This window comes from Caloranaerobacter ferrireducens (assembly GCF_001730685.1).
Lineage (GTDB): Bacteria > Bacillota > Clostridia > Tissierellales > Thermohalobacteraceae > Caloranaerobacter > Caloranaerobacter ferrireducens.
Window position 1 is genome coordinate 1 of the sequence record NZ_MDJR01000004.1, and the last position, 57671, is coordinate 57671.

General features: G+C 31.3%; 52 protein-coding genes and 4 tRNA genes (1 of these 56 running past the window's edge). 4 read left to right on the forward strand and 52 right to left on the reverse strand.

Annotation, left to right across the window (positions count from 1 at the left end; genetic code table 11):
* Nucleotides 1–35: 35 nt before the first annotated feature.
* The 23 genes from BFN48_RS07280 to pdxS all read right to left on the reverse strand — a co-directional run bounded on the left by BFN48_RS07280 (nucleotide 36) and on the right by pdxS (nucleotide 24120).
* Nucleotides 36–111: transfer RNA gene (locus tag BFN48_RS07280), tRNA-Lys, on the reverse strand.
* A gap of 7 nt (nucleotides 112–118) precedes the next feature.
* Nucleotides 119–195 (reverse strand) — tRNA-His (locus tag BFN48_RS07285).
* A gap of 11 nt (nucleotides 196–206) precedes the next feature.
* A tRNA-Arg gene (locus BFN48_RS07290) sits at nucleotides 207–283 on the reverse strand.
* Nucleotides 284–292: 9 nt separating this feature from the next.
* A tRNA-Gly gene (locus BFN48_RS07295) sits at nucleotides 293–366 on the reverse strand.
* A gap of 82 nt (nucleotides 367–448) precedes the next feature.
* Complete coding sequence (locus tag BFN48_RS07300) at nucleotides 449–928, reverse strand: metallophosphoesterase (protein ID WP_069650249.1); 480 nt, start codon at nucleotides 926–928, stop codon at nucleotides 449–451.
* Nucleotides 929–933: 5 nt separating this feature from the next.
* Nucleotides 934–1542, reverse strand: coding sequence for an XTP/dITP diphosphatase (locus BFN48_RS07305; RefSeq protein WP_069650250.1), 609 nt, complete (start codon nucleotides 1540–1542; stop codon nucleotides 934–936).
* Nucleotides 1529–2305 carry a ribonuclease PH gene (gene rph, locus BFN48_RS07310; RefSeq protein ID WP_069650251.1) on the reverse strand — a complete coding sequence of 259 codons (777 nt, stop codon included), beginning with the start codon at nucleotides 2303–2305 and terminating at the stop codon, nucleotides 1529–1531. The genes BFN48_RS07305 and rph overlap by 14 nt, the downstream gene beginning before the upstream one ends.
* 264 nt (nucleotides 2306–2569) lie before the next feature.
* On the reverse strand, nucleotides 2570–3592 hold the full coding sequence (locus tag BFN48_RS07315) for a GerMN domain-containing protein (RefSeq protein WP_069650252.1): 1023 nt from the start codon (nucleotides 3590–3592) through the stop codon (nucleotides 2570–2572).
* 58 nt (nucleotides 3593–3650) lie between these two features.
* A complete protein-coding gene (locus tag BFN48_RS07320; protein ID WP_069650253.1) occupies nucleotides 3651–5699 on the reverse strand; it encodes an N-acetylmuramoyl-L-alanine amidase family protein in 2049 nt (682 codons plus the stop codon).
* Nucleotides 5700–6226: 527 nt separating this feature from the next.
* Complete coding sequence (locus BFN48_RS07325) at nucleotides 6227–7210, reverse strand: AIR synthase family protein (RefSeq protein ID WP_069650416.1); 984 nt, start codon at nucleotides 7208–7210, stop codon at nucleotides 6227–6229.
* Nucleotides 7188–7805: a hypothetical protein gene (locus BFN48_RS07330; RefSeq protein ID WP_069650254.1), complete on the reverse strand. Its 618-nt coding sequence runs from the start codon at nucleotides 7803–7805 to the stop codon at nucleotides 7188–7190. Before BFN48_RS07330 ends, BFN48_RS07325 begins: the two co-directional genes overlap by 23 nt.
* A gap of 421 nt (nucleotides 7806–8226) precedes the next feature.
* Entirely contained in the window at nucleotides 8227–9933 is a 1707-nt protein-coding gene (locus BFN48_RS07335; RefSeq protein WP_069650255.1) for a peptide ABC transporter substrate-binding protein, read from the reverse strand.
* Nucleotides 9934–10348: 415 nt separating this feature from the next.
* Nucleotides 10349–11311: an ABC transporter ATP-binding protein gene (locus BFN48_RS07340; RefSeq protein ID WP_069650256.1), complete on the reverse strand. Its 963-nt coding sequence runs from the start codon at nucleotides 11309–11311 to the stop codon at nucleotides 10349–10351.
* A 2-nt stretch (nucleotides 11312–11313) separates the two neighbouring features.
* Complete coding sequence (locus tag BFN48_RS07345) at nucleotides 11314–12336, reverse strand: ABC transporter ATP-binding protein (RefSeq protein WP_069650257.1); 1023 nt, start codon at nucleotides 12334–12336, stop codon at nucleotides 11314–11316.
* A 14-nt stretch (nucleotides 12337–12350) separates the two neighbouring features.
* A complete protein-coding gene (locus BFN48_RS07350) occupies nucleotides 12351–13274 on the reverse strand; it encodes an ABC transporter permease (RefSeq protein ID WP_069650258.1) in 924 nt (307 codons plus the stop codon).
* 18 nt (nucleotides 13275–13292) lie between these two features.
* Entirely contained in the window at nucleotides 13293–14210 is a 918-nt protein-coding gene (locus BFN48_RS07355; RefSeq protein WP_069650259.1) for an ABC transporter permease, read from the reverse strand.
* A 565-nt stretch (nucleotides 14211–14775) separates the two neighbouring features.
* Complete coding sequence (gene gatB, locus BFN48_RS07360) at nucleotides 14776–16203, reverse strand: Asp-tRNA(Asn)/Glu-tRNA(Gln) amidotransferase subunit GatB (RefSeq protein ID WP_069650260.1); 1428 nt, start codon at nucleotides 16201–16203, stop codon at nucleotides 14776–14778.
* Nucleotides 16193–17677 (reverse strand): Asp-tRNA(Asn)/Glu-tRNA(Gln) amidotransferase subunit GatA, encoded by a 1485-nt coding sequence (gene gatA / locus BFN48_RS07365; protein WP_069650261.1) that lies wholly within the window; start codon nucleotides 17675–17677, stop codon nucleotides 16193–16195. Before gatA ends, gatB begins: the two co-directional genes overlap by 11 nt.
* 163 nt (nucleotides 17678–17840) lie before the next feature.
* Entirely contained in the window at nucleotides 17841–18134 is a 294-nt protein-coding gene (gene gatC, locus BFN48_RS07370; RefSeq protein ID WP_069650262.1) for an Asp-tRNA(Asn)/Glu-tRNA(Gln) amidotransferase subunit GatC, read from the reverse strand.
* Between the two features lie 43 nt (nucleotides 18135–18177).
* Complete coding sequence (ligA, locus tag BFN48_RS07375; RefSeq protein ID WP_176718848.1) at nucleotides 18178–20178, reverse strand: NAD-dependent DNA ligase LigA; 2001 nt, start codon at nucleotides 20176–20178, stop codon at nucleotides 18178–18180.
* Between the two features lie 146 nt (nucleotides 20179–20324).
* Nucleotides 20325–22538, reverse strand: a complete 2214-nt coding sequence (gene pcrA / locus BFN48_RS07380; protein ID WP_242863241.1) for a DNA helicase PcrA — start codon at nucleotides 22536–22538, stop codon at nucleotides 20325–20327.
* Nucleotides 22539–22663: 125 nt separating this feature from the next.
* Nucleotides 22664–23245 (reverse strand): pyridoxal 5'-phosphate synthase glutaminase subunit PdxT, encoded by a 582-nt coding sequence (pdxT, locus tag BFN48_RS07385; RefSeq protein ID WP_069650264.1) that lies wholly within the window; start codon nucleotides 23243–23245, stop codon nucleotides 22664–22666.
* Between the two features lie 2 nt (nucleotides 23246–23247).
* A complete protein-coding gene (gene pdxS / locus BFN48_RS07390) occupies nucleotides 23248–24120 on the reverse strand; it encodes a pyridoxal 5'-phosphate synthase lyase subunit PdxS (RefSeq protein ID WP_069650265.1) in 873 nt (290 codons plus the stop codon).
* A gap of 235 nt (nucleotides 24121–24355) precedes the next feature.
* Here pdxS and BFN48_RS07395 point away from each other — a divergent pair, with 235 nt between their 5' ends.
* On the forward strand, nucleotides 24356–26830 hold the full coding sequence (locus BFN48_RS07395; RefSeq protein WP_069650266.1) for an ABC transporter substrate-binding protein: 2475 nt from the start codon (nucleotides 24356–24358) through the stop codon (nucleotides 26828–26830).
* A 44-nt stretch (nucleotides 26831–26874) separates the two neighbouring features.
* Here BFN48_RS07395 and BFN48_RS07400 read toward each other — a convergent pair whose 3' ends face one another.
* The 3 genes from BFN48_RS07400 to BFN48_RS07410 are packed head-to-tail and all read right to left on the reverse strand — an operon-like array spanning nucleotide 26875 to nucleotide 31188.
* The gene (locus tag BFN48_RS07400; RefSeq protein ID WP_054871225.1) at nucleotides 26875–27582 is read right to left on the reverse strand and encodes a TVP38/TMEM64 family protein; all 708 of its coding nucleotides are present in this window, start codon (nucleotides 27580–27582) and stop codon (nucleotides 26875–26877) included.
* 48 nt (nucleotides 27583–27630) lie between these two features.
* The gene (locus BFN48_RS07405) at nucleotides 27631–28614 is read right to left on the reverse strand and encodes a sulfurtransferase (RefSeq protein WP_069650267.1); all 984 of its coding nucleotides are present in this window, start codon (nucleotides 28612–28614) and stop codon (nucleotides 27631–27633) included.
* An 18-nt stretch (nucleotides 28615–28632) separates the two neighbouring features.
* Nucleotides 28633–31188 carry an FAD-dependent oxidoreductase gene (locus BFN48_RS07410; protein WP_141706141.1) on the reverse strand — a complete coding sequence of 852 codons (2556 nt, stop codon included), beginning with the start codon at nucleotides 31186–31188 and terminating at the stop codon, nucleotides 28633–28635.
* Nucleotides 31189–31537: 349 nt separating this feature from the next.
* On the opposite strand from BFN48_RS07410, the gene BFN48_RS07415 reads away from it, so the two are divergent.
* Entirely contained in the window at nucleotides 31538–32428 is an 891-nt protein-coding gene (locus BFN48_RS07415) for a LysR family transcriptional regulator (RefSeq protein WP_069650269.1), read from the forward strand.
* Between the two features lie 136 nt (nucleotides 32429–32564).
* On the opposite strand, the gene BFN48_RS07420 is transcribed toward BFN48_RS07415, so the two are convergent.
* From BFN48_RS07420 to BFN48_RS07465, 10 genes are all read right to left on the reverse strand, one after another.
* Nucleotides 32565–33578, reverse strand: coding sequence for a phosphotransferase (locus tag BFN48_RS07420; RefSeq protein ID WP_069650270.1), 1014 nt, complete (start codon nucleotides 33576–33578; stop codon nucleotides 32565–32567).
* On the reverse strand, nucleotides 33553–34260 hold the full coding sequence (locus BFN48_RS07425; protein ID WP_069650271.1) for a TIGR04282 family arsenosugar biosynthesis glycosyltransferase: 708 nt from the start codon (nucleotides 34258–34260) through the stop codon (nucleotides 33553–33555). Before BFN48_RS07425 ends, BFN48_RS07420 begins: the two co-directional genes overlap by 26 nt.
* Before the next feature lie 2 nt (nucleotides 34261–34262).
* Nucleotides 34263–34934: a TIGR04283 family arsenosugar biosynthesis glycosyltransferase gene (locus BFN48_RS07430; RefSeq protein WP_069650272.1), complete on the reverse strand. Its 672-nt coding sequence runs from the start codon at nucleotides 34932–34934 to the stop codon at nucleotides 34263–34265.
* 4 nt (nucleotides 34935–34938) lie between these two features.
* Nucleotides 34939–35988 carry an ABC transporter ATP-binding protein gene (locus tag BFN48_RS07435; RefSeq protein WP_069650273.1) on the reverse strand — a complete coding sequence of 350 codons (1050 nt, stop codon included), beginning with the start codon at nucleotides 35986–35988 and terminating at the stop codon, nucleotides 34939–34941.
* Nucleotides 35989–36001: 13 nt separating this feature from the next.
* Complete coding sequence (locus tag BFN48_RS07440) at nucleotides 36002–36583, reverse strand: ABC transporter permease (protein WP_242863242.1); 582 nt, start codon at nucleotides 36581–36583, stop codon at nucleotides 36002–36004.
* A 230-nt stretch (nucleotides 36584–36813) separates the two neighbouring features.
* Entirely contained in the window at nucleotides 36814–37689 is an 876-nt protein-coding gene (locus BFN48_RS07445; RefSeq protein WP_242863243.1) for an ABC transporter permease, read from the reverse strand.
* Complete coding sequence (locus BFN48_RS07450) at nucleotides 37682–38920, reverse strand: ABC transporter substrate-binding protein (RefSeq protein ID WP_069650276.1); 1239 nt, start codon at nucleotides 38918–38920, stop codon at nucleotides 37682–37684. Before BFN48_RS07450 ends, BFN48_RS07445 begins: the two co-directional genes overlap by 8 nt.
* 14 nt (nucleotides 38921–38934) lie before the next feature.
* Nucleotides 38935–39453: a YeeE/YedE thiosulfate transporter family protein gene (locus BFN48_RS07455; protein WP_069650277.1), complete on the reverse strand. Its 519-nt coding sequence runs from the start codon at nucleotides 39451–39453 to the stop codon at nucleotides 38935–38937.
* Between the two features lie 20 nt (nucleotides 39454–39473).
* Nucleotides 39474–39701, reverse strand: coding sequence for a sulfurtransferase TusA family protein (locus BFN48_RS07460; RefSeq protein WP_069650278.1), 228 nt, complete (start codon nucleotides 39699–39701; stop codon nucleotides 39474–39476).
* Nucleotides 39702–39717: 16 nt separating this feature from the next.
* On the reverse strand, nucleotides 39718–40419 hold the full coding sequence (locus BFN48_RS07465) for a YeeE/YedE thiosulfate transporter family protein (protein ID WP_083238852.1): 702 nt from the start codon (nucleotides 40417–40419) through the stop codon (nucleotides 39718–39720).
* 245 nt (nucleotides 40420–40664) lie between these two features.
* On the opposite strand from BFN48_RS07465, the gene BFN48_RS07470 reads away from it, so the two are divergent.
* Nucleotides 40665–41540, forward strand: coding sequence for a nucleoside hydrolase (locus BFN48_RS07470; RefSeq protein ID WP_069650279.1), 876 nt, complete (start codon nucleotides 40665–40667; stop codon nucleotides 41538–41540).
* A 13-nt stretch (nucleotides 41541–41553) separates the two neighbouring features.
* Here the strand turns inward: BFN48_RS07470 and BFN48_RS07475 are convergent, their stop codons facing one another.
* Complete coding sequence (locus tag BFN48_RS07475) at nucleotides 41554–41862, reverse strand: YerC/YecD family TrpR-related protein (RefSeq protein ID WP_069650280.1); 309 nt, start codon at nucleotides 41860–41862, stop codon at nucleotides 41554–41556.
* A 189-nt stretch (nucleotides 41863–42051) separates the two neighbouring features.
* On the opposite strand from BFN48_RS07475, the gene BFN48_RS07480 reads away from it, so the two are divergent.
* The gene (locus tag BFN48_RS07480; RefSeq protein WP_069650281.1) at nucleotides 42052–42309 is read left to right on the forward strand and encodes a hypothetical protein; all 258 of its coding nucleotides are present in this window, start codon (nucleotides 42052–42054) and stop codon (nucleotides 42307–42309) included.
* On the opposite strand, the gene folK is transcribed toward BFN48_RS07480, so the two are convergent.
* From folK to purL, 15 genes are all read right to left on the reverse strand, one after another.
* Nucleotides 42301–42801 carry a 2-amino-4-hydroxy-6-hydroxymethyldihydropteridine diphosphokinase gene (gene folK / locus BFN48_RS07485; RefSeq protein ID WP_069650282.1) on the reverse strand — a complete coding sequence of 167 codons (501 nt, stop codon included), beginning with the start codon at nucleotides 42799–42801 and terminating at the stop codon, nucleotides 42301–42303. The two genes, BFN48_RS07480 and folK, sit on opposite strands and share 9 nt — an antisense overlap.
* Nucleotides 42794–43162, reverse strand: coding sequence for a dihydroneopterin aldolase (folB, locus tag BFN48_RS07490; protein WP_069650419.1), 369 nt, complete (start codon nucleotides 43160–43162; stop codon nucleotides 42794–42796). Before folB ends, folK begins: the two co-directional genes overlap by 8 nt.
* Before the next feature lie 7 nt (nucleotides 43163–43169).
* Complete coding sequence (folP, locus tag BFN48_RS07495) at nucleotides 43170–43961, reverse strand: dihydropteroate synthase (RefSeq protein WP_069650283.1); 792 nt, start codon at nucleotides 43959–43961, stop codon at nucleotides 43170–43172.
* Nucleotides 43962–43972: 11 nt separating this feature from the next.
* Nucleotides 43973–44536 carry a GTP cyclohydrolase I FolE gene (folE, locus tag BFN48_RS07500; protein WP_069650284.1) on the reverse strand — a complete coding sequence of 188 codons (564 nt, stop codon included), beginning with the start codon at nucleotides 44534–44536 and terminating at the stop codon, nucleotides 43973–43975.
* A gap of 2 nt (nucleotides 44537–44538) precedes the next feature.
* Nucleotides 44539–45210, reverse strand: coding sequence for a nucleotidyltransferase domain-containing protein (locus BFN48_RS07505; protein ID WP_069650285.1), 672 nt, complete (start codon nucleotides 45208–45210; stop codon nucleotides 44539–44541).
* Entirely contained in the window at nucleotides 45188–45955 is a 768-nt protein-coding gene (locus BFN48_RS07510) for an aminotransferase class IV (RefSeq protein ID WP_069650286.1), read from the reverse strand. The genes BFN48_RS07505 and BFN48_RS07510 overlap by 23 nt, the downstream gene beginning before the upstream one ends.
* Nucleotides 45936–47294 carry an aminodeoxychorismate synthase component I gene (pabB, locus tag BFN48_RS07515; RefSeq protein ID WP_069650287.1) on the reverse strand — a complete coding sequence of 453 codons (1359 nt, stop codon included), beginning with the start codon at nucleotides 47292–47294 and terminating at the stop codon, nucleotides 45936–45938. The genes BFN48_RS07510 and pabB overlap by 20 nt, the downstream gene beginning before the upstream one ends.
* Before the next feature lies 1 nt (nucleotide 47295).
* Entirely contained in the window at nucleotides 47296–47865 is a 570-nt protein-coding gene (locus tag BFN48_RS07520) for an anthranilate synthase component II (protein WP_278287323.1), read from the reverse strand.
* Nucleotides 47866–48785: 920 nt separating this feature from the next.
* A complete protein-coding gene (gene proC / locus BFN48_RS07525; protein ID WP_069650289.1) occupies nucleotides 48786–49592 on the reverse strand; it encodes a pyrroline-5-carboxylate reductase in 807 nt (268 codons plus the stop codon).
* A 345-nt stretch (nucleotides 49593–49937) separates the two neighbouring features.
* Nucleotides 49938–51197 carry a phosphoribosylamine--glycine ligase gene (gene purD, locus BFN48_RS07530; protein WP_069650290.1) on the reverse strand — a complete coding sequence of 420 codons (1260 nt, stop codon included), beginning with the start codon at nucleotides 51195–51197 and terminating at the stop codon, nucleotides 49938–49940.
* Nucleotides 51198–51347: 150 nt separating this feature from the next.
* Entirely contained in the window at nucleotides 51348–52880 is a 1533-nt protein-coding gene (gene purH / locus BFN48_RS07535; protein WP_069650291.1) for a bifunctional phosphoribosylaminoimidazolecarboxamide formyltransferase/IMP cyclohydrolase, read from the reverse strand.
* 123 nt (nucleotides 52881–53003) lie between these two features.
* The gene (gene purN / locus BFN48_RS07540; protein ID WP_069650292.1) at nucleotides 53004–53630 is read right to left on the reverse strand and encodes a phosphoribosylglycinamide formyltransferase; all 627 of its coding nucleotides are present in this window, start codon (nucleotides 53628–53630) and stop codon (nucleotides 53004–53006) included.
* Entirely contained in the window at nucleotides 53618–54661 is a 1044-nt protein-coding gene (purM, locus tag BFN48_RS07545; protein ID WP_069650293.1) for a phosphoribosylformylglycinamidine cyclo-ligase, read from the reverse strand. Before purM ends, purN begins: the two co-directional genes overlap by 13 nt.
* Nucleotides 54662–54764: 103 nt before the next feature.
* Complete coding sequence (purF, locus tag BFN48_RS07550; protein WP_069650294.1) at nucleotides 54765–56153, reverse strand: amidophosphoribosyltransferase; 1389 nt, start codon at nucleotides 56151–56153, stop codon at nucleotides 54765–54767.
* Nucleotides 56138–57671: the 3' portion of a phosphoribosylformylglycinamidine synthase subunit PurL gene (gene purL / locus BFN48_RS07555; protein ID WP_069650420.1), read on the reverse strand. Its footprint extends 668 nt past the window's final position; only the last 1534 of its 2202 coding nucleotides appear in the window; the start codon falls outside the window, past its right edge; it ends in the stop codon at nucleotides 56138–56140. The genes purF and purL overlap by 16 nt, the downstream gene beginning before the upstream one ends.

The following is a 57671-nucleotide window of genomic DNA, read 5'->3' on the forward strand; positions in this document are numbered from 1 at the left end:
CTAGCGCGTCTGCCAATTCCGCCACACCCGCAAAGTGGTGACCCATCCGCGACTCGAACGCGGGACACCCTGATTAAAAGTCAGGTGCTCTACCGACTGAGCTAATGGGTCAAGATAGTGGGGTGGATAATGGGATTCGAACCCATGGCCTCCAGAGCCACAATCTGGCGCTCTAACCAACTGAGCTATACCCACCACAATTATATTGGTGCACCTGGGAGGATTCGAACCCCCGACACGCGGATTAGAAGTCCGCTGCTCTATCCTACTGAGCTACAGGTGCATGTCTTTCTGGAGCGGGTGAAGGGAATCGAACCCTCGCGACTGGCTTGGAAGGCCAGGGCTCTACCACTGAGCTACACCCGCATTTCATCGGCTGACAATAAAGAATTATACTACTGTATTAACAGTTTGTCAATAGATTTTAAGAAAAAATTTTTATGGAATTTTATGGATTGAACTTGCACAATATCGGTTTAATCTCATCACCTATATCTAAAATCCCGTAACTTCTGCTACTTCCATTTCTAGGATGTGTTGGACTTCCTGGATTAAAGAATAAAACTCCATCATGTTTAAGTGACATTGGAACATGACTATGTCCAAATAAAGCTATATCTACCCCTAATTCCTTACTTCTATAATACAGTTTATTAACACCAAATTTAACATTATATTTATGTCCATGAGTTAGTAATATTTTCTTTCCTTTAACTTGTATTATTTCCTCTTCTTTCGTATTGTAATCATAAAAGTCACAATTACCTCTTACATTTATTATATCTACTTTTAACATTTCTTTCAGTTTACCTACATCTTTAGAGTAATCACCTAAATGTACTAATAAATCTACATTTTCTATTTTATTTATTTCTCTTAGTATAGAATCTATATTGCCATGAGTATCACTTAATACAATTAGTTTCATTTCAATCATCCTTTTAGTATATTTTCTAATTCTACACGTAATTTTTTTAATGCATTAGCCCTATGACTAATTTTATTCTTTATATCCTCACCTAATTCAGCAAATGTCTTATTATACCCATCTACTATAAATAGTGGATCATAGCCAAATCCCTCATTACCTTTAGGATTTAAAGCTATTTTCCCTAAGCATTCCCCTTCCACAGTTTTATAGCTCTTATCTTCCATTACAATAGCTATAACTGTTTTGAATTTAGCGGTTCTATCTTCAAGCTTTACTCCCTCTAACTCTTTTAACAATTTTCTATTGTTATCCTCATAAGTAGCATTTTCTCCACCATATCTTGAAGAATATATACCTGGTCTGCCATCAAGCTTATCGACAAACAAACCTGTATCGTCTGCAATAACAATTCCATCGACTCTTTTTGATACTTCCACTGCCTTTTTTATAGCGTTCTCTTCTAGAGTATTTCCATCTTCTATAACATCTAACTCTTTTAAGCCCACTTCATCTTTTGATAATATTTCTAAAGGTAACCCCTTTAGTATTTTTTTTATTTCATCTATCTTATGTACATTACCACTAGCTACTATTAATCTAGTTTTGTTCATCTTTAACTTCCCCTTCTTGCTTTTCTTTTCCGACTAACTCTCCTATTTCACCTAGAACTTCTTTCTGAATATTTATTAGTTCTCTATTGCCCTTTTCTGCTAATCTAAGTAGCTCATTTAGATCTTCTCTGCTAAATGGTGATTCTTCACCAGTTCCTTGAATTTCTACAAATTCACCTCTATCTGTCATTACGATATTCATATCAACTTTAGCATTAGAATCCTCTGCATAGCATAAGTCTAAAAGTCTATTTTCTTCAACTATACCTACACTTACTGCTGAAAGAAAATGTTTAACTGGTAAATAGCTAATATCTCCACTTTCATATAATTTATACAATGCATCAACTAATGCTACAAAAGCACCAGTAATAGATGCAGTTCTAGTACCTCCATCAGCCTGTATTACATCACAATCTATCCAAACGGTTCTCTCTCCTAAATCTTCTAATTTCACAACTGACCTTAATGCTCTTCCAATAAGTCTTTGAATTTCTTGAGACCTTCCTTCAAGCTTACCTCTAACTGATTCTCTAACCTTTCTTGTCTCTGTAGAACCAGGTAACATTGAATATTCAGCTGTAACCCAACCTGTACCTGTTCCTTTTAAAAATGGTGGAACTCTATCATCTATCATAGCTGTACATATAACTTTAGTATCTCCCATTTCTATTAAAACTGACCCATGAGGATGCTTTAAAAAATTCCTAGTAATTTTAACTTTTCTTAACTCATCTCTCTTTCTGCCATCTACTCTTAACATCTTTATCTCTCCTATCCATTTTTTCCATAGTCATATTGTTTCCATATATAACTTTATAATAACAAAATCTTCGATTTAAATAAACTATAATTTAAGGAAGATTTTGTTGAAATCCATAAACGAAAATTATTTTTTGTTTTATCCATATTTTAATAAGGTATATAATTTCCTATGGATTATAACAAAATCTTATCAGTTTTCGCTATACAATTTAGTATGTTTGTTAATTAACAGCAAAAAAATAACTACCAGAGAACTGGTAGTTTAATATTCATTAGCAAATACAGGTAAAGTTTCTGGCTGCTCTACTTCAATTCCTGCTTCTTCTAAAGTTTTGCCATCCAATAAAATTTCTACACCAATTATATCCTCAAATTCACCTAAAGTTAACCCAATATTCTTAGCCATCTTCTCAAGAACTGCTTGGTCTTTCACTTCTGCATTATTTTCATCATATATATCTACATAAGCTATACCTTCTTTTATTTCTACACCTTGAAGCTTAACTCCTTCAGGTATGTCACTATATAAAGCAGTGTCTACAGGGGGTCCGTCAAAAAGCTTTTGAAGTGCTGTTAAAATATTAGCTTGTGGTGCAGAAGCAGGTACTGTTACAGGCACATAATATTCATACTCACCATTAGCAGTATTCTTGAAGTAAACTACTACTTTTGACTTTGCTTTAGATGCTGTATCAATAAGATTAATATCTTTTCTTACCAAAGGCTTTCCTATTTTAGTTCCAAATTTTAGACTGTCTACTATCTTACCTTCAATCATAAATTGTACTTTATTTATAGTAGGGAATTCAGTTAATGTATATACAATACCTTTCACAAGATTTTGTTCTTCAGTTTTAGAATTGTAATTCATTATTTCTTTAGAAAAGTCAACTTTACATAAACCAGTTTCTTTGTCTATTGACATACCTCTAATTTGAGTACCTGTTGGAATAATTGGCTCTAAACCAATTGCTCCTATATCTTCTCTTAAAGCTACACTGTCTATCATATTTCTCAACGCTGCTTTAGCAATTCCTTCTTCCCAAGGTATTTGTCTCTTTACTGGAACTAAGTATCCACTCTGATCTTGAAAATATAGAACAGTATCTCTTAATTCTACTTCACTTGATACTTCTAAGTTATCTTCATCACTTCTAACTATATCAACATCTGTTTCCTCTTCATCAGTAAACAAGTTTTTCATCACATCGATTGCTTTACATCCATAAATACTTACACTTAGAGCTAAAATTAAAATTATTACTACGACTTTTTTTATAGACATAAATACTCCCCCTTTGCCATTCTTACTAATATATATTACTGACAAAGAGGGAGTATGATTATTTCGCTTCAAAATATCTGATAATTCCATTAACTATACCCTGAATAGCTTTATTCTTATATTCCTCTGTAACTATTTTTTTCTCCTCATCAGGGTTAGTTACAAATCCTAACTCTAATAATGCTGCTACCATTTTTGTTTCTCTTACAACTACAAGTTTAGGTCTTCTTTTGATTCCTCTATCTAATGCACCAGTAGTCTTCAGCACTTCTTCATGTATCGTTTCTGCAAAAGGATAGTTGTCTTCAGTTTTTACATCACTTAAATATGCAGGGCAATACAAAGTTTGTATCCCAGATATATCTTTATCATCATGTGCATTAAAGTGTATGCTTATAAATGCATCTCCATTGCTTTGGTTAGCTTTTTCTGCTCTATCATACAAGTCTATATATTCATCTTTATCTCTGATTAATAAAGTGTTAAAGCCCAATTCCTTTAATTTTTTCTCTAAGCTTAAAGCATAATCTAATGCTATATCTTTTTCTTTCATCTTAGTTATAGGACCAATAGTTCCAGGATCCTTGCCCCCATGTCCTGCATCAATTATTATTAATTTATCGCTATATTTCTTAATCTTGTCCAGAACTTTTATCTTAATCACATCATCTCTAGTCGATGACAATACAGTATAAGAAATATCTTTTTTAAACTTCACAAATATTTTATTATAGTCACCTATATTTTCAACCTTAATATAGTCTGTCAGCTCATCATTAAGCTCAATTATACCATTTTCTAAATCAGCATACTTTCTAAAAAATCTTATCTCCATCATTTTGCTATTTTCATCATATTTCACATAGTAATTCATCCTTTTGTTAGCTTTAATCTGTAGCAATCGATTTCCATCATCTAATCTTTCAAAGCTAATATTTTTCAACCCATTATCATCAAGAAATAAAATTATTTTATCATCTTCTACTTCAGTAGTTAAATGAGGCTTCACATCCTTCTCTTTTAAGTCTAAAACTACTCTAACTATTTTATCCTGCTCATTATATAATGAATCTGGTTTAAATTGTGATGTTCTAATACCTTTTATAAATTCAGTTTCTATTTCAAGTTTATTATTATTCATTTCTAACAGTGAATCCAAAAGGTCTATAACTATTCTATCAGGTTCATAAAGTCTAAGTATGTTATAATCAGGTCTATTTGTATTATATATTACAACTCCCTTTTTATCTCCTATAGTTTCTAGCTTTATATTACTTACCTTGTTTACAAAATCAATTTCAATTTGTTTATTATCCTTAGACCTGTTAACGTTGTAACTAACAAATCTATCTAATTCTATAACTATTCTTGTTATATCAGGATCTATTGAAAATTGAGAGGCTCTAATCTTTTTTATTGGATACTTATTTGTATCTAATTCTAAAATACCTCTCGAAGCAATAATTTGCTTATTCTCTATATTTAAATTACTTCTAGGTATATCAATTACTAATCTATATGGGTCTTCTAAAAATATATCTTTATATGAAACTAATCCAGTAGTTTCTATTTTAATCTTAGGTAAATTGCCTTCACTTTCCGTTATACTTATATTTGTTACATCTTGTTTTTTATAATCTATTGTTCCAGTCCAAGTTTCCGGTATCCAGCCAACATCAAATCCAAGAGTTTCTGATACAAATCTTAATGGTACCATCGTTCTGTCATTAATAAGTTTTGCTGGTACATTATAAGGTAGTTTTGTAACCTCTCCATTAATAATTACATCTGAACTGTTTATTTTTAATATTATCTCTTTTTCTTGAGTTTTTATAGTAGCTTCATATTTTTCCTGATCCCAGCTAATATCTGCATTTAAGTAGTTTGCAACAAATCTGACCGGAACTAAGGTTCTTGAATTATATAAAATAGGTGGGACATCAGATTTGATTGGTTCACCATTAATAAGGATATTTATCTTTTTTACTTTAATAATCTTTCCGTCAACTGTTACATCTACTAATTCTGGACCTTGTTCAGCATAGGATGCTGGAATTAACAGAAAAAACGTGAGTATAGTAAGTATTATTACAATTAACCTTTTCATCATTTGTCCCCCTTAAAAATATCGTCGTTAGTCTTTCGTCATTCGCTATTCGTCATATCAGCAAGCGAAAAACGAAAAAATTGCTTAATTATGTCTTAAATAGATTTCGACAAAACCCGACTTCTTCCTCATTCAATTCTATTTATATCACTGCAAATACCTTATGTCAACGGAACTTGCAATATTGTAATAGTATTTTAATATTAAGCAAAATAAGGTATGGTTTGTAAAAATAACCATACCTTAAACTTGTTGACAAAGTCATTTTTATCAATGAATTGAAAAATAACGCTCATAGACAAATCTTTAGAGAAAACTAAGATTCATAATTTTGAAAAATCCTAACACACCTAATCAAGACGTCCTGTCTTGTAGGATGCTGGCTTAGCGTCCTGCTAAGCCTACGGATTTTTCTAAAATTATTCATCAAGTTTTCTTTGCTAAAGCTTTGCAATTATTCGCTTTTATTTTTCAATCATTTCTATTTTGTCTACAGTCTGAAGATATAGTTTATAACCATACCTTATCTATACAACTTTATATAATTCGTCACTTTCAGGCGGAAGTATTTCTTTAACAGCATCTTCATCCTCTATTAATATACCTTTTTCTATAATTTCTCCAATTAAACTTACATTAATATTGTTTTTGATAAGCTCTGATATTATTGCGTCTGTCTTTTCTTTAGGCGATATTATAAGCATACTCCCGCTAGATATAAGCTTAAGTGGGTCAATATTAAATAACTTGCATATAGACTTAGTTTCATTAGTCAAAGGTATCTTTTTCTTAAACACTTTCAATCCTTTTGATATCGCATTTGCCATTTCCCATATTGCTCCAAGCACTCCACCCTCAGTTACATCATGCATATATAAAGCTCCTTTTTTACTTGCCAAAAGTCCTTCTTTTACAACACTTATCATTTCCATATATTCTTTAGCTTTTTCTATTATTTCATGACTTAATTTGTCTTTTAATTTATCCTCTAAATCATGTGCTATTATTGCTGTACCTTCTAATCCTGCATACTTTGTTAATAAAATTTTATCACCAGTTTTGATAGAATCTTTACTTACAAAATATTCTCTAGCTTGTTTACCTATTACTGTTGTAGATACTACTATTTTATTTACTGCACTTGAAATCTCTGTATGACCGCCAATTATTTCTACATTTAATTTTTCTGCAACTGAACTTGCTTCTCTCATAATTAATTCTATATCCTCTTTTTCTGTACCTTCAGGAGCCAATATAGTCATTAACAAACCTACTGGCTCTGCTCCATTTGAGGCTACATCATTGCATGAAATATGTACTGCTAGCTTACCTAAATTTTTACTTGCACCTGTTATTGGATCTGTTGATACTACACATAAATCATCTCCTAAATTAAGTACTGCACAATCTTCTCCAATACCTGCCCTTGTAACAACCTCATCTCTCTTATATTTTATATTTGAAAATACAATACTCTTTAATAAATCATTAGGTAACTTTCCAATTTTCATCACTTTGTACGCCCCTTTTAAAGTATTCATTCCATTCTTCTGCAGTCATAATCTTATGGTCTGATATAATCGAAATAATTTTTATATCCTCAGGCTTAATGTTGTGAAATATCAATACCTCAGCATCATAACCAGTAGTCTTATCTTTTCTTACTTTCAAATTTTCTACAAAACTTAAAGATGTGTTCCAATAATCTTTTATCAACTTTTTACCTCTATTTTCTAAAAATATTTTTGCATAATTAAAATTCGGAACATCTTTGAGTATAAAAGACTCATATACTGAGTTTGCTAAGTTTTCATTTGCTATCCAACATTTATCCTGATTTATTTTTATTCCCAATATAACTGTATGAGAATGCCAGCAGTGATTTTCATCAAAATTTAAGCTAGCAAAAATAGCTTTTTTCCTTTCTACCCACTGTGGTAATTTGTTTGGTCTAAATTCATCCATAAACTTATGAAATTCTAAATATTTAGTTACATAAGTTGTTTTATCGTCATATTTAATCCCTTCACTAAGTACTGTTTTTAAATCTGTAATGGGTATAATGTGATAGACTAATCTTGTATCTGTATAGTCTGGAAATAACATCTATCCATCTCCTTTTTCTATAATCCATAGGAAATTATATACCTCGCTAAATTGTGAATAATTTTAAATATAATTTCCGTTTATGGATTTCAACAAAATCTGCCTTATACAAATTTAAATCGAAGATTTTGTTCTACTCTTATATATTATTTTCGGAGATAGATAAGTATTATACTTCCAATTATTAATATAACACATAACTTAACTAAATTAAATAACTATGATAAATCAGGGAAAAATAATACTTAGAAAAAATTTTGGAGGTGATATGAATAACTATTAATTGCTTAGAGAACTGTATATATCAAATTGATGGAATATGTACATTAACTCATATAACAACATATTCGGGAAACTCTAAAAGTAACTGTCCTTATTTTAAAAATAAAGATAAATTATACAAAAAAACAAGGAATGGCGGCTAAGCCTCTAAGATGTATGCCCACTTGTATTCAGTATCAACACCAACTGGGAATCTTGCTACACCTTTAACATATGGTTTTTGCAAGAAGTTTCTTGCTCTGAAGTAAGTTGGTGATATAGGCATTTCTTCCATTAATAATTTTTCAGCTTCTAACATATATTCCATTCTTTCGTCGCCAGTACTGTTAACAGCTTTTTCGATTAACTCATCGTACTTAGCGTTGCTCCAGAATGCATCGTTGTTACCACCATCAGTTACCCACATATCCATGAAAGTCATTGGGTCGTTGTAGTCAGCACCCCAACCAGCACCAACTATAGTGTAGTCGCCTTGATCCATTTTTTGAAGACGGATCTTGAATGATACTGATTCGATAGGTACTTCAATACCTAAGTTGTTTTTCCACATTTGTTGTAATGCTTGAGCTAGTTTTCTAGCTAAGTCACTATCTCCAGTTAGATATCCAACATGCTTAGCTAACTCTTCCTTAGTAGCTCCAACTTCTTTTAATCCTTCTTCTAATAACTTGTTAGCTTCATCTATAGCTGCCTGTCCTTTAGTACCAGCATCATAGATTAAATCTCCGTTTTGCTTTCTGAATTCTCCACCAGCTTTTCCTGGGATTCCGCCAGGTACGAAACCGTAAGCTGGGATTGAACCGTTAGCAAGAACTCCATTTACATAAGCATCTCTGTTTATAGCTAATGAGAATGCTTTTCTTATTTTCTTATTGCTGAAGAATTTGTCTTTGCAGTTGAACTCTAAGTAGAATGTAACAGCTTCTGCCATTCTACCGAATTCTGGTGAATCTTTATAGTTATCTAAGAATTCAGCAGGTACTCCAGTCATATCTAATTCGCCAGTTTCATATAAGTTGATTGGAGTATTAGTATCGTTAATCATATCGCATTCGATTCTTTCAAGTTTAACACTGTCAGCATCCCAGTAACTTGGGTTCTTCTCAAGAACTATTTTTTGTTCATGGTTCCATTCAGTTATCATGAATGGTCCACTGAATACCATTTTGTCAGCTTCTGATGCGTAAGCATCTCCCCACTTCTCTACTGCAGCTTTTTTAGCTGGTAGATAAGTGATGAATGAAGTTAAACTTAAGAAGTATGACATTGGTCTTTCTAATTCAACTTGTAAAGTCTTTTCATCAAGAGCTTTGATTCCAACTTCATTTGGATCAGTTATTTCACCTGTATTAAATGCGTATGCATTCTTGATTCCATAGAATTGATATGCATATGAAGAAGCAGTTTTTGGATCTATAGCTCTCTTCCAAGCATATTCAAAATCGTAAGCAGTTATTGGGTCTCCATCTGACCATTTAGCATCTCTTAATTTGAAAGTATAAGTTTTACCATCATCGCTTACAGTCCAGCTCTCAGCTAAACCTTTACCTACGCTACCATCTGGATTAAGTCTTACAAGACCCTCTAAAGTAGCATTTAATAATATGAATGAAACTGTATCAGTTGAAGTTTGTGGATCTAAATCAGGTGGTTCTGTACCAAGATTTATTCTTAATACTTGTTCTTTAGCTAATTTTGGTTCTCCAGTATCAGTTTGAGTTTGATCTTCAGTCTTAGTTTGGTCTTCAGTTGGTGGTTGTTCAGTAGTCTTACCACAACCTGCTAATGCTAGTGATAATACCATAGTGAAAACTAGCGCTAATATAAGCCATTTACTTCTTTTCATTAACTAATCCCCCTTTAATTTTTTATTAAGGATAATAATTTTTTTGGCTAACTTATAAAGTTAATACTCACCCCCTTAAGTTCGTTAAGTGAGAATTTTTTAAAATTTTAAATTTATTCTAAATATTTAAATTCTATACAAACTTAAAAAGTCCTTTATATTTTTTAAAATTTTTTGTTTAGTTTAAAATTTTTGAAAAATCCAAATCTAGTTAGTTCTTGTTTTTTTCGTTTTTTTAATATTGTTTAAGCAATTTTAATTAAAGTATAAAGAAATTTTAACATATTGTCAAGCTAATATTTTTTCTCCAAGCACTAACTATTACTATACTTATGCATGTACATAGACATACATTACACTTTATTTTGTCTATAAATTGAAATAAGGTGCCGAAGCAAATCACTTCGGCAACTTATTAAATCACATGGCATGCTACAAAATGTCCTGGACTTACTTCTCTTAATTCTGGAGTCTGTTCTCTACATATGTCTTTGCATAACTTACATCTAGCCTGGAATTTACATCCTGGCGGTGGATTAATTGGACTTGGAACATCCCCTTCAAGAATAATTCTCTTTCTATTTCTTTCAACTTCTGGGTCTGGAATAGGTACAGCTGATAATAAAGCCTTAGTATATGGATGTAATGGATTATCATATAACTCTTTACTAGTTGTCAGCTCCATAATTGAACCTAAATACATAACTGCAATTCTATCAGAAATATGCTTAACCATACTTAAGTCATGTGCTATAAAAAGATATGTTAAGCCAAGTTTCTCTTGTAATTCCATTAATAGGTTAACAACTTGGGCCTGAATAGATACGTCTAGAGCTGAAATAGGCTCATCACAAACTATAAATTTAGGCTCTATAGCTAAAGCTCTAGCTATACCTATACGCTGTCTCTGACCACCACTGAACTCATGCGGGAATCTATTCGCATGCTCTCTATTTAATCCAACTAACTCTAATAATTCATATATTCTTCTTTGTCGGTCTTCTCCAGTATATAATCCATGTATATCTATTCCTTCACCAATAATATCAGTAACTGTCATTCTTGGATTTAATGATGCGTATGGGTCTTGGAATATCATCTGAGCTTTTCTTGTAAAGTTCTTTAATTCTTCTTTATTTAGCTTATGAACATTCATTCCATCAAATATAACTTCACCATCAGTTGCATCATATAGTCTTATGATTGTTCTACCTGTTGTTGATTTTCCACAGCCTGACTCACCAACAAGACCTAAAGTTTCTCCTTCTTTTATATCAAAACTAATACCATCAACAGCCTTTAATGTTAAGCCCCTGCCCACATGGAAATATTTTTTTAAGTTTCTTACTTCTATAAGTGTTTTTCTTTCTTCAGCCATATCTATCTCCTTCCTTCAACAATAGGATTTTTTACCTTTGGTGCCATTTCATGCTGTAGCCAGCAGTGTACATGATGCTTTTCGCTTATTTGAGTCTTCTCTGGATAGTATTCTTTACATACTGGCATAGCATAATCACATCTAGCTGCAAATGGGCACCCTACAGGTGGCTTAAATAAATCTGGTGGCTGTCCTACTATTGGTACTAGTCTTTCTTTGTTGGCAGCGTCTAATCTTGGTACTGATTGTAATAATCCCCAAGTGTAAGGATGCTGTGGATTAAAGAATATATCGTCACTTGTACCTGACTCTATAATCTTACCTGCATACATAACAACTATTCTATGAGCTATATTAGCAACAACACCAAGGTCGTGTGTTATCATTATGATTGATGTATCTAGCTTGTCTTGTAATTCCTTCATAAGGTCTAATATCTGAGCTTGAATTGTAACATCTAGTGCAGTTGTAGGCTCGTCAGCTATTAATAGTTTAGGATTACATGCTAATGCAATAGCTATCATAGCTCTTTGTCTCATACCACCACTAAATTCATGTGGATATTGCTCAACACGTTTTGCAGGATTTGGTATACCAACTAATTTAAGCATCTCAATTGCTCTTTCTTTCGCTTCTTTTTTAGTCATATTTTGATGCTTAATTAGTCCTTCCATTATTTGTTTTCCTACTTTCATAGTAGGGTTAAGTGAAGTCATAGGATCTTGGAAAATCATACTGATTTCACGACCACGAATTGACTCCATTTGTTTATCTGTATATTTAGCTAAATCTTTTCCATCAAATATAACACTACCCTTTTTAATTCTTCCAGGTGGCATAGGTATAAGTTTCATAATTGATTGAGCTGTAACTGACTTACCACATCCTGATTCACCAACTATAGCTAGAGTCTCTCCCCTATCTACGTGGAAGTCTACTCCTCTTACAGCCTTAACTTCTCCAGCATAGGTATCAAACGAAACATGTAAATCTTTTACTTCCAATAATCTATCTTTATTTTCCACTTTATTAGCCTCCTTTACTTTCTAAGTCTTGGATCTAGTGCATCTCTTAAACCATCACCTAACAAGTTAAAACCAAGCATTGTTATACTGATTAATAGTGACGGGAAGAATAACTGATATGGATGTATTAAAAGTACCTTACTACCATCTGCCGCTAGAGTACCCCAGCTCGCTAATGGTAACGGAAGTCCAAGACCTATATAACTTAAGAACGCTTCTGAGAATATTGCAGCAGGAACCGCAAATGTTATTGATATAATAATTGGTCCCATTGAGTTTGGAATTAAGTGTCTAGTTATAATTCTCCAACCATCTGCTCCTAAAGTTTTTGCTGCTAATACAAATTCCATTTCTTTCAATTGAAGTACCTGACCTCTAACTAATCTGGCCATTCCACCCCAACCTGATATAGCAAAGGCTATGATTATAGTATGAAGTCCTTGACCAATAACAACCATTAAAAGAATTACCCATAACATTTGTGGAATTGAGAATATAATATCAACAATACGCATCATTACTATATCTACATTACCACCTAAATAACCTGAAACCCCTCCGTAAATTACACCTATTGTAAAGTTCAATATGGCTGTCATAAAACCAATGAACAGGGATACTCTCGCACCCATCCAACATCTTACAAATATATCTCTACCTAACGCATCAGTTCCAAACCAGTGTTCAGCTGAAGGTGGCTTATTTATACTCATAAAATCCTGCTCATCAAAATCATAAGGCTGCATGTAAGGTCCTACTAAAGAAAGCACTATTAATAATCCAAGCAATATCATTGAAGCAATAGCTAATTTGTTTTCTTTAAGTCTTCTCCAAGCATCTTGCCAATAAGTCAAACTTGGCCTTACTAACTCTTGTGACTTCTCAATATCTTTGCCGACTATTTTAAACATATCTTTGTTCAGTTGAACTTGAGCCATTTTGCCAACTCCTCTCTATTAGTCTAATCTTATTCTTGGATCTATTAATCCATATGCAATATCAACCAAGAAAATTATGAATACCAATACTGCTGAATAGAATACTGTTGTACCTAAAATCAATGTATAGTCTCTTTGCTGTATACTTTGGATATAGTATTTTCCTAATCCAGGTATACCGAATATTCTTTCAATAATGAATGTACCTGTTAATAATAAAGCTATGATTGGACCTAAAACTGTAACAACTGGTAATATAGCATTTCTTATAGCATGTTTCCAAATAACAACAGTTTTTGACAATCCTTTTGCTTTAGCTGTTTTAATATAATCCTGATTTAATACATCAAGCATACTTGTTCTCATCATCCTAGCCTGGAATGCAATCATCCTCATACCTAACGCCCAAGCAGGTAATATAACGTGATATGGCGTTCCCCATCTTGCAACTGGGAACCATTGTAATTTAACTCCGAACCAATATTGGAATAATGCTGAGAAAACGAAGTTAGGTACTGAAACCCCCAATATAGCTAATAAGATAACGAAATAATCAAAGAATCCCTTATGATTGAGTGCCGCGACAATTCCCAGGAATATACCCATGGTTATACCAAACAAACCTGCTGCCAAACCAAGTTGAGCAGAAACAGGGAATCCTGACTTCAACATACTAGCAACTGTTCTGTTTTTATACTTTAGCGACATACCTAAATCGCCTTGTAATAAGTTCTTTAAATAAGTAAAGTATTGTACAACTAGCGGCTTGTCTAATCCATATTTAGCTTTAAGGTTTTCTAAAATCTCTGCTGGAATCCTTTTTTGGTCAGTGAATGGATCTCCAGGAATAGCGTGCATTAAGAAAAATGTGATAGTTATTACAACCCATAATGTTAGAACCATAGTTCCTAACCTTTTTAGAGTATACTTAAACATAAATACACCTCCATCAATTTTTGCAATGTAAAATACTCAAAATAGAAAAAATAACTCTAAGCTTTATACTCCCCCCCTTTAAAACAAGTTATACAAATTTTATATATAACTATTCTTTATTGTTTATATATTGTGAAATAGTTTAAGATTTCATTAATTTTAAATTTTGCATATTGAGTGACTTGTTCAAATTGTCTGAAATTTTTTACTTTTCTATTTTATGATACTTTATACTCCTTTATTATGCAATTAAATAAGTTTTAATAAAATATTAAGAAAATGTAATATTTAATTCTAGATACTAGGTACTGGGTACTAGAATAGAAAAATGTAAAATTGAAAATGTAAAATGTAAAATAAAACATTATACTATGCATAATATATATATTTGGTACTATATACTGAATTGAACAGAACCTGCGATTTAAAATCAACTACAATGTAGATTTTGCCTATATCCATAAACGAAAATTATATTTAAAATTATCTACAGTTTAATAAGGTATATAACTTCCTATGGATTATAAAAAATAAAATTAAGGCAGTAAATTGGATTTAATCCAATTTACTGCCTTAATTTTTCTAATATTATCTTATTTACTAATTGAGGATTTGCCTTTCCTTTTGTAGCCTTCATAACTTGACCTATCAAAAAACCTAATACTTTTTCCTTTCCTTTTTTATAGTCTTCTACTGACTGTTTATTTTCTTCCATTATTTTATCAACTATGCGTTCTAGTTCAGACGCATTACTCATCTGAAGTAAACCTTTTTCTTTAACTATTATTTTTGGATTCTTTCCTTCTTCAAACATGATTTTTAATACTTTTTTTCCAATGTTGTTACTAATTTTACCTTCATTTATTAACTCTAATAAATCAGCAAATTCCTTATAAGTAAACTTTATCTCACTAATATCCATATTCTTAACATTAAGCCATCCTAAAATATCCCCCATTAGCCAATTGCTAACCTGTTTTGGGTTATTACTAATTTTAACTGTTTCTTCAAAAAAATCAGCTAATTTTTTTGAAGATGTTAAAACCTTCGCATCATATTCAGGCAAGTTATAATCTCTTATAAATCTCTCTTTTTTGTCTTCAGGAAGTTCAGGCAAATTTTCTTTAATATTTTTTATCCAGTTTTCATCCACTTCAATATATACCAAATCAGGCTCAGGAAAATACCTATAATCTTCAACTGTTTCCTTTACTCTCATGACTACAGTTTCATTTCTATTTTCATCCCATCTTCTTGTTTCTTTGAGCGTATTTTTCCCCTGTTCTAACAATTCAATATGTCTCTTCTCCTCAAATTCCATAGCTTTAACAGCAGCCTTGAATGAATTTAAATTTTTAACCTCTGTAATTGTACTCTTTATTCCTGTTTCTTCATCTATAACATTTATGTTAATATCACATCTTAAGGACCCTTCTTCCATCTTACAATCAGAAACCTCAATATACTGGAGTATAGCTTTTAATTTTTCTAAAAATATTCTAGCCTCCTCAGGCGAATTCATATCAGGATAAGTTACAATTTCTATTAAAGGAACTCCACTTCTATTATAATCAAGAAGAATATTTCCTTTTTCATCATAAACAGATTTCCCCGTATCTTCTTCTATATGTATCCTTTTAATTCTTATTTTTTTATCACCGTCTTTTGTATTTATCTTTATATAACCATTTTTACAAAGAGGATTAGAATACTGAGTGATCTGATATCCTTTTACTAAATCTGGATAAAAATAATTTTTTCTATCCATTCTACTTTTATTTGATATTTCACATTTTAAGGCTAAGCCAGCCCTTATACAATATTCTACAACTTTTTTATTAAGTACAGGCAGAGCTCCTGGAAAGCCTAAGCAAACTGGACAGCAATGTGTATTTACTTCTTTGCCAAATTCAGCTAAACAGCTACAAAATATTTTAGTTTTCGTCAAAAGTTCAGCATGTATTTCAAGTCCTATTACTGTTTTATATGCCATTTTTTATCCCTTCCTTTATCTTAGGAGCTCTTCTTTGGAAATTACTATTCTTTTCGTAAGTATATGCAACGCTTAATATATCTTCTTCCCCAAAAGCTTTACCCAATATTTGCATTCCTACTGGCAGGTCATCAATATAGCTACAAGGAATTGTTATAGCTGGTATTCCTGCAATATTGGCTGAAACCGTTAATATATCTGAAAGATACATAGATATAAATTTCTCTTTCTTCTCTCCAATTTTATAAGGTAATGTAGGAGTCGTAGGTGATATAATAACATCAAACTCATTAAATACTTTTTCAAAATCTCTTATAATTAATGTCCTTACTTTCTGAGCCTTTTTATAGTATTCACTGTAATGGCTTGAGCTTAGAAAATAAGTCCCTATCATTATCCTTCTCTTTACCTCATCTCCAAAGCCTTCTGTTCTCGTCTTTACAATCAATTCTTCAACTCCATTATAATTTTTAGCTCTTTTTCCATATCTAACACCATCAAACTTGGCAAGATTTGAACTAGCTTCAGAAGATGCTAAAGTATAATAGGTAGCCAAAGCATATTCTGTATGAGGCAATGAAACATAATCTATTTTTGCCCCGAGTTTTTCAAGAGTTTTAACTGCATCTAATACCTTTTCTTTAATTTTACTATCTATCCTATTATCGAAGTATTCTTTAGGCAGAGCTATCTTTAGCCCTCTGATATCTTTTATTAATGCTTTTGTATAATCAATACTATCATTATCAACAGATGTAGAATCTTTTTTATCAAACCCTACTATACTGTTTAATACAATAGCACAATCCTCTACATCCTTAGTCAAAGGCCCTATTTGGTCAAATGATGATGCAAATGCTACTAACCCATATCTAGACACAAGTCCATATGTCGGCTTTAATCCAACTACCCCACAAAAAGCTGCTGGTTGTCTTATTGACCCTCCTGTAGATGATCCTAGAGCATATGGAACCTCTGATGCCGAAACAGCCGCCGCTGAGCCACCACTTGAACCACCTGGTACTCTATTTAAATCCCAAGGATTTTTAGTAATCTTGAAAGTAGAGTTTTCTGTGCTAGAGCCCATTGCAAATTCATCCATATTAGTCTTACCTACTATAATCGCACCATTTAACTTAAGTTTTTTTACAACGGTTGCATCATATGGTGGTATAAAATTTTCTAAAATTCTAGACCCGCAGGTTGTCTTAATTCCTTCTGTTACTATATTATCTTTAATTCCTACAGGAATTCCTGCTAAATCACTTAAGCTAGTGATATCTTCTTTTATTTTTTTATCTATTCTTCTAGCATCTTCAAGAGCTTTTTCTTTAGTTAAAGTTATAAAGCTACCTACTTTATCTTCTACTTCTTCTATTCTACTAAAAAAACTTTTCACTATTTCTTCTGATGACACTTCTCTGTTTCTTATCAGATCTCTCAGCTCATGAATCGTAAGATTTATTAAATCCACTTTTTATCTCACCTCTAGTTAAATCAGTTGACAGTATACAGAGAACAGGAAACAAATAATAAATAATGTAAGTTGACTGTCAAATTTTCCATTTTCAATTTTTAATTTTTCATTCCTGAAGCCTGTCCCCTGTTCCCTAATTCTAGTACCTAGTACCCAGCACCTAGTACCTAAATTTTAAATTCCCAAGTGTAAAATACCCGTTTCTCACCTCTTCTACATTAGAAAGAACCTTCTCTCTTTCTAAAGAAGGCTCTACAATATCTTCTCTAAAAAAGTTTTTAGAATGATGTATATTATAAGTCGGCTCAATACCTTCTGTATCTATTTCCTTTAATTTCTCAACTAATTCTAAAATCGCTGTCAATTGATTAGAGAATTTTTCTATATCTTTTTCATAAATTTCTAACTTAGCTAATTTTGCTATGCGTTCTATTTCTTTTTGAGAGATTTTCATATAAAATCCTCCTTAAAAATCGTCATTTGTCGCTCGTCATTCGCTATTCGTTAAATCTAATAATATCTAAAAACTCTTTACCAGTAATTATTTTTATACCTAATTCCTTCGCTTTATCATATTTAGACCCTGGATTTTCTCCCACAACTACATAATCAGTCTTTTTACTAACACTACCAGCTACTTTCCCACCCATTTTAGTTATTATTTCTTTTGCTTCTTTCCTGCTAATTCCTTCAATAGTACCAGTTACAACAACTGTTTTACCTGAGAATATAGTATCATTTTTTATTTTCTTTTCTTCATGAACTGGATTTACACCTTCTTCTAAGAGCTTATTTATGTTAGAAATTATTTTTTCGTCTGTAAAAAACTCTATTATGCTATTTGCCACTTTGTCTCCAATATCAGGTATTGCTATAAGCTCTTCATATGTTGCATTCATCAGTCTTTCAAGAGATTTAAATGTATTAGCCAAATCAGTTGAAGTTTTCCTTCCTACATTAGGTATTCCCAATGCAAAAATAAAAGAATCCAATCTACAATTTTTACTCTTCTCAATCGCATTTAACAGATTTTCTGCTTTTTTCTTTCCGAATCTATCTAATTTGATTAGCTCTTCAAATTTTAGCTCATAAAGTTTAGGTATATCTTCAAGACCTAATTCTTCGTATAATTGCTCTGCTGTCTTTTCACTAAAACCTTCTATATTCATTGCATCTCTACTTGCATAATGAACTAATCTAGAAACTAACTGTGGTTTACAAGATAAAGAGTTCGGGCAGAAAATATGTACTCCTTCTTGAATAAGCTCGCTGCCGCAAGCAGGACATTCTTTTGGTTTCTCTATTTTCTTAGGATTTTCACAGCTATCTTCAATTGTTCCCATTATTTCTGGTATTACATCATTAGACCTTCTTATCCATACTCTACAACCAATTGCAACTTTTTTTCTTTGAATATCATCCCAATTATTCAATGTAGCTCTTTTAACAGTTACTCCTCCTATTTCAACAGGCTCAAGTATTGCTGTTGGAGTAACTTTTCCCGTTCTTCCTACATTCCATTCTACACCAATCAATTTTGTCGTCATTTCTTCTGCTTCAAATTTATATGCCATAGCCCAACGTGGAAACTTCTGTGTATAGCCTAAAACCTCTCTTGTTCTCATATCATTTATCTTTATCACAAGTCCGTCTGTCAAAACATCGAGAGAATTCCTTGTTTCCTTTATCTTTTCTATTTCCTCTATAAGTTCTTCGATACTATTAAAAGTCTTTATATATTCACTAACTGGTAGTCTATTTTCTTTTAAGAAATCTATCATCTCAAGATGTGTATTAAAACTTCTACCCTCTATATACCCTACATTATAAAAATAAGCTATTAATTTTCTTTTTGCAGTAACTTTAGGATCTAAATTTCTCAAAGCTCCAGCTGCTGCATTCCTTGCATTCTTAAGTGGTTCATCAGCTGTTTTATTATACTCGTCCAAAACTGATAAAGGCATTAATCCTTCACCTTGTATTTCAACAGTACCTTTAAACTTTATACTTAGAGGTATCGATTTTATAGTTTTTATCTGTGGTAGTATTGCCTCTCCTATTTCTCCATTACCTCTAGTTGCACCTTGAACTAATTTTCCATCTTTATAAGTGAGGTTAATTGTAAGACCATCAAATTTATATTCAACTACATAAGTAGGATTAGGTAATCTTTCTTCATTTTCCCTATTATATTCATTTATTAATCTTCTTACTCTTGCATCCCAATTTTTTAATTCTTCAATGGTTTTACATTTATCTAAACTCAATAATTTACCTAAATGTTTATGCTTCTGAAATTTTTCAAGCGGCTTTGCTCCAACTCTCTGTGTTGGAGAATCACTTAATATTATCCCAGTTTCCTCTTCTAATTTTACTAATTCGTCATAGAGTTTATCGTATTCCTTATCACTGACCTTAGGATTGTCTAAAACATAATAATGATAGTTCAGATCATTTATTATATCAACAAGCTCTTTAATACGCTCTTTTTTATCCATCATCTCACCTTCCTATATTCGTTACTCGTCATTCGCCTTTCGCCGTTCGACATTAAATATTTTTATTTATATTCAATAGACGAAAAGCGAATAGCGAACGACGAACAGCCATACTAGTACCTAGTACTAAATACCTAGTACCTAATCTACTCCACCACTTCTATCGGTGCAAAGCTAAGCATAAGTTTCTTAACGCCCTTACTTGCAAATGCAACTGCTATTTCTTTATCTCCATCCTTCTCTTTAACTTGTACAACTGTACCTACACCCCACATTTTATGCTTCACTTTTGCTCCAGGTTTTATATCGTTTGAAGATAAGTTCGATTTACTGGTACTTTTCTCAACTATACCCGTGAAAAACTTGTTAGTATCTTTTTTTATCTTGCCTAATACTTTTACTGTTTTTTCATTTAAATTCTCCACCAACCATTCTGGTATCTCTTTTACAAATCTTGATACAGTATTATACATAGTATGTCCATATAAAGTCCTTACATCGGCATAAGTTAAATATAAGATTTTCTTTGCCCTAGTAATACCAACATAGCATAGTCTTCTTTCTTCTTCTAGTTCTTCATCACTGTTAAGTGCTCTTGAAAGTGGAAAAATTCCTTCCTCCATTCCAGCTAAAAATACTACCGGAAACTCCAAACCCTTAGCACTGTGCAATGTCATAAGTAAAACAGCATTTCCCTCATCTTCTACACTGTCAATATCTGAAAGCAGTGAAATATTTGCTAAAAATTCTTCTAAAGTATTCTCTTCACTTTTTTGTTCAAAATCTATAGCTACAGAAATAAATTCTTTTATATTCTCTATTCTACTCTCTGCTTCCACTGTATTTTCCTTTTTTAGTTCCTCTATATATCCTATTGAATCTATAACATTTTCTATAAGGTCTCTTACTCCTAAAATTTCCTTCATAGCTATAAACTTATTTATTAGAGTAGTAAACTTATTTATATTAGCAATAGCTCTCTGTGATAATCCTGGGATATCCTCTGCATCTAAAATAGCGCTATATAAACTTTCTCCTGTCTTTTGACAATATTCCTCAATCTTTTCAATAGTCTTACTACCAATTCCCCTTTTAGGTACATTGATTATCCTCTTTAAACTCACATTGTCAACTGGATTTTGTATAAGCCTTAAATAAGCTATAATATCTTTTATTTCTTTTCTATCATAAAACTTAAGCCCCCCAACTATTTTATAAGGGATATTCGATTTTATTAATGCTTCTTCTATAACACGTGATTGGGCATTTGTTCTATAAAGAACAGCAAAATCCGAAAATCTCAAACCTTCATTTTTAATATTTTCATTTATTTTACTTGCTATAAAATCAGCTTCATCATGCTCATTGTAACCACTATAAAGTTTTATTAAAGTACCTCCATCATTTTCAGTCCATAATTTTTTTGATTTTCTCCCATAATTGTTCTTTATTACATGATTAGCTGCTTCTAATATAGTTTTAGTAGAACGATAATTTTGCTCAAGCTTTATAACCTTTGTATTCGGAAAATCCTTTTCAAATTCAAGTATATTTCTAATATCTGCCCCTCTCCATCCATAAATCGACTGGTCATCATCGCCCACTACACAAATATTCATATATTTTCTAGACAATAATCTAATTAATTCATACTGTGCTTTATTTGTATCTTGATACTCATCTACTAAAATATATTTAAATCTTTCTTGATAATCATTTAAAACATCTGGATTTTTTCTAAGTAAATCTATAGTCTTAAATATTAAGTCATCAAAATCTAATGCATTATTTTCTTTTAATTTCTTTTGATACAAACTATATATTTCTGCCTTATTTCTTTCTCTAAAGTCACCATAGTTATCTCTCATGTATGTATCAGCATCTATAAGCTTATCTTTTTGAGAGCTTATAAAGTTTAAAATAGCTTTAGGTTCATATAACTTTTCATTTAAATTAAGTTGTTTTATGCAATCTTTTATAAGAGTCTTCTGATCAGTTGTATCGAATATTACAAAATTTCTACTATACCCTATTCTATCAATATTTCTTCTTAAAATTCTTACACATATTGAATGAAATGTTCCAATCCACATATTTTGAGCTTTTCCACCAATAAGTCCTTCTATTCGTTCCTTCATCTCATTAGCAGCTTTATTAGTAAAAGTTATTGCCAAAATATTCTCTGGATTTACCCCTTTTTCTTCTATTAGATATGCTATTCTATGAGTTAAAACTCTCGTTTTCCCCGAACCTGCACCAGCTAGTACTAATAATGGTCCTTCTGTAGTTAATACCGCTTCTTTCTGTCTATCATTCAAAGTATCTAAAGAAATCATATATTTATCTCCTCTCGATTTCATTCTTTTCTTCCTACTATTATATAAGAAAGTAATTTTTAATTGAAGATATGATATTAATATTATTCAATTTTGATTTTTGGAAAAATAAAACCCCTACTCATAAAAGCAGAGGTAATAAAACAAAATTATAATTTTTCTGTAATTATATTAACAAAATATCTATGGAATGATTCATCTCCCGTAAGTTCAGGATGAAATGAAGTTGCCAACATATTCTTTTCCCTTGCTGCAATAATCTTCCCTTCGTGCTTTGATAAAATTTCAACTCCTTCTCCAACCTTCTCAATGTAAGGTGCTCTAATGAAAACTAATGATATTGGTTTTGATGAAACTTGCGGTATTGTCTTTTCTATCATAAAACTATCTATCTGACTACCATATGCATTTCTTTTCACTTCAATATCCATTACTCCTAAATGTACATAATCCTGCCCTGCAATTTTTTTTGCCAATAATATCATTCCTGCACACGTTCCCCATACAGGCATTCCTTTTTTTATTCTTTCCTTTAAAGGTAAAAATATATTAAAATCCTTCATAAGTTTCCCTATTGTCGTGCTTTCCCCTCCAGGAAGAATTAGACCATCTATCTCATTTATCTGTTTAGTATATTTAACCCTAATTGGCTTAATCCCTTCAATTTTCTTAAGCATTTCTATATGTTCAACTACAGAGCCTTGAAAATCAAGTACACCGACTTTAATCATTATTACCATCCTCTTTCAGCAAATTCTGTAGTCAATTTACTAATTTCTAATCCATACATAGGTTCTCCTAAATCTTCAGAGACTTCAGCAAGAATTTCAGGGTCATTATAATATGTGGTTGCTTTCACTATCGCTTTTGCTCTCTTTTCCGGATTAGAAGATTTAAAAATCCCAGAACCTACAAATACTCCATCACATCCTAACTGCATCATAAGAGCTGCATCTGCAGGAGTTGCAATTCCACCAGCTGCAAAGTTTACAACAGGTAGTCTTCCATGTTCAGCTACATATTCAACCAAATGATAAGGTGCCCCCATTTCTTTAGCAGCAGTCATAAGTTCTTCCTTAGGCATAAGTTTCAATTTCCTTATTTCTGATAACATCTGCCTCATATGCCTTACAGCTTCTACAACATTACCAGTTCCTGCTTCTCCTTTCGTTCTTATCATAGATGCTCCTTCAGCAATCCTTCGTAATGCCTCTCCTAAATTTCTAGCTCCACATACAAAAGGAACTTTAAACTGTTTTTTATTAATATGATACATCTCATCTGCTGGGGTTAAAACTTCACTTTCATCAATAAAGTCTATTCCTATCGCTTCTAGAATTTGAGCTTCAACAAAATGACCAATCCTTACCTTTGCCATAACTGGTATTGATACTGCTTTTTTTATTTCTTTTATCATTTTAGGATCAGACATTCTTGCCACTCCACCCTGCTTTCTAATATCAGCAGGTACTCTCTCCAAAGCCATGACTGCTACAGCCCCGGCTTTTTCAGCTATTCTGGCCTGTTCTGGATTGGTAACATCCATAATCACTCCACCCTTAAGCATTTGTGCAAGATTTTTATTTAGTTCATATCTTTTATTCATGCTATCTCCCCCTATACTTTATTAATTTTAAAAATCAATCAATATTGTATTGGTTGTTGTTTTGAAATTGTAATGCTATTGTATTGTTATATGATAACATTACCAGTACAATTCTATTATGTCACAACAATTGTACTGCGTCAATATTGTTTGAAAAATCAAAATCATTATTGTAAAATTATAGTGATAGCTTGTCCATTTATTAACTAAAATAACTAAAAGTGAGGTATCGGAAATGTTTAAGAACCTACTGAGAAAAAAGCCAAAATCTTTAAGTTCGAACATTGAAAACAAAGTTATTCCAACTAATGATGAGAAAAAAGAAATAAATACAGATTACACAAGCCTATTAATACATAATCAAAAATGTACAATCGATAAAATTTCGAACAGAATAGATGAAACTGGATTTGCTACAGAAAACTTAATCGAAATAATAAATAATATTTCTAAAAATGTTGAAATACAAATGCAAGCTATCGATAAAGTTGTAAACGAAATTGAAAGTTATTCTGCATTAACTGAAGAAGTTCAAGCTAGTACTATAAGTTCTCTTCAGATAGCAGAAGATACAAAAGAAGTTGCTAAAGAAGGTAACCAAGCTGTAAATAATTCTATTCAAGCAATGAATGAAATAAAAGTATCTGTTGATAACACTAAAAGCATTGTTGCAAATTTAAATAAGCAGACAGCTCAAATAGATAATATGCTTAAAATAATAAAAGATATCGCTAATCAAACAAATCTATTAGCTTTAAATGCTGCAATAGAAGCTGCAAGAGCAGGAGAACATGGTCGTGGTTTTGCAGTAGTAGCAGAAGAAGTAAGAAAACTGGCTCAAAAAAGCGAAGAATCTGCTGAACAAATTTCTTCAATAATACTAAAAATTAAAGATAGTATACAAGAAACTCTAAAAGCAATGAATGAAAGTGGTTTAAAAGTCAATAAAGGTGTAGATATTGCAAATAATACAATAACTGTTTTCAATAAAATAATTGAGTCAATAAATACAACTACTGAAGTGACTAACGAAATAACATCTGCAATTTCACAGCAGACTAGTAACTTAGAAGAGATTGTATTTTCAGCTAAAGAAATGAATGACATATCTGAAAAAATCATAGCAATGATTGAAGTTGCTCTGATGAACGCACAGCACACAAAATCTTCAATTGAAATTTTGTCTAAAACATCAGAAAACCTTAACAGTATAACTGATAAAGTCCTTAACAATATTAAATTGGGCAATAGAAAAGAAACTAAACTAAAAACAGTTATGGGAAGAAGTTTAGATACATTAGACCCTGCTATTCCATTTGACCAAGATAGTTTAAAAATATTAGGCAATGTACATACTGGACTATTAACTTCAAGCGCTACAACTGATGTATTACCTGGCATAGCTAAAAGCTGGTTTGTAAGTGAAGATAATCTTACTTGGACTTTTAATCTTAGAAAAGGTGCTAAATTTCATAATAGTCAAGAAGTTACCTCTGAAGACGTTAAATTTTCTCTTGAAAGAATATTAAGCCCAAAACTTAAATCTCCTAATGCATGGCTTTTATATCCTATTGATGGTGCTGAAGAATTTCACAATGGTGAAGTTAATCATGTTAGAGGTATAAAAGTCATAGACAGATACAGATTATCTATAACCTTAACAAAACCTTATAGTGGTTTTCTACTTAACTTATCTCAACCTTGTTGTGCAATTATAGAAAAGAATTCAGCACTTAACAATAAATTTGTAGGTTGCGGACCATATATGATCGAAGAAATGGATGATGAAAAGTACACATTAAAAGCTTTTGAAGGATATTTTGGTGGACAACCATATATAGATAAAATAGAAGTTTATCATAATGATAACAATCCTGTTGAAGGTTATATAAACAATAAATATGACTTCTTAATGCTCAATAACTCTGGTGTCAAAGAATTATTTGAAAACGGATTTAGTAGCGAAATTAAAGTAAAAGATGTAATGACAACATTCTTTGCAGGTTTTAACTTAAAATCTAACTCAATTTTTGCTAAGGATAAAAATATAAGAAAAGCCATTAACCATGCTGTAAATAAAGAAAGAATAATCAACGAAGTAGTCAACGGACTTGCTTCTGAATCTAAGGGAGTATTCCCTCCAGCAATCCTAGATAATAGTCATCTTAAAGGATTTGAATTTAATCCTAACCTATCCAGAAGGTTATTAAGAGAAAGTAATTATAACAATGAGAAGTTATTAATACTGGGATATGAAGGTGATAGCAATAATTCCAACAATAAAATAATCGAACTTATTGTAGAAGACTTGAATAATGTAGGAATTAACTGCGAAATCATTAAAGTTCCTTCTAAAGAATATTTAAAAGCTGAAAACATGAATAAATGCCATTTATTCATTATGGGATGGATTGCTGATACTGGAGATCCTGACAACTATTTAGAACCTTTATTTAACCCTAAAGCTTATACTAACTTTACTGGATATAATAATGAATATGTAACAAGGTTAATGGAAGAAGCTAAAGAAATTATAAATCCTGAAAGAAGAATTGAATTATACAAGACAATTCAAGACAAGATTATCGAAGATGTGCCATGGATATTCTTATATCACCCACAAACAGCTTATGTTCATAAAACACATATAAAAAATGTACAACTCAATCCATTAGGAAAAGTTAGATTTGAAGATATTATTTGTGAATAATCGTAAGAAGACCTACACCAATATTAAGGTGTAGGTCTTAATTTTTATATTTCCAATCCTTTTCTCTTCTTTAACCATCCAGGTATCAATGTTAGTATTACAAAGAAAATTGCTCCAATCCCAAGATACATTAAAGTCTTACCTATATTACCTTCTCCACTTACAATTGAGCCTCCCATGAAGGTAAAAGCTATAGCTCCTGGTATCATACATATCCATGAAACTAAAACATAAGTGCCAAACTTAATTTTAGTAAGTCCATAAGCATAGTTTTGAAGGTTAAAAGGAAATACAGGAACTAATCTAGTTATCATTAACATTCTCCATCCTTGTTTTTCAACACCTTCGTCTATCTTCTTAAATTGTTCATTTCCTTCAACCCAACTTTCTACCATATCCCTAGCTGCATATCTAGCTACTAAAAATGCAGCTGAAGCACCTAAAGTAGATCCTATAGAAGCATATACAGCTCCCATTACAGGTCCAAAAGCTAAACCTGCTAATACAGCTATAGGTAATCCTGGAAGAAAGAATAAACATGCTACAATGTATAGAATTATATAAATTATAGGTCCAATGACTCCATAACTATTAATCCATGCTTTTAAATTTTGCATATTTTCAAGACTAATATATTCAAATAGTCCAAAATATTTCATAAGACCAATAACAACCACTATAAGTCCAAGAGTAATAGCAAGTTTCACATAACTTTTCTTTTTATCTTGTTTTACTTCTTTTTTACTATCCATAACTACACCTCCATTTTTAAATGTATAGGGAGCATTGCTCCCTATACATTATTTAGGCTCTCCAGTTTCAATTGGTAGATCTTTATTATAACTCCATTCAATCCATGAACCATCATAGTTCTTAACATTTTCATATCCAAGTAATTGAGTTAAAACAAAAGTAGTATGAGCTGATCTTACTGCTGATTGGCAGTATGCTATTATAGTCTTATCAGGAGTAATTCCTTTTGACTCATAGATTTTCTTTAATTCTTCTACAGTTTTGAAAGTTTTGTCTTCACCTTCTCCAACATTAATAGCCTCTTTATATTCAATCCAAACACTTGTAGGTATTCTTCCTTTTCTATAAGCACCTTTCTTTAAAGTTTCACCTGTAAATTCTTTTATTGAACGAGTATCTAATATTATCACATTTGGATCATTCATTGCAGCTTTAACATCTTCTAATGTAGCTAGCTTACTCTCATCTACTTTACCTTTAAATTTATATTCTTTTGGAGTAATCTCTGGCTTAGCAGTTGTTAATTCAAGTCCTGCAGCTTTCCATCCATCAATACCACCATCTATTAATGCCATTTTCTCATGACCATACATATCAAGTATCCACCATAGCCTAGCTGCATCATAATCTCCTTTTCCATCATACAACAATATGAATGTATCATTATCGATTCCTAAGCTACCTAATAATTTCTCTACTTTCTCCTTTTCTGCCCTCATTCCACCAAATGGATAATTTTCGCTCTCATAGTCTGGTCTCCATATATTAACAGCACCAGGTATGTGACCTAATAAGTATTCTGGTGATTTTCTAATATCGATAACAACAACATTTTTGTTATTATCAATTATTTCCTTAGCCTTAAGTGCACTTACTATAACTTCCGGATTTGCATATTCAGCATACTTACCTTCTTGTTTAATTAATTCGTCACTAGTTTTTACATTTGGTCCTTGGAAACCAAAGTACCAAACTAATACTCCAACTACAATTACAATTAACGCTATGCTTGTAACTTTTGCTTTACTCATTTCATTACCCCTTTCTAATTATTTTCTCTTTTTAATTTCTCTCTTAGATTTATATCTATTTGCCCAGCTTGTAATAGGACTGCTTGGAACTCCAGGGAACTTAGATTTTGAAGTCCATGGACCTCCAAATATCAAGTCTAAGATATGAAGTGCATTTTTTCCACCTCTAACCATAGACTCCCTACAAGCTGCACAATAAGTAACCATATAATCAGATTTCGCCTCAGCTGTCCTTCTTTTCATAACTCTTAATGCCAGTTCTGGATTAGCAGGTACTACCATTCCTCCAAAACCACAGCATCTAGTATTCTCTCTTGAATAAGATAATTCTTCAATTTTATATCCTAATTCGTTTATTATCCATCTAATTCCATCATGTATATCTGACCTATCTCTAGTTGAACATGAATCGTGTATTGCAAATGTTATATCACTATTCTTACCTATACCCCTAACATTTTCAGGTAATCCTATTTCAGGTAAAACTGTCCATAATGACCTTACTTTTTGGTTTGGACTGTACTCTGAAATTGTTAAGAAACATGATTGACAGGCTACTATTATTTCTTCAGCCCCTAATCTGTCTATTTCTGCTTGTAAACCTGCATATCTTTCTTTAAACTTATCAATCTGTCCTAAAGCTTTAGTTGGTTTACCGCAACATTTTAATATTGCACCTGTACCTGGTAGCTTTTCCTGTAAATACTCTAAAGTCTTACCTACAGCATAAGGATTATACGATGGCAAACTACATCCTGGTATAAATACACGTTTAGTTTTCTTAGCTTTACCATCTTTTATTGCTATATTAAATAATTTTGAAAATCCTAAAGCTTGATGCACCTCAATTGCATTATGCCCTTTCATTGGAGACTTACCATTGTTAGCTTTAATCATCTGCTTTCTAATATCCATAAATCTATCTTTTATCTTGAAGTCTTTTGGACATACTAAAGTACACTGACTACACATATTACATGAATATGGTATTTTAGGATCAATTTCTCCTGTTTCTAATATCTCTTCAAATAAGTCCTTAGGACAATTACAAAAATCCTTTAACATCTCACACTCTTTTACGCATAATCTACATTCACATTTTAAGCACCTAGAAGCTTCTTCTTTTGCCTGCTCTTCATTAAAACCTAAGTCTACTTCTTCAAAACTCAATATTCTCTTGCTTGGTTCAACCTTTGTAGTTTCAACTCTTGGTAAGTTAGGAGTATCATCTTTTATTTCAGTTTCTAACCAAGTCTCATAACTTCCTTCAAATTCCCTATCAGAATACAAATCTTTGCCTTGAAGATATCTATCAATTGAAATTGCAGCCTTTCTTCCCTCTGCCATAGCTTCAATTACAATTGTAGATCTTCCAGATGCATCTCCTGCAACAAATACATTTTCTAATTTTGTCTGTAAAGTTATAGGGTCAACCTTAAATCTGCCACCTCTTTGTGTTTCTAGCATCCCATCTGAAACAAAAGAATTATCTACTGCTTGTCCTACAGCAAAAATAACGTTGTCAACTTCTAGAATTTGCTTATTACTTTCATTGAATTGAGGATTAAACTTCCCTTCTTTATCAAAAATTGATATACATTCTTTTATTTCAATCCCTACTACTTCACCATCTTTTCCTATTATCTTTTCAGGACCAAAGCTATCATGTATAATTATACCTTCTTCTTCTGCTTCTTCAATTTCCCAAGTATGAGCAGGCATTGCCTCTCTTGACTCAAGACATACAAGATGTACTTCTTCTGCTCCTACTCTTCTTGCACTCCTAGCAACATCTATCGCAACATTTCCGCCACCTATAACAGCTATTTTCTTACCTATATTAGCCTTTTTAGTTAAACTCACTTCTCTTAAAAATTCAACAGCATTTAAAACTCCATTAAGCTCATGACCAGGTACTGGAATAACTACTCCTTTATGAGCTCCTACTGCTATTAACACTACATCAAAATCTTTCTTTAGTGCTTCAAATGATATATCTTTTCCAATTTCTACTCCTAGTTTGAACTCAACACCAATCTTTTTTAGTAAGCTATACTCAAAATCTATAATATTTCTTGGCAACCTGTATTCAGGAATTCCAACTCTCATCATTCCACCTAAAACAGGTAGCTTCTCAAATACTGTTACATTATAGCCTTTTCTTCTTAAGTCTAATGCTGCCTGAGCTCCAGCAGGTCCTGCACCAATGACTGCAACCCTTTTATCCTTCTCAGTTTCAATACTTAAATTCCAATCTTTTTCATTATCATAGTTATCCGCAACAAATCTCTTTAATGCTGCAATTGACATAGGTTGCTTAAACTCTCCTCTTTTACACTTTTCCTCGCAGGGGTGAGCACAAATTCTGCCCAAAGTAGCAGGTAAGAATAGTTTTTCTCTTATTAACTCAATCGCCTCTTTGTACTTCCCTTCTGCTATCAAATTTACATACCCTTTTACATCAGTATGCATAGGACAAGTAGCTTCACAATAAGGTGGAGCATCACCCATACAAGTATCTACGATTTCCTTCATTTTTTCCAATACTTCTTTTGGATAAGTAACCTTATTCATCATTGACCCCCTTTTCATTCAATAAAAGTTTATTAACTTCTATTTAATTTGTTAAAATGTCTACAATTAAATTATAATATAAAATTTTATTAACAAATAATAAGCATTGTTTATGATGTATAATAATAATTTATTGCATATACACTTTTTGTCAATAGAAATTATTTTACCATAATATCACATACAAGTATAAGATTCAAAATGTAATGTGCTGCATAATCTATTATATGATATAATATTAATAATACAAGCTAGAATTAAATGCCAATCTTTAAGTTGATTGGGTTTATTTTTTTTTAACACATAACAGAAATTAGTATTACTAGAAATTCAAAGAATAGGTGATATCATGAATTTACAGTATCTTAAGGCCTTCTATGTAACTGTAAGAGTTAATAGCATTTCAAAGGCTGCCAAAATACTCCATCTAACTCAACCAGGATTAAGTATGCAAATACAATCTTTAGAAAAAGAATTACAAGTTAGTTTGCTTAACAGAAGTAATAAAGGTGTTAAATTAACTGAAGCTGGAAAGATAGTTTTTGATTATGCAAATACTATTCTTTCTCTTCAAGAGAATATAGAAAGAGATCTTGAAAATCTAAAAACCCATAAAAAACACTTACTAATAGGCTCTTGTAAAGCAGTAGGAGAATACGCATTACCATGTAGCATATATGTATATAAGCAAGATAATAAAGACGTAGAAATAAATCTAGAAATTACCAATACGAAAAAAGTTATAGAAAATCTTATTAGTAGAAATACAAACATAGGTATCATACACGGAAATGTTAAAAATAAAGATTTAAAAATTCTTAAAATCACTTCTGATAAATTACTTTTAGTTACATCGTTACCAGTTATCAAGAAAAAAATCACTTTAGACGAACTAGTTAAACTTCCTCTTATTTTCCGCGAAGAAGGTTCTGGTACTAGAGAAACTATAAAAAAAGCTTTAAAATGCCAAGATATTGAAATAGATGATTTAAATATTATATATGAACTCAATTCAATGGAAGCTATTAAAACCTCAGTTTTATCTGGAAAAGGTATATCTTTTATTCCTGAGTTATCAATTAAGAGAGAGCTGAGAGATGGATTATTGAAAGTTATAGAAATAGAAAATATGGAAATCCTATCAGACTTCTATGTAGCTTACAGAAAAGACCACGAATTAAATCCTTATGAGTTAAATTTTATAGATTTTATACGCTCTTCAAAACGTGGTTTCTGTTAAAAAAGCGGCTTTAGCCGCTTTTTTATAATCCATAGGAAATTATATACCTTATTGAATTGTGGATAATTTAAAATATAATTTCCGTAATGGATATAGGCAAAATCCTCCTTATAATTTATTAAAGTTGAAGATTTTGTTAGATATCACTGATGTATTCCTTTAAAAGTGTCTTCATAAAATCAATATCTAAATATGCTTTAATCTTTTTGAATGTATCCATATTTTTGATATCTTTGTCTGGTTTTTGATACTCAAGGTATGCAAAAGCACACCACGACAATGCCCTTAGATAGAGATATGGCATATATAACCTTACCCTATCTCTAATTTCATTATCTTTACCCCCAAGGCCTTTTATATATTCTTTAAAAAATTGTTCCTTTTCTTCAACACTTAAAATATAATCAGCTTTCCAAAGTGTAGTAGTTGGAGCTAAAAACTGTGTTAAATCTTGACAAGGATCACTCAAAACAGGTTTCTCCCAATCAATAAGGTAACTCTTTTTATCACCAATTATAAAGTTATGCGAATTTACTTCTGTATTGTTTATTACATGCCATTTATAGTCCGTAAAATATTTTTCCTTCCACTTATTCTCTTCTGCCCACTCTAGAAATCTATAAAAAAACTTCTTAATATCTTTGTTCACCTTAGGTTCAACCAAGAAATCCTTGAGTAATTTTTTCCCTTCATTCACTCTGTCTGTAAAAATATTTTCCTCAACAATAAAATTACTTGTATCTATTTTGTTCAAGTCCAAAGAATGTATCCTAGAAAAAATGTGAGCTGCCTTATTTAAATCTTTATTATACTCTAAAGGTCTTCCATCTAAAAATTCCATAATCAATATTCCATAATTAAAATATGTCTTTGTATCGTCTACAAAAAATACCTTTGGGGTAACCCCACTTATCTCAAGTCTCTTTAAAGCTTCAAACTCATACCTAATCTGACTTTTAACATCTATTTGACTCCCCGTATTTACCCTAAAAACATATTTTTTCTCACCACAATATATAGTAAAGTTTATGTTATACTCACCTTGAGCTAGAAATTTTACTTGAAAGTCATCTCCAAATTCTAAATAGTGTAACTCTCTATTATTTCTAATATAATCTATGATTTTATCTTTTAGCGTAGTCTTTAACATTTCCCCTATCACTCCAACAATTTTGTATGAATTTTATGGTATTATGAGGAATTATCTTATCCTTCCAAATACCTTTTTTCATGTTTTCATAAAATGCAAATAAATCTTCCCTTGTATCTATGTCCCTGTGCTTTTCTATTAACGCAGTCTTCAGCCCCATTCCATTGGCAATATCAATTGTACCCTCTAAAACCGACTTATTACCCCATTTTATATCATTTACAAACAATCCCTTGTCCATTTTTTTCAACCCAATGAAGAAATATCCTCCATCGAATGTAGGACCTATTACAACATCATTGTTTTCAAGCTCTTCAAAGGCTTTTCTTATTTCAAAAGGTTGAATATCGGGTATATCTGACCCCATTAATCCTACCTTTGTATACCCTTTTTCAAAAAGGTATTCCATTGCATTTGACATTCTCTCACCTAAGTTATCTCCAGTTTGAGGAAAACACTGAATATAATCGGGTAATATGTTCTCTATTAAATAAAGAGAATCTTCTGGAGTAAAAGTTAAATATATATCTATTTCATCTTTGATAAAACTAAATGATTTGAAAATATCTAATAGGAAGGCTTTATGTATTTCAGCACATTCTTTCTTAGTCAATGTGCCAATTAGCCTAGTTTTAGTTTTACCTGGTATTGGTATTCTTGTCATCAATATTAGTGCGTCCATATCTAGCCTCCCCTATAAATCTTACTTAATTTATCTGGAGATACCCCTATTAAATGTAACAATTTGATTTTATGCATCAAAAGTAGTGTTCTAAGTTGGCCTCCTTTTACAAACCTTCTGGCTGACGTACCTATTGGTACTTTAATCATAGTCATTTTACCTTTTTTTGCAAGTTTTCTTGACAGTTCCCAATCTTCCATCAACTCAATCTCAGGATATCCTCCTAATTCATCAAAAATGCTTTTCTTAACGAATATTCCTTGGTCTCCAAAAAATAAGCCAAAATATTTTGCCCTCCAATTAGATGTTACAGCTACAAATTTCATAAAACGTGTATCCAGGTCATAGAAATATAGAGAAAATCCTCCTCCAATATAACCAGTTTTAATAGCTTCCTCTATTTTTTGTAAAGCTTCTTCATGTACATATGAGTCTGAATGAACAAACCATAGAATATTTCCCTTTGCATTTTTGGCTCCTTTGTTCATTTGCTTAGCTCTGCCCTTTTCACTCATTATAACTTTGGCATATTTTCTTGCTATATTAACCGTATTGTCTACACTACCGCCATCTACAACAATAACCTCTTTGTCTCCTTTTAGTTTATTAATCTGTTTAAGTAAAAACTCTATACTTTTTTCCTCATTAAGTACAGGTATTATTATAGATATCATAAAATCACCAACTTATACGTTTTTTAGTCCGTTCATCAAAAAATACTGCCTTTTTATAATCTATATTAAGAAACACCTCATCACCTACTTGAAAATTAATTTCTGGTTTGCTTAAGCACTTAAAAAGATGTCCTCTTGCAGTAACATTATAGTATATTCTATCCCCTGCATATCTTCTTGTACTTATTATACCTGGAATTCCCGTACCAATTTCTTTAGGTAATATTTTAATTTCTTCAGATCTAATCATTACTATTACCCTTCTATTGCCATTATAATCTATTTCATAAGTTCCAAAATCACTTACAAATTTCCCTTCTTTAATTTCACCTGCTATATAGTTTTTTTCTCCAAAAAAATTGGCAACATCAATAGTAATAGGGCTTTGATAAAGTTCTCTTGGAGTACCTATTTGTTTAATCTCTCCATCCATCATTACTACTATCTTATCTGAAGTCATAAGAGCTTCTTCTTTATCATGGGTAACTAAAATAGTAGTTATATTAAGTTTCCTTTGTATATCACAAATAAAATCTCTCATGGTCTCTTTTAATCTAGTATCTAAATTAGAAAATGGTTCATCAAGTAACAAAACCTTTGGTTCTATTGCTAATGCCCTTGCAATTGCCACTCTCTGTCTTTGCCCACCTGAAAGCTCTTTTGGATATTTTTTTTCATGCCCTCTTAATTTAACTAAATCAATCATCTTTTTGACTTTTTCTATCCTTTTTGATTTTTTCACTTTTGCCATTCTCAAGCCAAATCCTATATTTTCTTCTACAGTCATATGAGGGAAAAGGAGATAATCTTGAAAAACTATAACTGCTCCCCTTTTTTCAACTGGAACATTCATAACAGAATTGCCATTAAACACTACATCCCCTTCATCAGGTTTTATAAGCCCTGAAATTATCTTAAGAGTTGTAGTCTTACCACAACCTGAAGGACCTAATAACGAAACCAGCTCCCCTTCTTTTACCTGTATATTTATATTATTAAGTATCTTTTTACCATCAAAGGTCTTGGAAATATTTTTTAGTAAAATTTCAGACATTATACTCTACCCCTTATAGATAAAAATGGTTTTCAGTTTTATAATATATTTTAACAACTTTTTCAACTGACAATAATACAATTAAAACTGTAAAAATAAAGACTACACTGAATGCTGAAGCCATCATCCTATCCCCACTCTGGATATATGGAAATAAAAGCATAGAAAATGTAACTATTCTTCCCCCACCTATTAGAAAAGTTAAAAAATATTGACTAAAGGAAACTATGAAAATAAGACTTCCTGCTGATATTAAACCTGGAGTTATCAAAGGAAGAGTAATTCTAAAAAAAACCTGCATTGGTCTTGCCCCTAAAACTCTTGCTTGCATCTCCATTGACTCACCTATTATCTCGAATACATCAGTTAAAATCCTGATTCCATAGGGTAGACATGGAATTAAATGAACTAAAACAACTCCCCAAAATGTATTAGCGAGTCTCAGTTTTATGAATGCAACATGAATTCCCATAACTACTGTCAATGGTGGAACTATTATCGGTGCTAGTACAAGTATTTTTATAAATTTTTTTCCTTTAAAATTATAGACTCCTAACGCTTTTGCAGCAGGTATACTTATTATTAATGTTATCAAGGTAACTACAGAAGATAGCCATACGCTAAATAATAGTACCTTAATAACCTTGTTAGAAAAGCTAAAAATGTATCTATAACCCCTTAAACCAAAACTATCAGGAAATATACGAGGCCAAGGCCAGTTATTAGTAACGCTCCATATTAATAAAATAATTAGGGGAAAAATTAAAACAAATATAAGAAAATACATTATTCCAGTATATATAAAGTTATTTTTTTTCATTTTTATCACCCATTATATTTGGATATCAATTTAAAAGTTCTACTATAAATCCATACAAATAATACAGAAATAAAGGTTAAAATCATATTTATTACCATGGTATAAGGACGATTTGTTAAATCTGGATTTGTATATTCAATGTAAGCCTTAACAGGTAGTGTTTTTGGTGTTGTAGGTCCCAATAAATACGGTACCTCAAAAGCCCCAAACGAAAAAGCAAAGATTATTATAAAAGAAGAAAATATAGATGGCATAATTAAAGGCAACAGAATATGCCAAAATACCTGTCTGTTATTAGCTCCAAGATTCAAGGCAACCTCAACGAGTTTATCGTTTATATTACTAAGAATTGTATATACTACCATAGCTATAAAAGGTATCTCTTTCCACAAATAAGCTATTATTATCCCAATTCCAACTCTATCAAAAACTAAAGATGGAAATTGACTCTGACTATCTATTATTCCAATATTATAAAATATCCTAGGCACAACACCACTCTGTGAAAATAGATTATATACAAGTAAAGCAGCGATTGTATGGGGAACTATGATGGGCAACTTATAGATGAATTCTTCTATGCTCTTTTTATGCCTACTCCTTAGGATAGAATAAGCCAGTATAACTCCTACTATTACTGCAATTACAGATGAAATTAAAGAAATGTAAAAACTAAACCTTAAGGACTGTAAAAAATCTTTATCTGTTAATACTTCAAAATAGTATTTCAGTGTAAAATCCTTTAGCCCTATTACAGAAAAGTATCCAAAACTCTGGACTAATCCCATGATTAGTCCAGAGATGAATATTCCTATTAATATTGTCAATGCAGGAATCAAAAGTATATACGGTTTTATTTTTGTATTCAATATTCTACTCACCCTCTACAGGTATGTTTTCTAACCATATCTCTTCAATAATAGGTATCAAATTTGCAGGCATCTCAGGAACTCTATGATCTAACAAGTATTGTTGTGGTAATGTCCCCTTCCCTATTTTAACATCAGTGAACAAACTCATTTCACTATCACTTAATTTATTGTTATCTAAAACTGGCAAATCTCCCCAATTTTTAGGATCATATTTTGAAGCTTGTGCTTCAGGACTCAAAATAAAGTTAATAACAGCTAAAGCTCCTGCTTTATTTGGTGCGTTAAAAGGTATTGCTAGAAAGTGAGTATTTCCTATAGTCCCATTATCAAAAATAAAAGTATTTGTCGTATCTGGAAACTCACCTGTTTGAATTTTACTTGCAGCATGGTTTGGATTATAACTCATAGTCATCAATACCTCGTTATCAGAAAACATATTGTCAAGCTGAGATATTGTAGCTGGGTATGTCTTACCTTCTCTCCATAAATAAGGTTTCAACTCTTTTAGATAATCAATAGCTGGCTTGATTGCCTTTTCCACTGTTTCTTTATCTGGTTCCATATTCATAAATTGCTTATATCCAACAATATCGTATATTATATTTCTCACAAAGGCACTACCTGTGAAATCTGGAGGAGCAGGATATGTCAACTTCCCAGGATTTTTCTTAGCCAATTCTAGTAACTCTTTATAGTTTTTAGGTATTGTGTCTATTTTATTCTTATCATATATCATAACAAGCTGAGCTTTACCGTAGGGTGCTTCATAGCCATCAACCTTAAACCCAAAATCATATTTTACCTCATCAGAGTTATTATCAATGTATTTATTAAAATTTGGTAACTTATCTGTAAAAGGTCCGAATAATAACTCATTTTCTTTAGCTGTATAGAAATTCTCACCATTAATCCAAACTATATCAATAGTTCCTTCTTGACTATTTAATTGTTTCTCTCCTAATAATTTATTTAAAATATCATCAATGTTCATAGGTACCCTATTTAAAGTTATATCATATTCTTCTTTTAACCTTTTAGCTAAATATGTGTCAATCCAATTATTAACCTTCTGGCTTCCGCCCCAACCATAGAAGTTAACAGTAGTTCCCTTAGCTTCAGCCAATATATCTTCCCAACTCTTTTCTAAAACATTTCCTTCTATCTTTTTGTTACCGCTACACCCCACTAGACTTGAGGCTAAAACTAAAATAAGCAGTATACTTAAAAACTTTTTCTTCATAATAAATACCTCCTCTATAATAAATATTTAAATAATATTTTAGTTCCTATAAAAGCCCCTATAAACATAAAAATTGCGAAAACCCATCCATGTAAAGAAAATGAAGGTATTGCACTAAAATAAGCTCCAATATTACATCCAAAGCTCAGTCTTGTTCCATATCCCATAATTATTCCACCCAATAATCCGAAGAATAATTGCCTTCTATTTTTTATTTTTTTGAATTTAAATTCAGATGCCCAAAGAACAGCCACTAGTGCTCCAACGATTACAGCTAGATTCAATATTGTATAATAATTGTGAATAAAAGTTTCTCCTTTTCTCAATTGATTAGAATAAACACTAAAATAATACCAATCTAAACAATTAAATCCTAAAAGCTCCAAAAATGATAATCCCCAATACAAAAAACCAGTTGTTATTTTCCATGCTTTTCCAGTTAGTGCTAATAAAATAATGTTTAAAACTCCAAGTAAAATACCGCCTACCCAATATGGCCAAGGTTTTTTTATAATTTTTTCATAAAATTTCATAACTTCAACATATCACCCTTTCATTTTCGCTTTTCTATATATATTTCCCATTCACCTTCTCCTACTTCCATATAATCTACATTATGACCTTGTTTTTTAGCCCATTCAACCACATTCTTAATGGAACAACTATGATCTGTTTCTAAAATTAACACATCTCCTATATCCATTTTTTCTAATTTTTTTATAGCCTTCAACAAAGGTATCGGGCATGCTTCATACATGCAATCTAGTTTTATCTCAGTCAATTATATCCCTCCTATATCAACTAGACATCAAATTGTTTTTCTTATCGTACCAATCTGCAATAAAATATAATACTGTAAGAAAAATTATTTGTAGAATTACTGCTGTTGGTAGCCCGATATACTTAGGTATATAAATTGTTGGCGACTTTTTAATAATAAGCTTGTCCCAAAATTCAAAATTATACGCTCCTAATACAGTTCCTATAATAAATCCAATGAGTACAACAATTTGCAACAAAAAACCTTCGCCTATTCTCATAAGAGTTCCACTAGCACACCCACCAGCAATTACCATACCAATTCCAAAAAGTATTGCTCCTATAGCTGTATGAATTCCAACTGGGCTAATTTGACCTGGTAATCTATCTATATCAATAACACCACTACTATCTATTGAATCATACTGAATAATTCCAAAGCCTATAGTTGCTATTATAAAAGCTATAATAATTGCTTTTAAAATAGATGTACTGCCAACCATAATTGGATCTCTGAAACTTGCAGCAAAACAAAATCTTGACCTTTGAAGCGTTATACCTATTAAGAGTCCAATAACCCAAAAAATACTGTAAATTTTGTTGTTCTGCAATAAAAAGATAAATATTATTATAGAAATAATAGACATTATAAATGCATAAAACTTTTGATTTTTTTTCTTATTAACTCTAATCTCTCTCTGCCTTCTTTTTTTCAATTCTTCAATTCTATTAGAAGACATATAATCAACCCCTAAATCTCTATAAGTATGTTAATTATCAAACAAACTCCCTATAATCTATATTATACATTAATGTGCAACCATTTCATATAGAGTATAATTATATAGAATAAGAATGTTTTATAGTTGTATTAATCCAAGTTAGACCCCTATAGTTAATAAAGTGATATAATAAGTTTAGGTTTGTTGAACTGATGCAAAATACAAAGAAATACATTATAAATTAAGTGAAGGAGGTAATTTGTATGAAAAAAATAAAGGTAATATTTGATTGTGATAACACTATGGGCTTAGAAGGTAAAGATGTAGATGACGGTCTTACACTTATATATCTATTAGGTAGAAAAGATATAGATTTACTAGGTATTACGACAACTTATGGAAATAGTACAATTGACTCAGTATTTGAAAATACTAAAAAAATGTTTAAAGAATTAAATATAAACTTGCCTCTTTACAAAGGAGCTAGTTCAAAATCTGAAAAAAATAGCCCTGCTGCCAATTTTTTAGTAGATATTGTGAATAAATATCCTAATGAAATTACACTGCTAGCAACAGGTTCTCTTACAAATCTTAAAAACGCTTATGAAATTGATAAAAACTTTTTCAAAAAATTAAAACAGATTGTCTTAATGGGAGGCATAACAAAACCTTTAATCATTAATGGAAAAAATTTAGACGAACTTAATTTCTCATGTGATCCAGAAGCTACCCATATCGTATTAACATCTGGAGTTAAAATAACAGTTTTAACAGGACATATTTGCTTACAAGCATTCTTTGGTGAATATGAATACAAAAGATTGATGAATAGTAAATCTAAAATATATAAATACATTAAAGATAAAACCATTAATTGGTTTAACTTTGTAATGGCTGAATTTGGTATAAAAGGATTTTATAACTGGGACATAGTTGCTGCAGTTTATGTAACAAATCCAGAATTGTTTGATGAAAACTATCAAAATATAATATCTACCCCAAATGATTTAGAAAACGGATATCTTATAATAGATAAAAACTCACCTAAAGGTTATAAAATTAATATACCTACTAAAATTAAAGATGTAGAAAGATTTAATAATATAATTTTTGAAACATGGGATAATGTAATTATATAATTACTTACAAAATCTACTTTTCATCTTTCTTTTGCTCTAATCTATCTAATATTAGATTGTATCCTTCCGCTCCATAATTTAGTGCTCTATTTATCCTACTAATAGTTGCTGTAGAAGCACCTGTCTCATTTTCAATTTCTATATATGTCTTATTCTCTCTTAATAATTTTGCAACCTGAAGTCTCTGAGCCAGAGACTTTATTTCTTTTATTGTGCAAATATCTTCAAAAAATCTATAACACTCTTCTAAATTTCTAAGTTCTAAAATAGCTTCAAAAAGCTCATCAATATGAGAATCTTTAATTTTAGAATTATAACTCATTAAACCCCTCCCAAACAATTGAATTTTAAATGTTAAATGCTAAATGCTAAATCTTAAATTCCTTTCTTCTGTTCTCTGTTCCCTGTCAACTAAAAGCTTTAAAAAATTATAATATTTTTACTTGTTTTGCAAATACTATTTTTGAAGTTTATCCTCTTTTAATTAAGATATTATAAAGGAAGTGATATTTTGAAAAATTACTATAATCAAAACAAGCCTAATGCTTCAAACGGTCAAGACATTATACTATCAACATACAACGCAGAAAAATATCCAATAATAGAAAGACAAACAAATGCTTTTGTATTCCCATGGAATATGCAAAGAGATGTAGACGCCATTGATACTATGAGATTCTATGCAGAAACTACTCCTATTACTGAAAAAAGAGGAATTGAAGGAATTCCTGCAAGTCCAAAGAATATGGAAAATACTAAGTTAAGGTAGAGGCTTGCAATTGCAAGCCTTAAATTCCTTTATTCCTTCAAGCCCTACAATCTCTATCCACTTTGTAATTGTTTTTCCCTTAATTACTAGGTTTTCGTTTAAATCCTTTAATGGTACTAAAACAAAAGCTCTTTCTTGAATTCTAGGATGAGGTATTGTTAACTTATCGTCATCTATAAAAACATCATCATAAATCAATATATCAACATCAATAGTTCTAGGACCCCATCTAAAATAACGCTCTCTTTTTAATATTCTCTCAACTTTCTGACATTCTTCTAAAAGTTCAAATGGTCTTAAGTCAGTCTCTATCTCTATACATAAGTTTAAAAAGCTATCCTGTAAAGTATACCCCCAAGGCTCGGTCTCATATATTTTAGAAACTTTTGTTACTTCAGTATCTTTAAAATTCTTAATAAGCTGTATAGCTTCCTTCAAATACCCAAGTCTATCTCCTAAATTTGTTCCTAGTCCAAGATACACCTTAGCCATCTTTTCTTACTCTCCTTATTTCTACACCGAAATAGTCAAATATCCCATTAACAGGAGCTTGAGGTTTCTTTACCGTTACAACTATCTCTTTAACATTTTTAAATTCATTTAAAACTCTTATTGCTATATTTTCAGCCAAAGCCTCAATAAGCTTGAATGTATTGTTTTCGCATATATCTTTGACTACTTCATATACTTTAGCATAATTTACTGACTGAGTTAAATCATCAGTTTCTCCTGCCCTTTTTAAATCACAAAAAATTTCTAAATCAACAATAAACTTTTGACCTATAACATTTTCTTCCTTTAATGCTCCATGATAAGCATAAAAACTTAAGCCTTTTAGTGTTATTTTATCCAAAATATCCCTACTTTCTAAAAATAGCATCTGTTACTTTAGCAGCTCGTAAGTTCTCTTTTACATCATGCACTCTTACAATATCAACTCCCTGCATGATTCCCATAACTGTCGTTGCTATAGTACCTTCAACTCTTTCTTTTGGAGGTAAGTCCAAAATCTTACCAATCATAGATTTTCTAGAAGTCCCTAATAAAATTGGATATCCTAATTCAGTAAGCTCTTTAAGTCTGCCCATAACCTCCATATTTTGCTCTGGAGTTTTTCCAAAACCAATCCCTGGATCTAATATAATATTTTTTTCTTTAACACCTGCTTCTTTTGCTAACCTAATACTTTCTTTTAGAAAATCCTTTATTGATTCCATAATATCTTTTTTGTACTCAGTTCCTATTTGATTATGCATAATAATAACTGGGACATCATATTTAGCAACAACATTTGCCATATTCTTATCCCTTTGAAGTCCCCAGACATCATTTATTATATGACAACCAAGCTTTAAAACCTCTTCAGCAACCCTAGATTTATAAGTATCTACTGAAATTGGTATATTAATTTCCTTAACTAATCTTTTAACTACTGGAACTATTCTTTTTAACTCTTCTTCTTCAGATACTTCCTGTGCTCCAGGTCTTGTTGACTCAGCTCCTACATCAATTATATCTGCACCTTCTCTAACCATTTCTTTTGCATGCTCAACAGCTTTATCTATATCAAAATATTCTCCACCATCTGAAAAACTATCAGGAGTTACATTTAATATCCCCATTATATAAGTTTTTTGGCCAAATTCAAACATAATATCCCCCTTTACTTGTGATTTATCAAGCTCATAACTTCTGCTCTAGATTCTGGTCTTGTTTCAAATATACCTCTTACTGCTGATGTTACAGTTTTTGAACCTGGTTTTTTTACTCCTCTCATAGTCATACACATATGTTCAGCTTCAACTACAACTACTACACCATAAGGCTCAAGAACTTCCATTAAAGTATCTGCAATAGTCTTGGTAATTCTCTCTTGTAATTGAGGTCTCTTTGCAACAGTCTCAACTACCCTTGCAAGCTTAGAAAGCCCTGTAAGTTTTCCACCTTTAGGTATATATGCAACATGTGCTTTGCCAAAGAAAGGTACTAAATGATGTTCACACATTGAATAAAAAGGTATATCTTTAACTAAAACTAATTCCTCATATTTTTCATCCTGGAAATAAATCTCCAAATGTTTTTTGGGATCTTCATTTAATCCCGAAAAAATTTCTTCATACATCCTAGCTATTCTATCAGGCGTTCCTCTAAGTCCTTCTCTATCTGGATCTTCACCTATCGCCTCTAAAATATCTCTAATAGCTCTTTTAATCTTTTCTTTATCCATATTTACATCTCCTTTTGTATATTTTTTTCCATGATATAATCAAATACTTTTTTTAATTTTTTAATATCATATTCATTGTAGAAATCTACAGCAATACTAAATAAATCATTATTAAAATCTCTAAGACTTTTTAGTAGTTTTTTATCCTTTGGAATCCACATATTATTTAACTTATAATATAATTTTATCATCTCCTTCAAACATAGATTTGAAAGAAAATGAAATTCATATTTTGGTCCATTTTGTAGTTTCTTAAGCTTTTTAAAATAATCATTTATCTTAATTATACAATTATTTATTTCATAATCTTCTATTCTTTTTGGTCCTTTATTATATTCTTTAATAGACTCTTTAATAATATAATCACCAAATCCATCTTTATCATATACTAAATTACCATCTTTAAGACATTCAATAAAGAATTGCTCTCTTTTCTTAATTAATTCTTTTGAAATCTTCCTAGAAAAATAATTTACATCGAATTCTACACCTGAAACTTCTAAAATCTTTCTTATTTGTCTATTGCCTTCTTCTGTTATTACAAATATATCTATATCACTTAATTCTACATCAAACTCTAAATTTCTCATAGAACCTACCAAAATAATAGAAGTTACATTTGTATTTTTTTTAATTTCCTGTATTTGATATTTAACAATATCTAAAGCATCCATAAAGCTTTTCCTCCAAGGCAGTCCTCAATTTATGAAAAACTTCATTATTTTTGTCATACATTATGTCTTCAATCCCCCTGACTTTTAAAACATCAAGCAGACTGTTAGTTATAAAAGCAAAATCAAATTTATCTAAGTCTTGTACATCTATTGTGCATTCATGTACTTTTATTCCTATACTCTTTGCTGTTTCTATAATCTCTCTTCTCATTATACCAGGCAATATATTTAAAGAAAGTTTTGGCGTAAATAGCTCATTTCGCCTTATAAAAAAAATATTTGTCATTGTACCTTCAAGTATTTTATTATCAGTATTTATTATTAAAGATTCATCAAAACCTTTCTTTAAAGCCAACCTCTTTAAATAAATATTTTCAAAATAATTTGCAGTTTTATGTCTGTATATAAAACTTTCTCCTCTTCTTATAGGTGCAATATTGAGTTTATATCCTCTAACATAGTCTTCATCCTTGTAAGGTATATCTCTTATCATAAAGTTATAACCTTCATCAAACATAGTAATTCTCAAAGCTTTATAATCATAATTTTTTACATATTCATATACTTTTTTCTCTAATTCTTCATAGGAAATACTAATTTCTATATTTAATTCCTTAATCGAATTATACATTCTATCAAGATGTTCTTTTAATAAAATTGGAATCCCTTTATATATTTTTACTGTCTCAAATACACCAATACCGAACTTAAAAAGTTCACTATTTTCAGTTGCTTTTTTCTTCATATTTCCCCCTAAGTGCTTTTATTATAGATTTTGCTTTATGGAGAGTTTCTTCGTATTCATCATAAGGATTTGAATCCCAAGTTATTCCTCCACCTACTTGAAAATATACACAGTCACCTTTTTTAACTATAGTTCTTATTGCTATATTCAAATCTATTGACCCATCAAATCCTAAGTAACCTATACATCCTGTATAGACATTTCTTTGATTTGGCTCTAATTCATCTATTATCTCCATAGCTCTTACTTTTGGAGCACCTGTAATAGACCCTCCAGGAAAAACTGCTTTTATTAAATCTACCAAATCTTTGCCTTCATCTAACTCTCCAACTACAGTAGACACCAAATGATGCACATTAGAATATTCTTCTAGCTTGAAAAGTTCAGGTACTTTTACGCTTCCTATTTTAGCTACTTTCCCTATATCATTTCTTTCTAAATCCACTATCATTAAAAGTTCTGCCTTATCCTTCTCGCTATTTAAAAGTTCTTCTCTTAAACATAAATCTTCTTCATACGTCTTACCTCTAGGTCTTGTTCCCTTGATTGGTCTAGTCTCTACAATTCTATCTTTTACTTTAATAAATCTTTCAGGAGAATTTGAAAGAATTTCAACTTCCTCAAAATTGAGATAAGCACCAAATGGTGCAGGGCTTACCGTTCTTAAATCTTTATATATTTCATATCCTGTCGCTATTACCTTTCCTTCAAACCTTTGTGTAAGATTAACTTGATAAACATCTCCAGACCTAATATAGTCTCTTATTCTCTCTATGCTCTGTAAGTACTCCTTTTTTGTAAAATTAGACTTTAATATTACTTCTGGATATTCTTTATTTTGATAGCATATCGAATCAATACCATTTACTTCTGCATTTTTTATTCTTTCTAAAGCTTTTTTAACAGCAATATTTTCTAATTCTTTGTCTATATCTGGCGTTGCAATATAAGTCCTGTTTTCTAGATGGTCTACTACAATTACCCAATTATAAAGACCTAAATATAATAGTGGTATATTTATATCATCTACTGCACTGCCTGGTATTTTTTCTATATATCTACATAAATCGTATGAAAGATATCCTACCGCACCACCAATAAAAGGTAAATCAGTAGAATTGGTAACTTTATATTTATTTAACTCCTCTTTAAGTACATCAAAAGGATCTGTAGAATTTTTGTAAATTTTTATTATTTTAAATGGGTTAGAACTGATAAATGAATATCTTCCCAATCTATTTGCATCCATACCACTATCAAGAATAAAACTAAAACTATCGTCTTTAAATATTGTATACAATTCAAATGAATTAAGTTTAGTAAATATTTCTTGTATCATTTTAATCTTCTCCTCTTGCTTGTTTAATGAAGTTATTAAGCAACTCATGCCCCTTTTCTGTCAAAATAGCTTCTGGATGAAACTGCATACCTTCTATTAAATAGTTTTTATGTCTTATCCCCATTATTTCTCCTTCGTTAGTTTCAGCCGTAATTTCTAAATCGTCTGGAAGAGTAGCTCTATCAATAACAAGCGAATGATATCTAGTAACTTTCAAAGGATTATTTAATCCTCTAAATACTCCTTTATTATAATGAATTATTGGTTCTACTTTCCCATGAACTGGTCTTATTGCTTTCACAATTTTTGCTCCGAATACATGTCCTATTGTTTGGTGCCCTAAACAAATACCTAATATCGGCACTTTGCCCTTGAAATGTTTTACTATATCTATTGAAATACCAGCTTCGGAAGGTGAACAAGGTCCAGGAGATATAACAATAATCTCTGGATTTAATTTTTCTATTTCTTCTAATGAAACCTCATCATTTCTTTTAACTAATATTTCTTCTCCTAATTCAGCTAAAAATTGATATAGATTATAGGTAAAAGAATCATAATTATCAATCATGAAAATCAAAAATATTCCTCCCTTTTTAACTCGCTATTCGTCATTCGCTTTTCGTCATTCGATAAAACAAAATCTTTGATTTAAATAAATCAAGGTAGATTTTGCCTATATCCATTACGGAAATTATATTTAAATTTATCCACAATATAGTTTATAACGACCCTGGCATGTAAGCATGCCAGACAACGTTTCAATAAAATCAACATTAATTTTTTTAACATAAGATTTTATTATAATTTCCTATGGATTATAGAAATTTTTTAGAAAATTTATTCATATTATTCTGACAAATAATTTCAATTTTCTACCTTTAAGTTAATTTTAAACTTATATCTTATTAGTGTCAATTGGGAATGGATACTAGGTACTGGGTACATGGTACTGGGGATGGGCTAAAGAAATGTAAAATTGAAAATGTAAAATTAGTTAACAGTCGATAGATTAAAAATTATTAGTTGCCACAGTTATTTTTTGAGTCTTAATTTTCAATTTTAAATTTTAAATTTCTATTTCTTGTATAAGCTGGTGGCTGTTCGTAGTTCGCTATTCGCTTTTCGATAATCGAATGACGAGTAATGAACAAAAATGACAATACCAAACAGCGAAAATACGACATATTTCCCGGGAAATGACATTTCATAACAAAAATTAACGACAATAAAAGTGAATACAGGTACTAGGTACTGGGTGCTGGGACTGGATATTAGATTCAGAAAAATCCGTAGGCTTAGCATGGACGCTAAACCAGCATCCTACAAGACAGGACGTCTTGATTAGGTGCGTTAGGGTTTTTCGAAATTATGAATCTTAGTTTTCTCTAAAGATTTGTCTATGAGCGTTATTTTTTCAATCCATTTAAAAATACTACTTTGTCAACAAGCTCTACCTACACTAATATTAAGGTGTAGGTTTTAATTTTATTAATTTGACAATTCAATAAATTTTCTTGTACAACTTTGCATAGCAGAAATAATTGCTGATCTGAATCCAGATTTTTCAAGAGTCGCTATAGCCTCTATAGTTGTTCCACCTGGCGAACACACCATATCTTTTAATTCACCAGGATGTTTTTTTGTATCTAATACCATCTTAGCAGCACCTAAAACTGCTTGAGCTGCCATTCTATATGCTTTGTCCCTTGCAAGTCCATCAAGAACTGCAGCATCTGCCATTGCTTCTATAAGCATAAATACATAAGCAGGAGAAGAACCACTTACCGAAGTTGCGGCTGCCATTAATTTTTCATCTACTATTTCAACCTTACCAAAGCTTTCAAATATATTTATTAATTCATCTATTTCTTTTTTAGATATTTTTTCGTTAAAACACATAGAAGTCATGCCTTCACCTACAAAAGATGGTGTATTAGGCATTGTCCTAACTACTTTTAACTTTTTCCCAAAACTTTTTTCAATTCCATTTATGTCTTTTCCTGCTGCTATAATGACTATTATTACATCATCTTTCACAAAATCTCTTATTTCTTTTATAATTTGTTCATATATATCAGGCTTAATTGCTAATACTAAAATATCAGCAACCTTCGCTACTTTTTTATTATCTGTTGTAGTCTTTACTCCATACTCTTTTGAAACAAAACTTAATCTTTCCTCATTAACATCTGATACTATAACTTGCTCAGGTAAAACTAAATTTGATTTTAATATTCCCACCATCATTGCTTGCCCCATATTACCACAACCAATAAATCCTATTGTCTTTTGCAATTTTACTTCTCCTTTCTCTTCTATTATGCTTTAAACCTTTTAGACCAGTGATTTGCTGTTACAATTTCAGACTGTAGGCAAAATAAAGTTATAATGATTGAAAAAATAAAAGCGAATAATTACAAAGCTTTAGCAAAGAAAACTTGATGAAGAATTTCAGAAAAATCCGTAGGCTTAACAGGACGTTAAGCCAGCATCCTACAAGACAGGACGTCTTGATTAGGTGCGTTAGGATTTTTCGAAATTAAGAATCTTAGTTTTCTCTAAAGATTTGTCTATGAGCGTTATTTTTCCAATCTATTAAGAAATATTTCTTTATCAACAAACTCAAATTGGGACAGTAATTTACTGTCCCAATTTGGCTATATCTTTTCTATAATACATATTCTCAAAATTAATCTTTTCGATATTATTATATACAACTTCTCTAGCTTTTTCCAGAGAATTTCCTAAAGCCGTAATTGTAAGTACTCTTCCACCATTTGTGTAAAATTTACCATCTACCTTTTTCGTTCCTCCATGAAAAACAACAACCTCTTCATCAACTTTATCTAAATCTGTAATCACTTTTCCTTTTTCATAACTTACTGGATAACCTTCAGATGCCGCTACTACACATACACAATGTCTATCTTCCCACTTCAAATCATCTTCTGTTAATTTTCCAGATAGAGTTTTTTCAAAAATATCAATTATATCGCTCTTTAATCTTGGGAGTACTACTTCAGTTTCAGGGTCGCCCATTCTAACATTAAATTCTAAAACTTTAGGACCATTCTTTGTAAGCATAAGCCCTATAAATAAGATTCCTTGATAAAATATTTTCTCCATATTCAATCCATACATAATACGGTCTAATATTTCTTCTCTAATAGTATTTTTTAATGCCTGAGTAAACAATGGATGTGGTGAAAAACATCCCATACCACCTGTATTGGGTCCTTCATCTCCTTCAAATATCTTTTTATAATCTTTCGCACTCTCCATAGGTATTATTTTTTTGCCGTCAATAATACATAAAAGTGATGCTTCTATACCTTCTAAATATTCTTCGATAACTATATTTTCACTAGATAAACCGAACTTTTTCTCTTCCATCATATCAATTATAGCTTTTTCTGCTTCTTGTCTAGTTTCACAGATTACTACACCTTTTCCACCAGCTAAACCGTCTGCCTTTATTACTAAAGGATATTCAAAACTATCAAGAGCTTTAATTGCATTTTTACTATTTTTAAAGGTTTTGTATTTCGCTGTAGGTATATTATACTTTTCCATAAATTTTTTAGCAAATATTTTACTGCCTTCTAGCATTGCACCTTTTTTATCTGGACCAATTATCTTAAGACCTTTCTCTTTAAATTTATCAACAATCCCCTCTACTAGTGGTGCTTCAGGGCCTACTATAGTCAAATCTATATTTTCTTTTAAAGCAAATCCTAATAAAAGTTCTATATCTTCAGCCCTTATTTTTACACACTCAGCAATATCACTTATTCCTCCATTACCAGGTATGCAGTATATTTTACTTACCTTTGGACTTTTAGAAACCTTCCAAACTATTGCATGTTCCCTTGCACCACTGCCTACAACTAAAACCTTCATTATCCGCTCATCCTTTCATTTTCGCTACTTAATTCTGTCATTCGCTATTCGTATTTCGCTTTTCGCTCTTTATTTAACAAATAACCAATAGCGAATGACGAATTAATTTTACATTTCTAGTACCTAGTACCAAGTACCCAGTACCCAAAATTAATGCTTAAAATGTCTTATACCTGTAAATATCATAGCTATACCATATTTGTTTGCTGCTTCAATAGACTCTTTATCTCTAATCGAACCACCAGGCTGAATAATTGCAGTTATTCCTGCTTTAAAAGCTGTTTCTACACAATCAGGAAATGGGAAAAACGCATCAGATGCCATTACACTATTTTTCACTCGACTTTCACCTTGTTTTATAGCATTCTCTAATGCCCATATTCTATTAACCTGGCCAGGACCAATAGCAACAGTTCCTTTATTCTTAGCTAATACAATTGCATTAGATTTGACATTCTTTACCGCCTTCCAAGCAAATAATAAATCTTCTAATTCTTTTTCAGTAGGTTTTCTCTCTGTTACAAATTTAAGTTCATCTTGCATAAGCTTAGTATTTCTGTCTTGAATTAGTATTCCACCCAGTACTCTTTTAATATCATATCCTCTTTCTTCTCTTGCAGTAATTTCAGGTAAAACCAGTATCCTAATATTTTTCTTAGAAGTAAGTACTTCCAAAGCTTCAGTAGTATACGAAGGAGCTATCACTACTTCTATAAAAATCTTATTTATCATCTCGGCAGTTTCTCTATCAATTTCCCTATTAGCTGCAATAATTCCACCAAATATTGACATTTTATCTCCTTCATATGCTTTTTTAAATGCTTCACTAATAGTATTACCACTACCTATACCACATGGGTTAGTATGTTTTACAGCAACTACAGTCGGTTCTTCAAATTCCTTCAAAATCTCTAACGCACCATTTGTATCGTTTATGTTATTAAAAGATAATTCTTTTCCATGAAGTTGTTTCGCCTCTTGAAGAGTTCCTTTTATTGAATATATATCAGTATAAAATGCTGCTTTTTGATGAGGATTTTCTCCATATCTTAAATCTTGCTTTTTCTTAAATGTTAAAGTAATTAAATCTGGCATCTCTATATTGGCTCTTCTATTAAAATACTCTGATATTAATGCATCATAATGACTTGTATATTGAAATACTTTAGCAGCAAGATATTCTTTAGTTTTTAAACTTATGTCTTTATTTTCCTTTAATTCTTCTATTACTTTATCGTAATCATTAGGATCTATAATAACTGTAACATATTTATAGTTTTTAGCTGCTGCTCTAAGCATAGATGGGCCACCTATATCAATATTCTCTATTATCTCTTCATGAGTTACGTTAAGTTTACTTACCGTTTCTTTAAATGGATATAGATTATTAACAACCATGTCTATACAATTTATTTCAAGCTCTTTTAAAGTTTTAATATGCTCATCATTATCTCTTATCGCTAATAACCCTCCATGAATTTTAGGATGTAAAGTCTTTACTCTTCCATCAAGACATTCAGGAGAACCTGTTACATCTGAAATATCTATAGTTTCTATTCCATTTTCGGCAAGTTTTTTTCTTGTTCCACCAGTCGATATAATTTCCCAACCTAATTCCTTTAACTTTCTTGAAAATTTTACTATACCGGTCTTATCATATACGCTAATAAGTGCTCTTTTCAAAGTAAAATACCTCCCTCTTTTAGTTCGTCGTTCGGTATTCGTCTTTCGCAATTCGCTTTTCGACATTCACTTTTTATTAAACGAACAGCGAATGACGAATAACCAGTACCTAGCACCAAGTACCTAGTACCTAATCACTACCTTTCTGCCTACAACTTCTAATTTGTTTTCACAAAACAATTTCACTGCCATTGGCAAAAGCTTATGTTCTATCTTCAATACTTTTTCTTTAAGCGTATCTATAGTATCATTATCATCTACAGCAACAGCTTCTTGTAATATAATAGGACCTGTATCTGCTCCTTCATCAACGAAATGAACAGTAGCACCTGTTATTTTAACTCCATACTCTAATACTGCTCTATGAACTCTTTCCCCATAATACCCTTTTCCGCAAAAGCTCGGAATTAAAGAAGGATGTATGTTAATAATTCTATTTTTATAATGATTAACAAATTCTTTACTCAACACTTTTAAATATCCTGCTAATACTACCAATTCAACTTGATGCTTCTTTAGTTCATCTAAAATTTTTAAATCAAATTCTATATCGCTATTAAATTCCTTCCTATTTATATATAAAGCTTCTATGGAATTCTTTCTTGCTCTTACAAGTCCATAAGCGTCCTCTCTATTAGAAATTACAACCTTTATTTTTCCATTTATATACCCTTTTTCTACACTCTTAATCAAAGCCTCAAGATTAGTACCGCTTCCTGAAATTAAGACACCGATATTTACTGATGACATATTCTAATGCCACCTTCTCCCTTTTTTATCTCTCCTATTAAATAAGCTCTTTCTCCAATACTATTTAAATAATTTAGTACTTTATCTTCATCTTTTTTATCTACAACTATAACCATTCCAATTCCCATATTAAAAGTAGAATACATTTCTTTTTTATTGATCTTTCCTAATTTTTCAATTAATTTAAAAATAACTGGTATATCTACGCCTTTAACATCTATATCTGCAACAAGACCTTCAGGAAGCATTCTTGGTATATTTTCATAAAATCCTCCACCTGTAATATGACTCATTCCTTTTACAACGTATTTATCTAAAATCTTTTCAATTATATCTGCATATATACGAGTAGGTTTTAATAATTCTTCACCCAAAGTCATTCCTAATTCCTCTACATACTGATTAATACCAAATTTTTCTATTTCAAAAAATAACTTTCTAACTAAAGAAAAACCGTTACTATGAAGGCCGTTAGATGGTAATCCTATCAAAACATCTCCTTCAGAAATACTAGAGCCGCCAATAATTTTATCTTTATCTACTATACCTACTGCAAATCCAACTAAATCATATTCACCTTTACTGTAAACACCAGGCATTTCAGCAGTTTCTCCACCTATCAAAGCACATCCAGCCTTTACGCAGCCATTCGCTACTCCTTCAACTATTTTTGAAATAACTGTAGGCTCTATCTTATATGTCCCAATATAATCAAGAAAAAATAAAGGCTTTGCACCTTGGCACAATATATCGTTTACACACATTGCAACACAATCTTCTCCAATCGTATCGTGCTTATCCATCATATAAGCAACTTTTAATTTAGTTCCTACCCCATCTGTACCTGATACTAAAATAGGCTCCTTGTATTTATCTGTATCTATTTTAAAAAGACCACTAAAGCCTCCTATACTTGACATAACACCCTTAGTATAAGTTCTCTTTACATGTTCTTTAATCAAATTAACCGCTTCATATCCAGCTTTAATATCAACACCCGCATCTTTATAAGTAATACCTTTAGTGCTCATATAAGCACCTCCTTTAATTATCGTCATTGGTCGTTCGTCGTTCGCTATTCGTTTTACTATTCGAAATACAAACAGCGAAAAGCGAATGACGAATAACCAGTACCTAATCTAACGGTACCTCCATAGGATAATCACCATTAAAACAAGCTAAACAAAATCCTCTGTTTTTGCCTGTAGTTTTTATAAGACCTTCAATAGATAAATAACTTAAACTATCTGCATTTATCAATTTTCTAATATCTTCAGTAGTATTCTTAGCACCTATAAGTTGTTTTCTCTCAGGAGTATCTATTCCAAAGAAGCAAGGGAACTTAACTGGAGGCGAACTTATTCTTACATGCACTTCTTTAGCTCCAGCTGATTTTAAAATATCTACAATTCTTCTTATAGTAGTCCCTCTAACTATAGAATCATCTACTAAAATAACCCTCTTTCCCTTTATATTTTCCTTTACTACGTTAAGCTTAAGTCTTACTCCCTGCTCTCTTAACTCTTGACTAGGCTTAATAAAAGTTCTTCCGACATATCTATTTTTTATTAACCCTTCGCTAAAAGGTATTCCCGACTCTTCTGAAAATCCTATTGCAGCTGCCGTACCTGAATCTGGAACAGATATAACTATATCTCCGTTAGCTTCAGATTCTCTAGCAAGAATCCTACCCGCTTCCTTTCTAGCAAGATAGACGCTAGTTCCGTCCATTACACTATCAGGTCTAGCAAAATAGATTAACTCAAAAATACATAAACTCCTTTTACACCATTTATCATACGGTATGCCTCTCATACCCTTTTCATCAATGATAATAATTTCTCCCGGCTCTACATCTCTAATTAACTCAGCACCGACAGTGTCTAACGCACAGCTTTCTGATGCAATAACAAAACCATCTTTTAATTTTCCTATACATAAAGGCCTTATCCCGTATGGATCTCTTACTCCTATTAACATGTCTCCCATAGTCAAAACTAATGCATAAGAACCTCTAATAAGTTCCATAACCTTTTTTATTGCATTTTCAATACCCGATTTATGATATCTTGCTATTAAATTAACTATTACTTCAGTATCTATAGTTGTTTGAAATACAACACCTTCTTCTTCTAATATTTCTCTTATAGCTTGAGCATTCACTAAATTGCCATTATGGGCCAATGCAATATCTCCATTTTTATACTTAACTACTAAAGGCTGAGCATTTGAAGCTCTACTTTCTCCTGTTGTAGAATATCTAACATGCCCTATACTTATATTGCCCTCAAGATTTTTCAAAATATCATCATCAAATACCTCTGATACCAATCCCATGCCTTTACAGTATCTGATTTCACCTTTATCATTAACAGCAATACCACAGCTTTCCTGACCTCTATGCTGCAGCGAATATAAACCAAAATAAGCAATCTTAGAAACGTCTTTTAACTTATTTGAATATACTCCAACTATGCCACATTCCTCATTCAACTTATCACTACATGCTAGCCCATTATACATGGCAATACACTCCTTAGTTTATTTGTAACATCTTCTACCTTAATATCAATTGCCAATTTGCCGTTAACTTTTATTGATAATTTATCTTTTATAGTTTTTCCTAATACTGCAAATGGAATTTCGTATTGATTACATAATTCTTTTAATTTGTCTACATTATTCACATCTAAAGATATCAATATTCTTGATTGACTTTCTGAGAATAAATATATATCTTCTCTAAAAGTTGTATTAACTGAAATTTCAGCTCCTAAATTACCCTTAGAGCAACATTCACATAATGCTAGTGCTAATCCTCCCTCACTCAAATCATGAGCTGACTTTATAAGTTTTTTATCTATAAGCTCAAGACATAAATCTTGTAATCTTTTTTCTAAATCTAAATCTATTTCTGGTACTTCACCTAATTCTAAACCATGAATTACCTTTAAATACTCACTTGCACCAATTTCTTCCTTAGTTAAACCTAAAAGTACAACAATATCGCCTTCATCTTTAAAACCTATGGTCATAACTTTATCTAAATCCTCTATAAGCCCTACCATTCCTATTATTGGAGTTGGGTAAATAGCATTTTCTGGAGTTTCATTATAAAAACTTACATTACCACTTACAACTGGAGTATTAAACTTCTTGCAAGCTTCACTTATACCTAAAATGCTCTCTCTAAACTGCCAGAATCTATCTGGTTTCTCTGGATTTCCAAAATTAAGTCCATCAGTAACTGCTAAAGGTTTTCCACCAGTTACAACAATATTTCTAGCCGCTTCAGCAACTGCAATCTGAGCACCTCTTCTAGGATTCAAATAACAATATCTACTATTACAATCTGTCGTAGCAGCTATAGCTTTATTCGTTCCATCAACTCTAATTACAGCTGCATCTGCTCCAGGAGTTACTACCGTATTAGTTCTTACCTGATAATCATATTGATTATAAACCCATTCTCTACTACATAAATTTGTAGAACTAAGCATTTTAAATAATACTTCATTTAAATCGTTTACTTCCTTTAGTTCATCTACCGAAAGAATTCTCTTTTTATCTATATATTCTGGCTTTTTATATTCTCTGTAATATTTTGGTGCCTCATCGGCTAAAGATTTTGCAGGTACTCTACCAACAATTTCCCCATTTTCCATAATAGTTAACATTCCATCATCTGTAACTTTTCCTATAACAGCTGAATGAAGTCCCCATTTATCGAATATCTTTTTAACCTTTTCTTCTGCACCTTTTTTTATAACAAGAAGCATTCTTTCTTGTGATTCTGATATCATTACTTCTACAGGCAGCATTCCTTCTTCTCTTCTAGGAACTAAAGATACATCTACAATCATTCCTGAATTACCTCTAGAAGCCATTTCACTACATGCTGATGTTAATCCAGCAGCTCCTAAATCCTGTATGCCGACAACATAATCTGTATCTAAAAGTTCAAGACAAGCTTCTAATAACAGTTTTTCCATAAATGGGTCTCCGACTTGAACTGCAGACCTCTGCTCTGCTGTTTCTTCA

Coding starts and splice junctions, on each gene's coding strand:
- pdxT (WP_069650264.1), bottom strand. CDS start 23,245: ATGATTAAAGTCGGTGTACTTGATTTTCAAGGCTCTGTAGTTGAACAT.
- pcrA (WP_242863241.1), bottom strand. CDS start 22,538: ATGAAATCGAGAGGAGATAAATATATGATTTCTTTAGATACTTTGAAT.
- BFN48_RS07410 (WP_141706141.1), bottom strand. CDS start 31,188: ATGAATAAGGTTACTTATCCAAAAGAAGTATTGGAAAAAATGAAGGAA.
- folK (WP_069650282.1), bottom strand. CDS start 42,801: ATGGCTAAGGTGTATCTTGGACTAGGAACAAATTTAGGAGATAGACTT.
- BFN48_RS07350 (WP_069650258.1), bottom strand. CDS start 13,274: ATGGCTCAAGTTCAACTGAACAAAGATATGTTTAAAATAGTCGGCAAA.
- BFN48_RS07420 (WP_069650270.1), bottom strand. CDS start 33,578: ATGTTAAAGACTACGCTAAAAGATAAAATCATAGATTATATTAGAAAT.
- BFN48_RS07470 (WP_069650279.1), top strand. CDS start 40,665: ATGAAAAAAATAAAGGTAATATTTGATTGTGATAACACTATGGGCTTA.
- BFN48_RS07475 (WP_069650280.1), bottom strand. CDS start 41,862: ATGAGTTATAATTCTAAAATTAAAGATTCTCATATTGATGAGCTTTTT.
- BFN48_RS07405 (WP_069650267.1), bottom strand. CDS start 28,614: ATGAGTAAAGCAAAAGTTACAAGCATAGCGTTAATTGTAATTGTAGTT.
- BFN48_RS07450 (WP_069650276.1), bottom strand. CDS start 38,920: ATGAAGAAAAAGTTTTTAAGTATACTGCTTATTTTAGTTTTAGCCTCA.
- ligA (WP_176718848.1), bottom strand. CDS start 20,178: ATGGATAAAAAAGAGCGTATTAAAGAGCTTGTTGATATAATAAATGAT.
- BFN48_RS07505 (WP_069650285.1), bottom strand. CDS start 45,210: ATGGATGCTTTAGATATTGTTAAATATCAAATACAGGAAATTAAAAAA.
- purD (WP_069650290.1), bottom strand. CDS start 51,197: ATGAAGGTTTTAGTTGTAGGCAGTGGTGCAAGGGAACATGCAATAGTT.
- BFN48_RS07465 (WP_083238852.1), bottom strand. CDS start 40,419: ATGTCTTCTAATAGAATTGAAGAATTGAAAAAAAGAAGGCAGAGAGAG.
- rph (WP_069650251.1), bottom strand. CDS start 2,305: ATGTTAAGAGTAGATGGCAGAAAGAGAGATGAGTTAAGAAAAGTTAAA.
- BFN48_RS07510 (WP_069650286.1), bottom strand. CDS start 45,955: ATGAAGAAAAAAGCAACTGAAAATAGTGAACTTTTTAAGTTCGGTATT.
- folP (WP_069650283.1), bottom strand. CDS start 43,961: ATGTTTGAATTTGGCCAAAAAACTTATATAATGGGGATATTAAATGTA.
- gatC (WP_069650262.1), bottom strand. CDS start 18,134: ATGAAAATCTCTCAAAAAGAAATAGAACGCATAGCAAAATTAGCTAAG.
- BFN48_RS07355 (WP_069650259.1), bottom strand. CDS start 14,210: ATGTTTAAGTATACTCTAAAAAGGTTAGGAACTATGGTTCTAACATTA.
- BFN48_RS07305 (WP_069650250.1), bottom strand. CDS start 1,542: ATGAACAAAACTAGATTAATAGTAGCTAGTGGTAATGTACATAAGATA.
- BFN48_RS07395 (WP_069650266.1), top strand. CDS start 24,356: ATGTTTAAGAACCTACTGAGAAAAAAGCCAAAATCTTTAAGTTCGAAC.
- BFN48_RS07325 (WP_069650416.1), bottom strand. CDS start 7,210: ATGAAAATTGGAAAGTTACCTAATGATTTATTAAAGAGTATTGTATTT.
- BFN48_RS07430 (WP_069650272.1), bottom strand. CDS start 34,934: ATGATATCTATAATAATACCTGTACTTAATGAGGAAAAAAGTATAGAG.
- purM (WP_069650293.1), bottom strand. CDS start 54,661: ATGAGCACTAAAGGTATTACTTATAAAGATGCGGGTGTTGATATTAAA.
- BFN48_RS07330 (WP_069650254.1), bottom strand. CDS start 7,805: ATGTTATTTCCAGACTATACAGATACAAGATTAGTCTATCACATTATA.
- purN (WP_069650292.1), bottom strand. CDS start 53,630: ATGTCATCAGTAAATATCGGTGTCTTAATTTCAGGAAGCGGTACTAAT.
- pdxS (WP_069650265.1), bottom strand. CDS start 24,120: ATGAATAAAAGATATGAACTAAATAAAAATCTTGCACAAATGCTTAAG.
- pabB (WP_069650287.1), bottom strand. CDS start 47,294: ATGATACAAGAAATATTTACTAAACTTAATTCATTTGAATTGTATACA.
- BFN48_RS07455 (WP_069650277.1), bottom strand. CDS start 39,453: ATGAAATTTTATGAAAAAATTATAAAAAAACCTTGGCCATATTGGGTA.
- BFN48_RS07340 (WP_069650256.1), bottom strand. CDS start 11,311: ATGGCTGAAGAAAGAAAAACACTTATAGAAGTAAGAAACTTAAAAAAA.
- gatB (WP_069650260.1), bottom strand. CDS start 16,203: ATGGCATATAAAACAGTAATAGGACTTGAAATACATGCTGAACTTTTG.
- folE (WP_069650284.1), bottom strand. CDS start 44,536: ATGGATAAAGAAAAGATTAAAAGAGCTATTAGAGATATTTTAGAGGCG.
- BFN48_RS07335 (WP_069650255.1), bottom strand. CDS start 9,933: ATGAAAAGAAGTAAATGGCTTATATTAGCGCTAGTTTTCACTATGGTA.
- BFN48_RS07520 (WP_278287323.1), bottom strand. CDS start 47,865: ATGATTGATAATTATGATTCTTTTACCTATAATCTATATCAATTTTTA.
- purF (WP_069650294.1), bottom strand. CDS start 56,153: ATGTATAATGGGCTAGCATGTAGTGATAAGTTGAATGAGGAATGTGGC.
- BFN48_RS07425 (WP_069650271.1), bottom strand. CDS start 34,260: ATGGACGCACTAATATTGATGACAAGAATACCAATACCAGGTAAAACT.
- BFN48_RS07435 (WP_069650273.1), bottom strand. CDS start 35,988: ATGTCTGAAATTTTACTAAAAAATATTTCCAAGACCTTTGATGGTAAA.
- BFN48_RS07415 (WP_069650269.1), top strand. CDS start 31,538: ATGAATTTACAGTATCTTAAGGCCTTCTATGTAACTGTAAGAGTTAAT.
- BFN48_RS07400 (WP_054871225.1), bottom strand. CDS start 27,582: ATGGATAGTAAAAAAGAAGTAAAACAAGATAAAAAGAAAAGTTATGTG.
- BFN48_RS07320 (WP_069650253.1), bottom strand. CDS start 5,699: ATGAAAAGGTTAATTGTAATAATACTTACTATACTCACGTTTTTTCTG.
- BFN48_RS07300 (WP_069650249.1), bottom strand. CDS start 928: ATGAAACTAATTGTATTAAGTGATACTCATGGCAATATAGATTCTATA.
- BFN48_RS07315 (WP_069650252.1), bottom strand. CDS start 3,592: ATGTCTATAAAAAAAGTCGTAGTAATAATTTTAATTTTAGCTCTAAGT.